We start from the raw sequence: 51,562 nt of genomic DNA on the forward strand, positions 1-51,562 counted from the left end.
AAAACCTATTGCTGATAGTTTTAATATTCCGTTTTATCATATTCCAGTAACTAAAGAGACCAAAGCGCAAGCGGAAGACCAACAATTAGAATTATGTAAAAAACATGGTATTAACTTTATTGTTCTAGCACGATACATGCAAATTGTATCTAGTAAAATTATAAGTCAATATCCAAACAAGGTGATTAATATACACCACTCTTTTCTACCGGCTTTTGTTGGTGCAAAACCATATCACTCCGCTTACAAACGTGGTGTAAAAATTATAGGTGCTACTAGTCATTATGTTACGGAAGCATTAGACGCTGGCCCGATTATTGAACAAGATGTTGCACGTGTGTCGCATACACATGCAATAGCCGATTTAATTGCAAAAGGACGTGATTTAGAAAAAATAGTTTTAGCCAATGCAATAAAACTTCATATTAAACGTAAAGTGATGGTTTTTAATAATAAGACTGTTATTTTCTCTTAATTTAGAATAATAGACACACACTTTTTAAGCTTGATTTTATTCTTTTTAAAAAGAAAACTAAAATAAAACGCAATTTTTGAATTAAAAACGCATCTTATTAATAGGTATATTTGTGCCTTAAATTATACAACATGAAAAAAATATTAGCCTTACTTATTGTTTTAAATTTTACTGCTTGCGCAGAATTACAGCAAGTTGTCAACCAATTACCTCAATCAGGAGGGATTAGCGATTTAGATATTGCTGGCGGACTACGAGAAGCTTTAGACTTAGGTATTGACAAACAGGTCTCTAAATTGACACAAACAGATGGTTTTTTTAAAAACGAATTAGTTAAAATTTTACTTCCAGAAGAATTACAAAAAGTAGACAAAGCACTACGTGACATTGGTTTAAGCAGTTTAGCTGACGAAGGTTTAAAAGTTTTAAACAGAGCAGCTGAAGATGCAGTTGGAGAAGCGACACCTATATTTATTAATGCAGTTAAAGACATTACTTTTACAGATGCTAAAAACATTTTATTAGGTAGTAACGATGCTGCAACGCAATACTTAACAAGTAAAACACAAACGGCTTTATATGATAAGTTTAATCCTGTAATTAAAGCCTCTTTTGATAAAGTTGGTGCTGATCAAATTTGGTCTAACTTAATAAATAAATATAATGCTATACCTTTTACTAGTAACGTTAATCCTGATTTAACAGATTATGTTACAGGTGAAGCTTTAAAAGGTGTTTACAAAATGATTGCTGTTGAAGAGCAAGATATTAGAACTAAAGTGGGATCTAGAACAACTGCTTTACTTCAAAAAGTATTTGCTTTACAAGATTAACCGTTTTGTTAAACTTAGAATAATACTAAGTTAACATATAAATAAAATATATACTAGATATTTGCTGTGTAAAAGCGTCGCACTCAGACTCCTTTTATTGAGTTAGTTTAGTTAGTTAATAGAGTCTATTTTTTGTGGTAAAGAATGGGCTCTTTTACTTTTTACGATTTTATTGTTAGTTTTTCTTTTTTTATTAAAAAAATAAAAGTAATTTAATTACCTGAAAAACAGCCTATAACAACTATGACTAGCCCCAATCTAATCAGACAAGAACAAAACAAACTAAACGAGCGCTATAAAGCATTAATCGAGCGCTCTTACAATTTGCGGCAAACAGATCACGAAGCAAGTGACGTTTCTGCCTATCAAGCGGTCAAGCTTTTAAACAAGATGAATAAACTAAATTATTTAGCTAGAGAAAGTCTAAAGGCCCTTTCTTAATTGCTTAAAGTAACTAAACGCTTGTACTAATCTTGATCCATACCACGAAAAATATTCTCCGTCAACCAAAATTGTTTTAGCATTTACAAATTCGGATTTATGTTTACTTTTAAATGGATAAGGCTCGCTGGAAAGTAACACCAGGTCCAAGCTATCTTTATCCTGAATCTTAGCAATATCCACTTGAGGATATCGCTTTTGATTAGCATAAATATTTTCTAATTTATTTAATTGAAGTAAGTGGTTGATAAATGTATTATTGGCTGCTACCATCCATGGATCTTTCCAAATAAAATAAGCGACTTTTAAAGTGGGTTTGTCATTTATGTACGCTTTAAAATCCATTAAGTTAGTTGTGATTTTAGCCTTAATACTTTCTGCTTTTGCATCAACATTAAATAGTTGTCCGTATTGCATTATAAGCTCTAAGCAATCTGTAATTGTAAAAATATCGGATACATGCACGGCACAGATGGCTTGGCAATCTTTTACAATAGCTTCTGTATTTTCTTCTTTGTTACACAAAATAATATCAGGCTTTAAAGCTTTAATCTTTTCTAGATTAATTTGCTTTGTGCCTCCTACAACCTGGTTTTCTCCTTTTAAATGTATTGGATGTATACAAAACTTAGTAAGACCAACAATAGTATCCTCTAAACCTAAATCGTACAATAATTCGGTTTGAGAAGGCACTAACGAGATGATACGTATTGGTGTGGTATCAAATGTTAGCACATTACCTATTTGATCTTTAATTTTCATTTAATTATTACTTTAACGGAATGTTGCTCCTCTAAATAATGCGATACTGAAATATGTTCAGCATGACGTAAAGTTCTTATTTTATCTATAAATTACAATAGTCTAAGTATTCTAATCCTCTATGATAATAATTAACTTACTTTAATAATAATAATAATAATAATGCGATACGGAAACAAGTTCAGCATGACGTAGCGAGACAGCATTTTTTTTACTGACATTAATAATGTGATGCTGAAATAAATTCAGCATGACAGAGCGTTCAATTATTTATTTATTATTTAAAACAACTTCCATTTGTTGTTGTAAGTCTTCTGCTTTAGCTGCTGCTGCTTGTGCAAAATCATCGTTGCTTGAAGCATAAATAATCCCTCTAGAAGAATTAATTAATAGTCCAACATTTTTGCTCATTCCATATTTACACACGTCTTGAAGATTTCCACCTTGAGCGCCCACACCTGGAACTAATAAAAAACTATTTGGAACTATTTTTCTGATCTCAGCAAAATACTCAGCTTTAGTTGCTCCAACAACGTACATTAAATTTTCAGAATTCTTCCAATTTTTAGATGTTTCTAAAACTTGTTTGTACAACTCTTTTCCTTCTACTTGCTTGGTCTGGAAATCAAAAGCACCTTGGTTAGATGTCAATGCTAGCATTATTGTATGCTTATCTTTAAAGGCTAAAAAAGGCTCAACCGAATCTTTTCCCATGTATGGCGCAACAGTAACACTATCAAATGCTAAGTCTTCAAAAAAGGCTTTTGCATACATTGTACTAGTATTACCAATATCACCACGTTTAGCATCTGCTATTGTAAAAATATCTGGATGGTTATCATTAAGATAGTTTATTGTTTTCTCTAATGCTTTCCATCCTTTTAAACCATATGCTTCGTAAAATGCGGTATTAGGTTTATAAGCCACACATAAATGATGCGTTGCATCAATTATTGCTTTATTAAATTCGAAAATAGGATCTTCGGTTTGTAATAAATGTTGTGGAATTTTATTTAAATCGACGTCTAGTCCGATACACAGAAAAGACTTCTTTTTAATAATTTGTTCTGTTAGTTGTTGTGTTGTCATGCTATAAAAAAAGCCTCAATGAAGAGGCTTGATATTAAATATGTTCGTCACTAGCTTTTAATTTCTCTGTATTATCAGCTAATTGTAATTCGTCAATAATTTTTTGGATATCTCCATTTACAATATTTTGCAAATCGTATAATGTCAATCCAATTCTGTGATCCGTAACACGACCTTGAGAATAGTTGTAAGTTCTAATTTTAGCACTTCTATCTCCAGAGGTTACCATAGTACCACGCAACGCTGCATCTTCTTCGTTTTTCTTAGCTAACTCCATGTCGTATAAACGCGAACGTAATACTTTAAAAGCTTTCTCTTTGTTTTTATGCTGCGATTTTTGATCTTGACATTGCGCTACTAATCCTGTTGGTATGTGCGTTAAACGTACTGCAGAATATGTTGTGTTTACAGATTGACCACCTGGTCCTGAAGAACAGAAAAAATCTACACGTACCTCTTTTGGGTTAATCTCTACATCAAATTCCTCTGCTTCTGGAAATACCATTACAGTGGCAGCACTTGTATGCACACGTCCTTGTGTTTCTGTCTGCGGTACACGTTGTACACGGTGTACACCTGCTTCAAACTTTAAAGTCCCATAGACATCATTTCCAGTAACTTCAAATTGGATTTCTTTAAAACCACCATTTGTCCCTTCACTATAATCTACCGTATCTACTTTCCATCCTCTAGCTTCACAGTATTTACTGTACATTCTAAATAAATCTCCAGCAAAAATACTTGCTTCATCCCCTCCTGCTCCTGCTCGTAATTCTACAACAGCATTCTTAGAATCCTCAGGATCTTTAGGTATTAGAAGCACGCGTATATCGTCTTCTAATTTAGGAATCTCCACTTTAGCTTCTTCATATTGCATTTTAGCCATTTCGACCATTTCGGCATCACTACCGTCTGCTATGATTTCTTCCGCTTCTTTTAAATTTTCAGTAAACTCAAGATAAACCTCGCGCTTATCCATTAAAAGTCGTAAATCTTTATATTCTTTATTTAGTGCAACGTAACGTTTTTGATCGGTGATAACATCAGGTTGGATTATTAAATCGCTAACCTCATCAAAACGTTGCTTTACTATTTGTAACTTCTCTAACATCTTCTTCTTAAAATTGTGAAACAAAAATACGATAATTTATGAATTTTCAATACTTTATAGTAGTTTGCTTACAATTAAAATATTAGCGCCTTTTTACCGTTAAAACTATATGTTAAATCAGCTTATTGCCATACTATACTATTACCGCACCTTTGCTATATGGTCTCTTATTATTAATATTTTACTTTTAATAACAGGCAGTTCCTACCTAATAGTTGCCCTTATAACTAAACTATTTTTAATAATTTTGCTATATTACATCGTTTCTCAAACGGATGCAAAACAAAAATTAGTTTTTTATAAAAACCTAGGCATCTCTGATTTAAAACTTTTTGGTTTTTTATATAGCATTGACGCTTTAGTTACTATTGCTTTTTTAAGTCTAATCCACCAATTTATATAGATACACTTTGATTTTTGAGATAGATAATGTAGAGCTTTACTTTAGTGAAAAACGCATATTAAATGGCATTTATCTAAAGGCTGAGACCGGTAAAACAACAAGTTTATTAGGCAGTAATGGTTCTGGAAAAAGTTGCGTATTAAGTATTGCTTTTGGTACGCTTATCGCGAAATACAGCCACATCCGACTGGACAGTAAACCTTTATTAAAACCACTATATCTTACCAAAGCTGCTGCTTATTTACCACAACGCAACTTTACACCAAATCAAGCTAAGGTCAATACCTTATTTACACTATTTAATGTTAGTTGGAGAAACTTTATTAAAGACTATCCTGAATTTAAAATCTACAAAAACAACACAATAAAGACCTTATCCGGTGGAGAAAGACGTGTGGTCGAAATATATTTAATACTAAAAAAGAAAGCTAAAATTATATTTTTAGATGAGCCCTTTAATGGTGTGGCTCCGTTATATATTGAAAAAATTAAGGCATTAATTATTGAAGAAAAAAAACACAAAGCAATTATACTAACAGACCACAGATACACCGAAGTTATTGAAATAGCAGACACAATATATTTAATAAAAAATGGATGCTCAAAATTAATTGAGACCCTTACAGAATTGGAAGATTACAAATACTTGTCTCAAGGTAGCTTGTAGTAACTAACTTTTAATCTGTTCTTGTTTATTAAAAAACACATAATAACCCAAGCACATAAACCCTAAAAAGTATAAGATTCTTTCTGTAAAGAAAAACAAATCCGCATCAAAAAAATTAGCAATAAACCCGTTTAAATCTGTAAAAACAAACAAAAAAGTAAAGCCCGTAAAATAAACTGCTTTCTTAGATTCGTTTAAAAAATAGTATTTAGCAGCCAAAGCACATGACAAAATACAAATCACCCAATACGCCTGTATTGATAAAATTTGAGTATAATCCAAAACATTAGTCGTCTCTGTAATAGCCTTGTAACCAATTAAAATATTAATTGCTATAACGACTACAAATAATAACGTAATAGCATTTCCTAATTTTTGAAATCTGAGCTTAGCAGAAAGCATAACACACAATATTAAAAAAGCCACCATCTTTATAACTGAATAAACCTCAATTACATACGGCTGTAAATAATACAAATCAAAACCATCCGCAATAACTAATAACGTTACAAATGGTAACAGCAAACGGTCTTTCACACCTAAAAACAGAAAGAATAATAGGTACAAAAAGCTAGATATTAGTCTAATAATCTGGCTATAAAAAAAATCCAAAAACACTATTGATGTTATATTAATTATAACAACAACAAGAGTGACTATGTTAAAAAAGGATTTAGATTTCAAATATTGCTTTTTATAAATATAACAATTAAAAATCTACTATCACACCAATTCCTAATAGTTGTTTCCATTGTAAAGCTGCTCCACGCTCCACAAACTCATCCTCCACATTTGTTTCTTCAATAATCTTAACATCATTATCGTATCTAATATGAGATCCTAAGGTTGCTTTTACAAAATCGTTAACCTTAAAATCAAACACAACTTCCCAGTCCACATCTATATTTCCAAAACTATTTAAATAATCGGTATATAAACTTACTCGGTTTTTTAGGTATACATTTTCTAATACTTCTGTTTCGTATGCATTAGTGAGCAGAATACCCATTTCCGTCCTCACATTTTCACCGTTTTTAATTTTATTACCCAACGTATCAAATACTGCTTTTTCGACACCAAACGCGCCAGAATCAGCTAGCTCTTGATCTAAAACAAAAGTAGCCTTAAACGTTAATGGGGACATGTAGAAGGATAATTTTTCGATATTCTTACCATATTCCACACCTCCTCCGATAAATAAATATCCCGGAGCCATAAAACTAGAAATAGAATTGTCTCTATTTGGGTAATTATACCCGTTAGTGTATTGTGTTTTAAAATTAAAACGCCCTGAATAATACCAATTAGTAATGGTGTCTTTTCTGTAACCAATGGTAGAAATTAACTCAAGCTCATCTTCAGTTTTACGCAACTTCTGACTTTCTTGCTTATTTACACCATAGCGTGTTCTAACCTCGTTAAACCATATTAGATTATTTTTTTTATAACGTAAACTAGATTTAATTGCTAATAATGCCGAAATTGAATTAGCGCCACCAGCATTCCAATTAACAAAAGTTACTTCGTTAATATCTACGCCAATCTTGTTTTTTTGTTTCCATTTAATGGTATCAACAACTTTTACTTCAGGTTCCGTTTGCGCGACCAAATTAGTAACGCAAAACATGAAGCACATTATAAAAATGTATCTCATATTTTTTAAAAATTAATTAGTAATTAATATTCAAACGTTCCGTAAGGACTTTCTATTGTTAGTTTTTTAGAATCTGAAGCCTCAACACGACCAACAACCTGTGCATTAACATTATAAGTTTTTGAAATTGCAATAATTTCTTCTGCTTTTTCTGGAGATACATAAATTTCCATTCTATGCCCACAATTAAACACTTGATACATCTCTTTCCAATCTGTTTTAGATTGTTCTTGTATTAGCTTAAATAATGGCGGTACAGCAAATAAATTATCCTTAACAATATGAAGGTTATCTATAAAATGTAAAATCTTAGTTTGTGCTCCTCCACTACAATGCACCATTCCGTGGATATCTTCACTTGTATATTTAGATAAAATATCTTTAATAATTGGCGCATACGTTCTTGTTGGAGACAATACTAATTGTCCAGCATCTAATGGAGAGTCTTCTACTTTATCTGTTAATTTTACTTTTCCAGAGTACACCAAATCTTCTGGTACAGCAGCGTCAAAACTTTCTGGATATTTTTTAGCTAAATAATTATCAAAAACATCATGTCTTGCAGAAGTCAATCCGTTACTTCCCATACCTCCGTTATAGCCTTTCTCGTAAGTTGCTTGGCCAAAACTTTCTAAACCAACAATTACATCTCCTGCTTTTATATTAGCATTGTCAATAACGTCGCTACGTTTTATTCTAGCCGTAACTGTAGAATCTACAATTATTGTTCTAACCAAGTCACCAACATCTGCTGTTTCTCCTCCAGTACTATGTATTGTTACTCCAAAACCTTTTAAGTCTTCAATCAACTCTTCTGTACCATTAATTATAGCCGATAATACTTCACCAGGAATTACACTTTTGTTACGTCCTATTGTTGAGGATAACATGATATTGTCGGTTGCTCCAACACATAACAAATCGTCAATATTCATTATTAAAGCATCTTGGGCAATACCTTTCCAAACAGACACATCACCGGTTTCTTTCCAATACATATACGCTAAAGACGATTTTGTCCCTGCGCCATCTGCATGCATAATCAAGCAATACTCCTGATCGTTAGTTAAATAATCTGGTACAATTTTGCAAAATGCTTTAGGAAACAAACCTTTGTCTATATTCTTAATCGCATTATGCACATCTTCTTTTGATGCAGATACACCTCTTTGACTGTAACGTTTTGAAATTTCTGAACTCATTGTGTTGTGTTAAGCAACAAAGATATTTATAAATAAAAAGCACACAAATATTTGTGTGCTTTTATAAGTAAATTTACAAACGGGTTATTAACTACTTCCAGTCAGGCATTTTTGCATTTTCTATTAATAGTGTAATCTCTGACAAGTTTGCCAAACTTAATTTAGTAACATTTTGCTGTGATACACCATCATTAGATGTATTTACGTAAATAACCTCTGCTTCATTAGGAGAAAACTTAGGGTCTAAATCATTAGTTCCTGCAGCTTTTGAAGTCGAAATATCCGTTGCTGTCATAGTACCAATGTTATAAATAAACATATGCGTATCTAACTGCCTGTATTCTGCGTTTTGATTACCAGAAATATCATAACTGTATAATAATTGAGAACCATCAAACGTATAATCTAAACCACCAGCTGCTCCAGCTACACCTTGCAACACATAATCAATAATAACTCCTGAATTATTGATTGTATAAATCTCTACATTGTACCCTACAGTATTATTTGTTTTTACAGCCATACGCTGCGTACTTTGGTTCCAATCTACTTCTGTAATAAAATTACCATTTAATGTCTGGTGTATTTGAGTAACGCCAGAACCGTTAGTATTAATTTTATATAATTTATCAAAACTTGCATAAGCAAATTTGGTATTACTGTTGGTCCATTCAAAATCCAACTCCTCTAGATTAAATCCATTTACAGGAATACTATTAGTTACCTGTGTTACATTAGCCCCATTTAGGTCCATTGTGTAAATATGAGTTTGTCCTCCGTTAGATCTTAAAAAGGCTAATTTGTCTACATTACTAGCTTTTCTTGGTCTCCAACTATTACTACTTGAAGATGTTAATTGATATTCATTACCGTCAGAATCTGCTGAAAAGATCACATTGTTTCCATTAATTTTTCTTGTAAAAAACAATCTATTATCCGGAAACTCTAATGTTTCAAAATTAAAAGTAGTGCTTATAACAACATCATTTATGTTGTCTGAAGCGGATACTTGCCAAAAGTATTTTGTACCATAGTCTAAGCCCGAAACTGTTAATGTCGTGTCTATGATATCCGTATACATTAATACGTCAGAATTCTGATCGTTTAAAATCTGAACTTCATATACTAAATCATCTTCTTCAGGATCAGAACCAGTCCAAACCAAATCTAAAGTTAAACTTTGACCAGTACTATTATTAGCAGGAGCGCTAAGTATAGGTGCATTTGGTGCATTATTGTTTGCTGTCTCTACATCTAATTCGAAAATAACATTTACGCTATTGTCCTCTGTAACAGTAGACGATTCAAATTTAGATAAATACCCGTCTTTTTGCGCCTCTATAGCATAGGTGCCAACAGTTACATTATTGATTACAAACTCACCAGAAGCATCAGTAAAAACAATACTTGTTCCTGGGTTTGTAGAAATCTTTGTGTTTTCTAATGGTATATTATCGCCTTTAGACACGACTTTACCAGTAATTGCTCCCGTACCACTAAGTGACACTTTATCTTCACTACAGCTAACCACAGCTATTAAAACTAAGATTAAACTTATATACTTTGAAATTATTTTCATCTGTTTCAATTATTTAAATGTTAAATTAAAATTTAACAGATTGTTTAATTATTTTTATTTTCCTGACGAGCTGCTTTTATTTTTTCTTGCATCTGTCTACGATTTGCTTTTTTTGTCGCTTTTAACTCAGCGCGTTCCAATCTTTTCTCCTCTTTACGTTGATTAAATTTGGTATTGGGTTTGGACAAGTAAAAATTGACACCAACTCCAAAACGATAAAACATATCGTCAACTTTTCCGGCAACAACACCGTCAACTTTATCTGAAAACACAAGATTATGCTCTCCATAAATATAGACTCCTAGATTATCTTTAACCAAATACTCTAACCCAAAACCGGCTTGCACTTTAGGATCTATAGCTTCGAAATAATTAGAAGCGTTAGTCCCTACTCCTGCAAATAAGTATGGTGTTAAGTTATCATATGGCAACACGCTATATTCTAAATTTAAATCAAAAGACATAAAACCTTCGTTTAAAACCTGTTTGTTTTCTAAATTAAATTTATTGTAGGTAAACCCCAAGTTTAAATAAGGGTTTAAAGTTTTTTTAAATCCAATTTTACTATTAAATTCTGGCTGAGGATCAGGTAAATCTCCATTTATTAACGTCCCTCCTAATGCTGCAGTAACCGCATAATTTCCGCGTCTTTCTGTTAGAAAACGCTCATACAGCTCCGTAGAAATTGCTTCATCCTTTTCTGCATCATAATCTGCAATTAATTTAGCTGTAGACTCCTCGCTTAATCGTGGTAGCCAAACCTCATCTTTTATACCTTCAATAATCAAAGCTTCTACTGCCTTTTCAATAGCTTCTTTCATTGCTAATTGAACTGGTTCATTTTTTGTAAACCCGATTTCTGTTTCAAGTAACCTTTGATACTTAACGTATTTAAATAAGTTAGCTGATACCGCTTGAGATAAAATAGTTTTTGAAATATAAACTGTTTTCAAAATTTTACCCGTAGATGTTGATACTGCTCTAAGGTAAACCGTTATTCTGTCTTGTCTGTATTGTGTAGAGCTTCCGATACCTAGATAACGCGCTCCTGCACCACCGGTTATGATATTAGTGTCATAAGATATAACACCACCTTCTAGTAAAACACCTGCATATAATAATGCTGGTAAAACGGGTTCGTTAGGATTTTTATTTTTTCTATACTCGTCTCTTGTAGATCTTATTATGTTTCTTTCGTTAAGTAGATTACCTAAGTTTTCTCTTTCAATAACAGTAAACCATTTAGAATCTTCCAATGCTTTAATCAACATAGTTGTACCTCCTTGAGATACTGCTGTACTAAACGTACTTCCATTTTCTACAGCTTTATATTGCCCTGTTTGATCTTTAAAATTATACACACCAGCAACTACTGGATTTTGAGGTAATGGAAAAGCTTCCAACTTACTAGTAACAGGACTTGTTTCCCCAATTCTGGCACGTTCCTGCTCATAAGGCTGATTAAAAAAGGCACCACAGCTAGTTAATAATAAAAAAAGTATGACTGCAAACGCAGGTCTATAATTTAACATAATGTATCGATAAGAATTAGTTAGGGACTATAATTTGTGTTTGCTCTCCTGTGTCTGTATCTAGGATATTGACCACTAATCCTTCGGCAGAATCATATATTTCTAAGGCTAAACTACCAAAGCTAAAATTACCTTCCTGCAACTCGTCTCCAAGTTGAGTTTGAAAGAGTGATCTTGATAATTGACTTAAGATTTGTCTGTTTAAATTTTCGGCGAAAGCCTCTAAAGAGCTTTCATCATCACCTTGATTAGCATCGGGATCTGTAAAAGAGTTTTGCGCGTTGGCAGAACTTAATAACCATTGGTAATTAAAAGTCTCGCCTCCAAATGCAGGATTAATTGGCTTATAAGATAATTGTTGTCCAACACAAAAATAACTTGTAAAAAATAACGATAGTATAAGTAGCTTTTTCATGATAAAAATAATTAATAGCGTTTAATTGTTTTTGATTCTTTTTCGAGTTTTTTGAAATGTTTATATACACTTATTATAGCGTAATCGTTCATTTGCTTTAAATACTCAGTACTTGGTCTTACAAAAAACGAAAAAATCTTATCATCACCAACTATAACCTCTATTTTCGTGTTTCGCCCTAAGGCTAAAATCTCTTTTATTGTAACCACTTTATTTCCGTTTATATTGTTTTGAGAGTACAAGGAATAAAACAGTTTATAAAAATCGCGTCCTGGTTTTGTTTTAGTATCTTCTACTACAATCCCATTTAACTCAAGGCCATCTTTTTTCTCAACACTAATGTCCTGAGATTTTTCTTGTTCTTGTTTTAATTTTTCTAAAAGCAGTTTCTTTTTTTGACTTTCGTCCTTAGAATCGTCATTAAAAACAATTCTATCTTGACCAATAATTTTATTATCTAAATCGTAAATTAAAAGTACTGCTATGGTTTTTAATTTATCATCTAAATTGAGTGTAATAGAAGATAAATCTACTTTTGTATTTGCTGACAAAATAAATCGCTCACTACTTTCTTCGACTATATTATTTACACTTTCTACTTTACTAAAAACAATAAATTTATAAATTAAACTTTTAGTTATTTCTGTTTTATTAAAGGCTGTACCCGAAATAACAGTAAAATCGTTTTGCTGATTAGTTTGTATTTTAGCTTCTACGTCATTGTTTATTAATTGTGCAGAAACTTTTATGGAAGTATCGTTAACTTTATTAGCGATATCTTTTTTGATGTCAAGACTATTTTGTCCATCATCATTTAATACAACCCTATCTTTACCTATAATGGTATTATTAGCGTCGTAAATTAAAAGTAGAATTATAAGCTTTGTGTTTTTATCAAAATTAATTGATGTAGTAGACAAATCTTTTTGCTGGTTGACGTCAATAACAAACTCACCGCTTTGCTGGTTTTTAGATTTGTTATTATTTTGATCTGTTTTAAAAACAGATAACTTATAACTTAAGCTTTTTTGACTTCCAGACTTATTTATTGCAACTCCCTTAATATTAAGGTAATTATCATCTTGATTGACATCAAGCTTTGCCTCCACTTCTGTATTGTACAATTGCGAATAACCTACTGCTGTAAAGAGAAAGACAATAAGACATGTTATTGTTTTTTTGCTAGTACATAAAAACATAACATTATTGTTGTTAAAAATTTCTAATAATTATAGATTGATCTTGTCCTTGCATGGATATTTTAATTTTTTCTGACAAAGAGTTTGATCCAAACATGGTTAAATTTTGATTATTACCGGTTTGATTTATTGTTGCATTTCTAACATCAGATTTAAAAGGACTGTAATCTAAAAAGGTATTATTATCTCCTTTTTGAATAACCGTTTCTGTTAGTTTTGTACTATTTAAATCCAAGACTGTAACATTTTGATTACCATTTTGTATAATACTAATATCACTTTCAAATGATTCTGTAATACTTACTAAATCATTATTATCACCTATTTGCGCAATAAAAACAGAATTTTCTGTAGACGCAAAACTAGTAGCCGTATCAGTTTGGTTTAATAAAAAATTTTCTTGGGAAGACTGTGTATCAAAACTAGAGATTGCATCAGTATTATCTGTTGCTTCAAAAGTTTGAGCTGTAATTACATTACTAGAAATTAATATAGAAACAGCTATTATAAATTTAAAGATAGTTTTCATAGTCTTATGTTTTTTTTAGATACAATCTACCTGTAAGGTATAAAATATATCTGTTATAAAAAGTATAAGAGCAAATTAATGCTCTTATACCTAATAATTATTTTAATAAAACAATTTATTTTATAAAAGCTTGTGCTTAGTTATTCTGTAAAACTGATGATGAATTACCGTTACCAATTTGGTTTACAGTACTAACATGCGTATTACCATTTTGATCCACAGTACTCGCGTTAAAATTACCATCTTGATTTACTGTACTTGTATGTCCTAAACCATCTTGATCAACTGTACTTAAATTAAACGTACCATCCTGTAATACTTGAGAGTTATTACCTGTACCGTTTTGAGTTACTGCTGAAGCATTTATCATACCCAATTGTAAAACACCAGAAACATTACTATCTCCTGTTTGAGTTGTACTAGAACCGTTACCTGTACCATCCTGAAGCACTGTACTATCGTTAGAATCTCCAAATTGAATAGTCGTTTGTGTATTTAAAGTTCCATTTTGCTCAACATCACTGTCATTTAAATCTCCTACCTGAACAACAAAAGAACCGTTATTGTTTCCTATTTGTGCTACGTAAGATTCGTTATCCATACCTAATTGCCCCGTTGTTGATCCATTTGCATCTCCAAACTGCGTAGTTTCAGCTATGTTACTATTACCATTTTGAACAGTTAACTGGTTGTTGTTATCTCCTAATTGATTAACAACACTTGTATTAGAATCACCATCTTGCTCTACAACAGAAGTATTAGTTAATCCTATTTGACCAACAAATGATTGATTTAAATTACCAGTTTGATCAACATCACTATTATTAGCTGTTCCATCTTGTCCAACAAAAGAATCATTATCATCTCCTAATTGATCAACTGTACTAACGTGATCATCTCCACCTGTAAAATACCCTTGTAATGTAACAGATGTATTATCGTTACCAGTTGTATTTACTGTACTTGAATTATTATTACCAACCTGTTCAGCAATTGCACTGTTACCATTTCCTGTTTGATATAAATAAGAAAAGTTACCATTACCTGTTTGATCCGTATCACTACCGTTATCGTTTCCAACTTGAGCAGTATACGATTGATTGAAGTCTCCTGTTTGATCAACATCAGAATCATTATCATTTCCTACATACCCTTGGTATGTTTGGTTAATATTACTGTTTCCAGAAGAAGTAACAGAACTTGTATTATCGTCTCCTAATTGGATTACATCATTAAAGTTAGCGTCACCTGCTTGATCAACATCACTTGTGTTTGCTCCTCCAATTTGACTAACACCTGATGCATTAGAATTACCTTGTTGATCTACTTCAGAAAAGTTACCGTTTCCTGTTTGATCAACATCAGAAACATTAAACGTCCCTTGTTGTGCAGTATCTGCAAAGTTAGAATCTCCTATAGAAAAAATAGTACTTGAATTGTCATTACCACCTTGATAAGTACGAGCCGTATTAGCATTACCTTGCTGATCTACTTCAGAGAAGTTATCATTTCCAAATTGATTCACTGAAGAATCATTATTAGTTCCTTGTTGTGCTGTATCAGCAAAATTACTATCTCCTGCAGAAAAAATAGTACTAATATTATCATCACCTCCTTGGTAAGTACGAGCGATATTAGCGTTTCCTTGGTGATCTACTTCAGAAAAGTTAGCATCTCCTAATTGATTAACATCAGAATCATTACCATCTCCTTGTTGTGCTGTATCAGCAAAGTTTGAATCACCGTCTTGGCTAATTGCACTAATGTTAGAATCTCCAACTTGACTTACTATAGCCTCATTGTCGTTACTTTCATTACCAGAAGTTGCACTTAATTGACTTACTGTAGAAGCGTTAAAATCTCCAAGTTGATTTACTCTAGCTTCGTTTCCGTTACCTACACGAGAAATTGCACCTGTACTGTTTACAAAACCTTGTCTTACAACTGAAGCATTTTGTCTTCCATCTTGATCAACATCTGCAGCGTTATCATCCCCTGCTTGATTAACTTGAGAACTGTTTAAACGTCCGATTGAATTTACGTCTGAAGCGTTATCGTCTCCATGTTGTACTACTGTAGATCTGTTAATAGTACCGTTTTGATTTACAATTGATCCGTTTGAATCTCCTAAAGATTCAACATCAGAGTCATTTGTCATTCCTGTTTGAGTAACAGCAGAAGTGTTTCCGTTTCCTGTTTGAGCAACATCACTGTTGTTTGATTGTGCAAACATCATAGTTCCACACATAAGCGCAGCTGCGCTGAAAAATAATTTTTTCATCTTGAATATATATTGATTAATAGCTCTGTAAAGATATAGAAATATTTGATTGGTAAATTTCGACAACCAAAAAAAACGAGGTTATTAACAATATATTCGTTAAGACTGTGTTTTTGCACGTTGAAATACAAATAAATAAAGTTTTTTCCTACTTTTTTTATTCGCAAAAAAAGGAGCTAAAACCCTAATACTATTGAATCTACGTAGAACTACGTAGACAAGAAACTCATCAAATAACCGAAAAAAAAAAAAAAAAAAAAAAAGGACTTAACAAAATGTCAAGCCCTTTTACCTATCAATACATAATTACTACTTAATTACTTTGTGTTACTGTTGAAGTGTTACCATTTCCAATCTGATCTACATCACTTACATGAGTATTACCTGTTTGTGTAACAATACTATTATTAGCATTACCATTTTGAAAAACATCACTAGTATGCGATAATCCAACTTGAGTTACATTACTAATATTACCCATTCCATTTTGTGCAACTGTTGATAAATGTAAATCTCCTGATTGCGCAACTGTACTTGTATTAGCATTTCCTGTTTGAGCAACAATTGACGTATTATCATTACCTGCTTGTGCTACAGAAGAACCATTAGAGTTCCCAATTTGATCTACATCAGACGAGTTATTATCTCCGTTTTGAGCTACCGAACTGTTATTCAAATTCCCTAATTGTTCCACATCAGAATCATTTAAATCTCCAACCTGAGCGACAAAAGACCCGTTATTATTACCTATTTGAGAGACGTAAGACTCATTATCACTTCCTGTTTGAATTTGAGAAGAACCATTTGCATTCCCTATTTGATCAGTAGTCGATAGATTAGAGTTTCCTGTTTGAAAAACAGCACTGCCGTTAAAGAAACCATCTTGATTAACATTAGAATCGTTCAAGTTACCATCTTGATCTACGTCAGAAGTGTTATTTCCACCATCTTGCGAAACATAAGATGTGTTATCGTCACCAATCTGATCTACATCACTGGTATTGTAGTCTCCAGGGTATCCTTGAAAAACGTCAGAGTCGTTATTGTCACCATCTTGAGTAACACTACTATCATTAAAATCTCCCCATTGATCTACATTAGAGTTGTTATTATCCCCATCTTGATCTACGACACTTGTGTTGTCATTACCAGCAAAACCTTGTAATACATCAGAAATATTATTATCTCCGTCTTGATTAACACTTGAGTCATTTCTATCTCCACCTTGATCAACTTCCGAAGTATTAGAATCTCCATCCTGCCAAACATAAGATACATTATCATCACCCACTTGGTCTACAGAACTAACGTGATTGTTTCCATTATACCCTTGAAAAACATCAGAGTCATTATTAACTCCATCTTGAGACACATCATTATCATTAAAGTCACCCCATTGGTCTACGTAAGAATCATTACTAGTTCCATCTTGATCAATTGAAGACGTGTTATCATCTCCATCTTGCCATACAAAAGAATCATTACTAGTACCATCTTGATCTACTGCACTTGTATTACGATTTCTTAAAGGTCCATACCCACTAGCTTGTCTTACCTCAGAAGCATTTAAAGTTCCATTTTGATCCACAGCAGAATCATTGTCGTCTCCAACTTGATCTACATCTGAATCATTTGTCAAACCTGATTGAGTAACTGCCGAAATGTTGTTGTTACCTTGAGATAATACTGAACTGTTGTTCGATTGTGCGAACATTACCGTCCCACACATTAGCGCTGCTGCGCTGAAAAATAATTTTTTCATGTTAAATATATTTTAGATTAATAGCATGATAAAATTAGTGAGTTTTATAACATCAAATTCAAATTAGCACTTAAAACTTTGAAAATCAAACACTTATTCGATGAAGCGAAGTTTATCAACGACGAAACGAAACTATTTGTAGGAAAATATATTCAATAATAAATATTTAATTCATTGATTTTCAGTATTTTAAATACGTAGTTCTACGTACAAAATTCAACAAAAAAGCTAAAAACAAAACTAAAGCGGTTAAACTAAAGTTTTATTCATTACTTGTAGAATAAAAAAAATCCACATTAATATGTGGATTTTTTTTACTGGTTATCAATCTTACTATTTAGTAAACAATAATTCTCTGTATTTTGTTAGAGGCCACAACTCGTCATCAACCAACAATTCCAATTTATCACAATTATACCTTATGGCATCAAATAAAGGTTTAACATTATTACAATATGCTAAAGCCTTTTTCTCTAAATTTTCATTTTTATTAGATTTCTTACGGACTTCTGTCATTTTAGTAACATTAGCATTAATAGATTCTATATGCCCTGATATCTGTTCAATTAAGTTTAACTGCTCTTTAGCAAACGTTTTAAACCCTTCACCATAAATAGATTTTAATCCCTTCACGTTTTTAATTAATACATTTTGATACCTCACAGCAGTAGGCACAATATGGTTACGTGCAATATCCCCTAAAACACGACTTTCAATTTGGATACGTAAAACATAGTCCTCCATTTCAATTTCATATCTAGCTTCGGACTCTACCTTATTCATAACACCTAGTCCTTCAAAAAGATCTAGCGTTTTTTTAGACACTTTTGCTTTTAAAGCAATTGGCGTGGTTTTATTATTACTTAACCCTCTTTTCTTAGCTTCTTTTTCCCAAGCTTCACCATAACCATTTCCTTCAAATAATATATTTTTGGACTTTTTAATATACTCTCTAAGAATATTAAAGATGGCGTCATCTTTTTTCATATCCTTTTTATCAATTAAAGCATCTACTTCTGACTTAAAATCTATCAATTGTTTTGCCACAATACTATTTAAAACAGTCATTGGGTTAGCACAATTAGCAGTTGAGCCTACTGCTCTAAACTCAAACTTATTTCCTGTAAAAGCAAAAGGAGAAGTCCTATTACGGTCTGTATTATCCAATAAAACGTCTGGTATCTTACCAACTACATTTAGCTTTAAATCTGTTTTTTCTTCAGGAGATAATTTACCATCAGTAACATTTTCTAATTCGTTTAAGGTCTTAGTTAGTTGCTCTCCAATAAATACCGAAATAATTGCTGGAGGCGCCTCATTTGCTCCTAAACGATGATCATTACTCGCAGATGCTATTGCAGCACGAAGCAATTCTTCGTTATCATTAACCGCCTTAATTGTATTAATAAAAAAGGTTAAAAACTGAAGATTACTCATTGGTGTTTTTCCTGGACCTAATAAATTAACACCAGTATCCGTGCTTAAACTCCAATTATTATGTTTTCCAGAACCATTGACTCCAGCAAAAGGTTTTTCGTGAAATAACACTTTAAAATTATGTCTGTCTGAAATCTTATCCATGACATCCATCAATAATGAATTATGATCAACCGCTAAATTAGCTTCGTCATAAATTGGAGCTAATTCAAACTGGTTTGGCGCTACCTCGTTATGCCTAGTTTTTACCGGTATACCCAATAGCATGCATTCGGTTTCTAAATCACGCATAAACGCCATCGCTCGATTTGGTATAGTTCCAAAATAGTGATCATCCAACTGCTGCCCTTTAGCCGGAGAATGTCCTAAAAGCGTGCGACCAGTCTGCACAATATCTGGTCTTGACATAGCTAAATCACGATCTATTAAAAAATACTCTTGCTCCCATCCTAAAGACGCATTTACTTTTCTAACGTTTTTATCAAAATACTTACACACCGCAACAGCTGCACTATCCACAGCTTGCAATGCTCTTAACAGCGGAGTTTTATAATCTAAAGCTTCTCCCGTGTAAGACACAAAAACAGTAGGAATACATAATGTTGTACCATAAATAAATGCCGGAGATGTTGGGTCCCAAGCCGTATAACCACGCGCCTCAAACGTATTTCTAATTCCCCCATTAGGGAAACTAGACGCATCAGGTTCTTGCTGTACTAATTGTCCGCCTCCAAATTTTTCTATGGCTAAACCTCCTCCAATAGTTTCAAAAAAAGCATCATGCTTTTCTGCAGTTGCACCTGTTAAAGGCTGGAACCAATGTGTATAATGCGTTGCTCCTTTAGAGATTGCCCATTCCTTCATTCCTGTAGAAATATGATCAGCAACTACTCTATCTATTTTTTTTCCTAATTGTATAGCATCTCTAACGCTTTCAAAAGCTTCTTTAGTCAAATATTGACGCATTGTCGACTCATTAAAAACATTACTTCCAAAAATTTCAGAACGACGTTGTTTTTCTTCAATAACAATCGGTTTACGCTTTAATGACTCTTTTATAGCATGAAATCTTAATGTTGACATATATACTTGTTTATTTAATTATTTTACGAAATTACAAAATTTACCACACTCAAAATATCATACCCTAAAAAAAACAGGGCTATTAACATCTTTTTAATAAATTTAAGATTTATACCCTTGTTTTTTAATGGGTAAATTCATTTTTATTTTATATTTGTCGTAACATATAACTAAAAAGTATTTTTACCATGACTAAATCTAAATTAGAATATATCTGGCTAGATGGGTATCACCCAACGCAAAACATGAGAAGTAAGACTAAAGTTGAAAACGATTTTAGCGGAAAATTAGAAGACTGCCCAGTATGGTCTTTTGATGGATCTTCTACAAAACAAGCTTCAGGTGGAGCATCTGACTGTTTATTAAAGCCAGTTGCAATTTATCCAGATCCTGCAAGAAGAAACGGTTTCTTAGTAATGACAGAAGTTTTAAATGCAGATGGTACACCACACGTATCAAATGGTAGAGCTACTATTGAAGATGAAGATAACGATTTCTGGTTTGGTTTTGAGCAAGAATATTTTATCATGGATACAAAAACACAAAAGCCTTTAGGATTCCCAATTGGCGGATATCCTGCACCACAAGGTATGTACTACTGCTCTGTTGGTGGATTACATACTCATGGTAGAAGTTTAGTAGAAGAGCATGCCGATTTATGTATCGATGCAGGTTTAAACTTTGAAGGAATTAACCAAGAGGTTGCTTCTGGACAATGGGAATACCAATTATTTGCTCAAGGTGCTAAAAAAGCAGGAGACGAAATTTGGGTATCAAGATACCTTTTAGATAGATTAACAGAACAATATGGTTACTATATAGAGTACCACCCAAAACCATTAGGTAAAGATATGGATTGGAACGGTTCTGGAATGCACGCTAACTTCTCTAACACTGTTTTAAGAACATGTGGTTCTCAAGAAACATACGAGAAAATTTGCGAAGCATTTAGACCAGTAGTAAAAGAACACATTGCGGTTTACGGAGAGTTTAACGACCAACGTCTAACTGGTGATCATGAAACAGCATCTATCCATGACTTTAGCTATGGTATTTCTGATAGAGGAGCATCAATACGTATTCCAATTATCACGGTAGAGAAAGGATGGAAAGGATGGTTAGAAGACCGTCGTCCAGCTTCAAACGGTGATCCATACAAAATAGCAGGTCGTATTATTAAGACAGTAAAATCTGCTAATATTAGCTAATAATAGCTATTGATTACATAGTTAAATCCAAAAAAATGCTTTCTATAAATTATAGAAAGCATTTTTTTATATCATAAAACCAACGGTCAACGTAATACTAATTGACATTTATAATGTGTTATTTTTAACCTCTAAATACAAGTAGAATAAAAATACCATATAGTAATACCAATCCAAAACCTTTAATCTTTCCTATTTCATGTCGTTTTGGTAATAATCCTAATATTAATACTAGAGATGCAAAAATCAGCATCCAGAAAATATCTCTAGACAAAATAAGTGGCTCTGTTACAGGTATTGTTTTAATCATAGATGTCAATCCTAAAACAGATCCAATATTAAAAATATTAGATCCAATTAAATTCCCTAAAGAAATCGCTTTTTCTTTTTTAGCAGCCGCTATAACAGACGCAGCTAATTCTGGTACACTAGTACCAATAGCAATCATAGTCACCCCAATAACAGCCTCACTAACACCTAAACTGGTTGCAATTTGCGTTGCTCCTTTTACTAACCACTCACTACCAAAGTATAATGCTGCTGCACCAATTAGCAACCAAATTCCGATTTTAAAATTAGAGACAACCGCTAAAGCATCATCTACCTCTTCTAAATCGTCAGTAGATTTCTGAGTTCTTATTAAGTATACTATAAATACAATTAAACCTAAAAACAAGATCAATCCTTCAAGTGCAACTAACTGGTTATCGTTCCATAAAAAGTAATATAACGCTATGGAAAACAACATCATAACCGGCCATGTTAACCTATAAAAAGATTTATCTATAGCAATAGCTCCAACAATAGCAGTAATCCCTAATACCAAGCCAATATTAGCAATATTAGACCCTACGACATTATTTATAGCAATTGCAGGCGACCCTTTTAAAGCCGCTTGTAAACTAACCAGTAATTCTGGTGCAGACGTTGCAAAAGACACAACCGTCATACCAATTACAATTTTAGAAATACTAAGTTTAAACGAAAGCGCTACAGACGATCGCACCAAAAACTCTCCTCCTACCACTAATAATACAAAACCTAAAATAAGATATGCTACACTCATAAAAAATATAATTTTTGCGAAGATACATTTTGAAATCTTAATTAAGAATTTGGATTTCTATTTTTTCGCTAAAGCGGAAAGTCTGTCGTTGAAAACTAAAAAAATAGTTAAAAAACTAGAGTTATAGTTGTATAACTATTTTTTTAGTTATGTTTGTTTTGTACAAAAATGATCCTCATGCAAAAACTAACAAATAAAGAAGAAGAAATTATGCACATCCTATGGAAGCTAGAACATGCTTTTGTAAAAGATGTCATGGCAGCCATCATAACAGACAAGCCACATTATAACACACTATCAACAATGATTAGAAATCTTGAAGAAAAAGGCTATGTTAGTTATGAAGCTTTTGGTAAAACACACCGCTACTTCCCTATCGTTGCCAAAGAGGACTATCGTAATAAGTTTATGAACACCGCTATAGACAACTACTTTAATAGCTCTTATAAAAATGTGGTTTCTTTTTTTGCTAAAGAAGAAAAAATAAGCGTTGACGAGCTAAAAGAGATTATTCGTTTAATAGAAAACCAAGACTAAACATGGACTACTTTTTAAAAGCTTCGGCAATTATCATACTATTTTACGCGTGCTACAAATTATTTTTACAACGCGATACCTTCTTTCAGGCCAACCGTTGGTTTCTGTTAATAGGATTATTTATTGCAATAGTATTACCACTTGTAATTATTCCTATTTATATAGAATACACTCCAAGACCTATACAATTTTTTGAAACCTCAGTAACCACGTTCCCAACACAACAAACAACCCAAGCTCCTCCATTTGATTATTGGCAGCTATTACCTTTTATATATTTAGCAGGCGTACTATTTGTAACAACAAAAGTGACACTTCAATTTATATCATTAAACAGGTTATTAAAAAATCAAAAGAAAACAAAAACTGAACAGTTTACATTTATTGAAACTGAAGCTAATATCGCACCTTTTTCCTTTTTTAATCGCATCGTATTTAACAGCAACCAGTTCACTAAAAACGAACTAGAACATATTATAACACACGAAAAAGTACACGCCAAGCAACTACACTCTATAGACATTTTATTAACCCAAATTGCAACCATCTTATTTTGGTTTAACCCGTGTATTTGGCTTTACAAAAAAGCGATGCAACAAAACCTTGAGTTTATTGCGGACCAAGTAGCTCAGAACACTATAGCATGCTCCAAAAGTTATCAAACCGTATTATTAAAAGCTAGTTTAACTACAAATCAATTGGCTGTTACCAATAATTTTTATCAATCATTAATCAAAAAACGAATCGTTATGTTACAAAAATCACAATCCAAAAAAAGCAATCAGCTTAAGTTTACAATTGTACTTCCTTTTTTAGCCTTGTTTTTAATGAGCTTTAATATAAAAGAAGTTTATATCGCTAAAGCGGAAACAAATAAAAGTACAATAGTTAAAACTGAAACGTTTACAATTACCTCAAAATCATCAGACAAAGAGATTGAAGCTATTAAAAACCGATTAGAGATACTTGCAGATGATTTAAAAATTAAATTCTCTGATATTAATAGAAATAGTGATGGAGAAATTATTAATCTATCTATTGAAACACAATCTAAAAATAAAAACAATTTCACAAAACACATCACCTACAATCACAAAGATAAAAGTCCAATTGGTAACCTTATTTTAAAAGTTAAAAATAATGAATTGCATTTTGGCTATGAAAAATTTGGAATGAACATGAAAGTAACTAAAGAAGGTACAACAACAGTATTGACAGAACAACTTTATTCAAAAAAAGAAACACAAAATGTAGGCACTGTACATCTGCAAAACACAGGAGACTCTGTTAATATCGTATTAGATAGTGACAATAATGAGGATAGTGATTTTTCATACAAAATAGAAACAGAAGCTATTGGTGATGATAAAAGCAAACTTATAATAACCGAAAATGGAAAGAAACCCTTGTACGTTATTGATGGTAAAATTGTAGAAGGAAATAACATTAATTATGACACAGAAAATATTGCATCAATAAACGTATTAAAAGGTAAATCTGCTGAAGAAACTTTTGGTGAACTAGGAAAAAATGGAGTTATCGTAATTACAAGTAAAAAACATTTTGAAAATGATAGTGAGAGCAAGACTTATAATTTTACACCAATTGTAGATAGCGTAAATCCTAAAAAAGCAATATTAAAATATCCAAATGAAGACAGTAACGCAAGTCAAACAAGTTACTCTAATAGCGTTTTTAACGACTCAACAATTATTATTATAGATGGAAAAAAGGTTGATAATGGCGAATTAAAAAAATTAAATCCTGACAACATTAAATCTATGACTGTTTTAAAGGATAAAACTGCTAAGCAAGTTTATGAAGTTTATAGCGCATACGATACAAAAAATGTAAATAGGATTATTGAAATAACAACAAAAGAAAAAAACACCTCAAAAGAAATAATAATAAAAAATAACGATTCTATTAAAAAAGATAGTCCTTGGAAAATTAGCAACATTGAAGTATCTGGAACTTTTTATACTGATGATGAAGACCACTTAAAAAATGGGAGCACTTTAAACATCTCTGAAAACACACCAGAAGTTGTTTTAAGCCAGCATAAAGCTTATTTACAAACTCAAGGTATAGAGTTAAAATACTTAACTATTAATCGCAATAACAAAGATAAAATCACAAAACTTAAATTATCTGTGGTAGACAAAAAAGGTAAAAAATCTAAATTCACTTATCAAGCAAACAAAGGAATTAGTCCTATAAAAATAAGTTTAGATGGAGTTGGAAATATTGATGTTACTTCGGAATAAATAAATCTTTAAGCTATAAAAAAAGACCTTCAATTGAAGGTCTTTTTTTTATTTTATAAACTATTACAATTAGTTGATTAGTATCTTTTTTATTAGACGTTCGCCTTCAGCTTCAATAGTAACTAAATACAAACCACTTGCTAGTTTCAAATCAACATAGCTATTATTACTAATAGTTTGTGATAAAACAGCTCTTCCTTCAGCAGAAAACACAGCAACCTCATAACTTGGCTTGTTACCCGAAATATATAATTTATCTAAAACTGGGTTAGGATACACTTTTATTGTTTCGGTTGTAAAACCAGCAACACTTAATGATTGATTCCAAATATTACCAATTTGGTCTCCCCAAATATATTCTACCAAATCGGGCTGATCAATAAAAGGATTTCTATTAATCTGCCATTCGTAAATCACATTATTTCTATTCATTTCAAAATCATCTGGGGGATCATTTCTATGCCAATCCAAAAGTGTTTGCAAATCTCCCATTTGCCCCGATGTTGTTGGATATCCGTTTTCTATACTTAACCCATTATATCTAATTTGCATATATAAAACACTTCTTGCAACATCCCCTTTAAAACTGCCTAATGTGCCCGAAGGTCCATTATATTGCCCGTAATGTTGATTACTTCTATTACTATTTTCTGGTCCATCTGCAGCACGCAATGCATGCGCATCACTATTACCGTGTCTTAAAGAGTCTGCTGTAGTTGCCCACCACACATCTTTACCATCTCCAACATCATCCAAGTCTATACTATTATATCCCGCCAATGACCTTGGAAAAGTGTGCTCTCTATTCCACTTACCAGTATTATCTGATGTGGTTTGAAAATCTAGTTTAGGCTTACCTTCTTCTTTATAGACCAACCACACTTGATTACTGTTTTCTGGATTTTGATCCGCTTCTTCTAATATAGTAATAACATCTCTGTAAGTTTGACCTCTTACTAATGCAGGATTAGCAACTATATCTTGTAAAGCTTGCTGTAAGTCTGCATCTGACAAACCATCTAAACTGTCATAATAACCAGAAGGTTGTGTACCCGAAACAATCCCAAATGTTGAATTTAAGGGCGTCCCAAAAGGTGCCACAACAAAATCGTTATCCACAACGCGAGTTGTTAAATTATTATTTAACGCAATAAATGTTGTTGGCAAATTAGTTACTACTAATTTTAAAACCTCATCCCCTTCGTCAAAAGCATCGTCAATTATTATGATTGTAGTTGTTACTGTATTTTGTCCTGCAGGTATCACTAAAGTAGTGCTTCCCGTAAAATCCGAAGTATTAAAACCATAATTATCTAAAGTAAAATCAATAGTTAGATCTGTTGTAACATTTTGCTCTGTAGTAAACGTGACATCAAATGCATCACCTTCGTTAAAAAAACCGGCAGTAATAGTTGTAAAAACACCATTTAAAACCACTCCACTTCCATCATTTAAAGCTCTTGGTGTTGGTGTAGTAGAAACATAAGTTATACTATTAGCGTTGGCTAAACCATCGTCAAAACGTTGGATTGAGTTAGTGTTATTACTAGACCCTTCGTTAATTTGCTCAGAAACACCTAATAATGCCATTAAGCCGGTATCATTAGCATCACTGGTATCATACACCAAAACATCTACTAAATTAGCCTGTGTTGCTAAAGTCCCTTCTAAAAAATCGGTATCATCGCCTAAATATAAAGCAACTGCATCCGCACCATTCTGAATTAAGTTAGTAGGAATAGTTACTTGTGGAAAAGGTGACACATTACTACTACCTATTAAAAGCAATCCATTTATATCTGTAGTGTAACCATCTAAATCTAAAGCGAAATAACTAGAATCGCCACCACTTGTAGAGCCATTAAAAAGCACTAAAACATAACCATCTAAAGCAAAGTTTGGAACACTTGATAATAATTCTATAAACTCATGGTTATCAATATTATTACCTTCAAAAGTAGTATCGCAATCCAGCTCATTAATTACAACCGTTTGAGAATACCCCAAAACTGAAAAAAGAAAAGAGACTAATAGAGTAATTTTTTTCATACTTATTTTTTTTGCGAAAATAGTATTTAAAACCAGGTAAGCTTTTCTTCTAGTATTAAATTAAAATTAACAAATTGCAAAAACAGCATATTATAACTAGAAAAAGTATCATAAATTAAACAAGTTAATAATTGTTACTCGTCTTTTTTATCCTTTTTCATAACAATAGTTCTATAAGGAAACGGAATCTCAATACCTTCTTGATCAAAACGCATTTTAATACTTTCTAAAACATCTATTTTAATCTGGAAACTGTCACTAAAATCTTTAGCCCAAGCCCAAGCACGTATGGTCACAGAAGAATCGTTAAGCTCCGTTAACGCTGTTTTTACCATTGGCTTACCATCTTGGATATCTATTTCTGTACGATTATCGTATATAAGCGGATGCTTTTCGCATTCTTCCCTCATTATTGTCTTGGCCAATGCAACATCACTGTCGTAAGAAATACCAATCTCTATTCTCTCGCAACATTTTAATTCACCTAAATCGTAGTTTATCAACTTCTCTTTATTCATGATAGCATTTGGGATGACAATCATTTTATTTTCAAAGTTTCTAATAACAGTGTGACGCAAAGTAATGTCCGTAACACGACCTACCATGGTATCTGTTACCTTAACGGTGTCTCCTATTTTAAAAGGTTTAAAAACTATTATAAAAATACCACCAATTAAATTAGACAATGCTTCTTGAGATGCAACACCAATAATAAGCGCCAATACACCAGCCCCACCTAAAGCGGTTTGTGCCACTCCTTTTAAAGATGGAAACGCTAATAAACACAAGATAAAACCAAATAAATAAATACCAACAATTACTACCGACCTTAAAAACTTGATACTAGTAGGGTCTTGATTACTTTCTATCTTTTTTTGGATATCTAATTTAAACCATAAATTAATGGTCGTCGCAACAATTACAGTTACAGCCAACACAAGCCCGACGTATAACACCGTTTTAAACTCATGAATCACAATACTTTTATCGTCATTCTCTACAAAAAGATAACTTAGAGCTATAATTCCTAAGATAATCCAAAGCGCATTTAATATTTTTTTAAGCAAGTTGGTCGATTTTGGTGCTTCTGTTGGAAACTTCCTTTTCTTTTCTTTTACAACCCACTTGTGTAGCATGTTAGTTAACACGCGTAATATTATAACAATAACTATTACAAAAATGCTGTAAATAAGATCTTGCTGATGTACTTTAAAAAAATCAATCATTGCTATTATTTATTAGTTTGTTACCTTTTTTAGTTGGTTTTTAAATTTTGATACACATTTACGTATCGTTTATGTTTAAATATACCCCCAAATTAACACCCCTAAATCTACTACAAAAATAGAACGCGCTATTATACTGCAAATTTACTACTAGTTTGGATGCTTAAAAATTACTTCTATTAAAGTTTTGTTATAAAAAAAAGTGAGCAGTAAAAAGAAAAATTTTAAAATCGAAAACAATAGAATTCAAATAATTCCACTAATCTTAAATCAAACAGCCCTACTCCAAAGTAAACTCTTAAAAAAACGCCCTACAATTATTATAAATCAAAACAATAAACACGATTTAGAGTTACACATTATAACTTTGATAAAGACATAAAAGTAAAAATCGAAACACATCACGTTTATTTACTTATATAAGTAAAGTCAAATGTATCAATATCCCTGTTTTTGCTTGGTAGATATTATTTAAAAAATATATCTTCAAAAAACAATCCTGAAAATGGATGTAATTACTAACCCTTTAAACTACAAAATTATGCTAACACTTGCCAAAATGATAATCGACATTTTAACATCGGTTATACTGTAAACCATAAAATGTAAAACTTAGTCTAGAATAAGTTTTACCATTTTATTTAAAACTCTAAATCATTAGGCAGATAGTCACTAAAGCTATAATTTTGAACCCTAATTAAAAGGGAATGAAAAAAACATTTTTTAAGTTTTTATCTAAAGTTAATAAACTTATACTACCAAGTTATACAAAGCAAAAACTGGATCTAAGCAAAGCCTCTAAATTACAGATGGCTATTTTTGGCTGGAAGGTATTTGTAACTAAAAACACATTAAATTAAAATTAATCGTCAAATAATTTTGATGTTAATATAAATAATTCATATATTTGCACCCACGAAAAAAAAAGGCCTCGTGGCGCAACTGAATAGCGCACTTGATTACGGCTCAAGAGGTTACTGGTTTGAATCCAGTCGAGGTCACTTAGTAAAACCAGCATATTTCAAAAATATTTGAAATTGCTGGTTTTTTTTTATCCTGTATTTTCCTAAAAAACACAATTAATTAATCATTAAAATAAGATTACTTGTATTTTTAGGGACGACAACTATTACTTAATGACACTAACAGATAAAAAATACCAAAGCATACACTTAATTGTATTGACTGTATTAGTTACACTACTGTGGAATACCCTATTGGTCTATCCTATTAAATTGTTTGTGGTAATGCTTCATGAAATGAGTCATGGATTAATGGCTATTGCTTTTGGCGGACAAATAATTGAAATACAAATTAGTCAACACATTGGAGGCTATTGCTTATACACGATCTCTCCTACTTTTTGGAGCGAATTCATGACCGGAAGTGCCGGTTACCTTGGCAGCTTATTCTGGGGCTCTCTAATACTAGTCTTAGCTGTCAAATCAGAACGGGACAAGTACATTACATTGCTTATCGGGATGATCTTAATAATACTTTCTTACTTTGTTTTACAATCTGGCGAGTTTTTTGGTACCGCTATGACCTTTGGACTTGGTCTTTTTATGCTAATTGCATTTAAATACTTTGGTACTTTTTTTCACGATTTATGGCTTAAATTTTTAGGAATAACCTCTTGTGCTTATGTTATCTTAGACATAAAAGGAGACTTAATAGACAATAGTAATATTGGGAGTGATGCTGACGCTATTGCTGCATTAACCGGTATACCAAGTGTGCTTGTTGGTGTAATATGGATGGTTACAGCCGTAATTACTATGTTTATGGTGCTGCGCTATGTATACCAAAAACAAAAAGCAGAAGCTAACGTACTGTAAAAAATACTTTAAAAAAGTTACTTCTTTATTTCTAATGCTTACTTTTAAGTAATAAATACTAGTATTATGAAAAAAAATATGGGAGCTTTAGATAAAAGCTTAAGAGTATTAGCAGCTATATTCATAGCCTTACTTTATTATCTAGATATACTTAGCGGAATGGTAGCCTATGTCTTAATGGCTGTAGCAATCGTGTTTTTAATAACAAGCTTTGTCAACTTTTGCCCACTGTATGCCATTCTAGGCGTAAATACTTGTAAAAGAAAATAACAAGCATAAAAAAAAGAGTCTTTATAATTAAAGACTCTTTTTTTTTAAATAATTTCTGCACTTAACCCTGCTTCTAGCAGCATTGTGCATCGTGGTTCCAACTCTTTATAAGCACCTGTTTTAACCGTGCATTGCCCTTTATAATGCACTAAAATAGTACATTGCTCTGCTTGCTCTGGTGTATGATCACAGGCATAAATTAAACTATCTATGACATGATCAAATGTATTTACATCATCGTTATAAACAACAATTTCATTGTTTGGCTTCTCTAAAGTATCGACCTCGTGTTGTTCTTGTATTTTCTCTTTTGTACTCATACGTACTTCTTTTTGGTATAAAAGTAAAAAATTATTAGACATAAAAAAAGGCTTCTGTTGCAACAGAAGCCTTTTTAATACGTATTTAACTAAATATTAATACATTATACGTAATGCATTAACATCATCAGTACCAAACTCTCCATCTTCACTTGTACTAAAACAAGCTAACATTACAGACGTCGCTGGATCATTTCCACCTAAATCAATTGCTCCGATAGATCCTGCACCTTCATTTTGGTTTTGACCACAACTAGCTCTGTTAAACCAATCTGTGTGTCTAAATCCAATAGAATGTCCAATTTCATGAGTAATAACATGCTCTACTACATTAGTATCATAACTATCTAAACCGTACAATTGTACAAATTTATTTGGGTTACCATTACTGGGAAAACCTGCCGATCCACCAGAACCAGACTCATTTGGGTTATGATACACTACCATGTCTTTAGATTGGTAGTTGGTTCCGAATGTTAATTGAAACGAAATTGAAACTCCGCTTAATGCATTATAATTATTAACAGCCCATTGTAAAGCTGTTCTCTCTTTTGAAGACAACGCATTGCTACCTCCTGTATAACCAATAATTGTAATGGTTTTACCTTGAGAAACTAGGTTGTTTGTACGATAGTTTCGATCTGTAGAAGCGTCGTCTTCAAGACTTAAGACTTCTTCTTCACTCATAAAAATATCACCTTCTACCTCAATCATTTCTTTTGTGGTACCGTCGGGTAATAAAAAATCGACTAGTTTGACATTATTAGTGTTGATTTGCGCATTGGCTAACTTTTCTAATACTTTTGCCGAAATTTCTTTTTTTGCTATTGCTTCTTCTTCAATAGAGGTTGTTTCTTCTTTTTGACAGGATTGTAATCCTAAAATAAAACACAGGCTGGCTAGAGCCATAAATTTAATTTTGTTCATTTTGGTTGAATTTTAAATTAATAAATGGTTTGCTTTACGTAAAATGTTTCACATGATCTTTAAACGTTAGTTTAAGGGTATTTTGCTATTAACCAAATGTGAGATAATTATCAAGTCAAAGGTAAATGATTAAAAAAGAAGAATGTTGCGGTTTTTACCACAAAAAATAGCGTTTTTACATTAAAAATGTTAAAACGCTATTTTATTAATAATGAAACTAGATTTTTAGCTCTGATTTATTGCTTTTCAAATTTAAGTGCAACCCAATTATTTCTTGTTAATGTATCTTTTAAAACAAGCTGGTTATCGTTACACTCCTTTTCTATCATTGGGATGTCTTCTTGGTAAAAACCACTTAAAAACAGGGTGCCTTTTGCATCAAGACATTTTGAATATGCTGCAATGTCGTTTAATAAGATGTTACGATTAATGTTTGCTATAATGGTATCGTACTTTTTATCTTTTAAAAGTGCTGCTTCCCCCTCATAAACAGAAATATGTTTACAATTGTTACGCTCCACGTTTTCTAAGCTATTTAAGTAGCACCAGTTATCAATATCTATAGCATCTAATGGTTTTGCACCTTTCATCTCTGCTAGTATCGCTAAAACAGCTGTACCGCATCCCATATCTAAAACGGACTTGCCTTCAAAATCGTTTTTAAGAATATGCTGGATCATCATGTGTGTGGTTTCATGATGCCCTGTTCCAAAACTCATTTTTGGTTCGATGATAATATCATATTCTGTATTAAACTTGTCATGGAATGGTGCACGTACAGCACACAGATCATCAACTACTATCGGGTTAAAGTTTTTCTCCCACTCTTCGTTCCAATTGGTTTGCTCAATTTCGTCAAAGGTATATGTGATTTCAAACTCGTCTGACTTTAATATTTGGATATCGTCCAAAATAGTATCGTAATACTCTTCTTTTTGGATGTATGCTGTAACTCCTTCTTCGGTCTCTACAAAGCTTTCAAATCCTGCGTAACCTAATTCTGCAATAAGAATTTCTGTTCCTGGTTGCATTGGTTGCACTTTAAAGTAATACCCTATGTAAATAATATTTGACATTTTAATTTGTACTGTATTTTGCAGATTAGCCTGCGTTAGCGGTTGTAGTGGCATCCTTTTTTTGCTGCCATATATGGCAAAAAAAGATATAACGGAAGACGCGACCCTTGTGGTAACGCCCAAATTATTTTGAATTTTGTATGTGTTTAAAAGGCGTTTACGATTGCGTAAAAATCTTCAGCTTTTAAGGCTGCTCCACCAATTAATCCACCATCTACGTCTGGTTTTGAAAAAATTTCTTTGGCATTTGCAGGTTTTACACTACCACCGTAAAGGATTGTCATGTCATCCGCCACTTGGTTGCCGTATTTGTCATTTAATGTTTTACGGATAAATTTGTGCATGTCTTGTGCTTGTTCTGGACTTGCTGTTTCGCCAGTTCCAATTGCCCATACAGGCTCATAAGCCAACACGATATTTTTGAATGCTGAAGCGTCTAAATGAAACAATGCGTTTTTGATTTGACTTTCTACTACTGCTTCATGATTTGCAGCTTTACGGTCTGCTAGTTCTTCTCCAAAACAGAAAATGACACGCAAATCTTTTGATAGGGCTTGATCTACTTTTTTAGCTAAAATAGCATCGTCTTCGTTAAAATACGCACGACGCTCTGAATGTCCTAGGATTACTGTTTTTATACCTACGCTTTTAAGCATATCTGCATTAACCTCTCCGGTATATGCACCGTTTTCTGCAAAGTGCATGTTTTGTGCAATAACCTCGATATCGTCTTCTCTAGTTGCTTCATAAGCATGCCATAAGTTAGTATATGTTGGCGCAATCATAACCTCTGCATTAGATGTTTTTGTTTGCTTTTTTAAATCTGAAATTAATGCTTCTGATTGTGGTAAATCATTATTCATTTTCCAGTTTCCGGCTACTATGTTTTTTCTCATGACGTTCTGTTTTATTCTAATTTAACTTTTGGATCTAACCAAGTGTATATTATATCTACAAAAATATTAATTATAATGAATAGTAAGGCGATAATTAACACAGAACCCATAATTACAGGTAAATCTAAGGTGTTAAGCGCATTTACAATTTCTTTTCCTAATCCGTTCCATCCAAAAATATACTCCACAAACACTGCGCCTGCTAGCATACTTGCAAACCACCCTGAGATTGCAGTGACTACTGGATTTAGTGCATTTTTAATGGCGTGCTTTTTTATAATCTGAAACTCTGATAAGCCTTTTGCTCTGGCTGTTCTGATATAATCTTGATTAAAGACTTCTAATAAGGAGTTACGCATTAATTGTATCACGACTGCTAATGGTCTAATCCCTAAAACAATTGCTGGCAGGATTAAATTTTTCCATTTAATGTGCATTTTTTCGCCAAAATCATCCAACTCGTAAAGGCTACCTGTCATTTCTAGATTGGTGTATTTATGTAATACAAAACCAAATAACCATGCAAATAATATGGCACTAAAAAAGGATGGTACGCTCATCCCTAAGGTACTTAATATTTGAATTATTTTATCTAAAAATGTGTCTTTTTTTAATGCTGAAATCACACCTAATATAACACCTAAAAAGATTGCGATTAGTATTGCCGAAACTGCTAACACAAACGTATTGGGTAAGGTCTCTGATAATACTTGGCTTACTTTTTTACCTTGTTTGGTAAAGGATTCCCGTAAGTACGGAAATTTTATAACTGTAGTTGTGTTACCTATTGCAAACAGTTGTGTTGCTGAATATTTATTTTGACTTAAATAGGTATAGTCGCCTTCTGTTTTAGAATGAAATGAGATTGGTGACAAATCGTTTAAATAATAAAAATACTGCGTCGACACCGGCTTATCAAAACCATACTTTTTTTTGATAATGGCTAATTGCTGGCTATCCTCGTTTTGACCCAACATCATTTGTGCAGGATCTCCTGGAAGCACACTAAATAATAGAAATATAACAGTTACCACACCAAATAATGTGAGTAATGCATACAGGGTTTTATTTAGTAAATAGGTTATCAGATTGTTTTATTTATTTTAGATACGTTGTTCTACTGCTTTACAAAATAATGTGCTTCTCGATACATTTTGCTCGTGCCTCACAAAACACTTGAAGTGACATTATTATTTTTTAAGCGTAATTTTAATCACACTCGTAATATTTTTTTGTGTGTCTATATTTAGTGAGTCCAATTGTGTTCTGTCTTTAAATACATCCATTCTCTCAATAGTTTCTGGATCCAAAGCCTCTGTCTCTGCTTTTGTTGCCAAAGCATCATCAATAAAATAAGCAGCAACCTCCTGAACTACTTTAGGAGCTGGACGATCAACTTTAGGCAATGCTAATTGGTCAATATCATTCCAATGTACTTTTTGGATAATGGTTCCTTTTTCTAATTTTAATAATCCTGGATTAGAGCGGATGATTGTTTTTAAAGCAGTCTCATCACAGAAATAGTAATCAAAATCCAATTTATAATCAGACTTAACTTGCGCTACTTTATCCTCTCCAGAGGCTGTTAAACCAATAACATCATAACCGTTAGCAATTGCCATATCCGATGCTATTTTTATAGCTTTTAAACCCTCTGTTTCTGATATTGCCAAATTATAATTAACAATTAGTAACACGTGCGGTCTTGTTAAAATATCTTGCGTAAAGTCCTCACCATCTTTTTCTATTGAAAAATCATGGATTGGTGGCTCATAACCTTCAGATATTGTTTTAGTAGTTACACCTACATATGTACCTGTAGATTCTGGATATGATCCGCTTGTCATGTATGCCTTTTCTGTACCGTTCTCATCAAATACCCAAGTGTATTCTATTACAGGTTGTGGTGCACCTTCTGGAACAATCATGTTATCTGTAATGTTATTTCCTATTTTAAAAGGTCTAAAGTCAATTGATGGTAAATGCATTAATACATGGTATGCAAATCCTAAACATGCTATAAAACTTAATAAAGACAGTATGGTTGTGGTTAACTTGCCAAAAAATGGTTTGACGTGTTTTATCCCGAAGAAAATAATTAGAATTAAAACTAACAGAAAAACGTCTTTACCAAAACTTTCCCATGGGTCCATCTTCATGGCATCACCAAAACATCCGCAGTCTTTTACTTTATCAAAATACGCTGAGTAAAAGGTTAAGAATGTAAAAAAGATAATCATTAATAATAAACTCCAAATCGTGAATTTAGGCTTGTATCCAATAATTAAAAATATACCTAAAAGCACTTCAAAAACAACTACTATTATTGAAATTCCTAAAGCATAAGGAATAAAAAATGGTAAATCTAAAACGGTTGGACCAAAATACTCCTCTAATTTAAAAGCAAATCCAATAGGATCATTAAGCTTTATAAATCCCGAAATAATAAAAAATACACCAACAAATATTCTTAAAAAACCGACTATGTATTTCATAACTTTAATTAAATATTAAATATCAAATTCCAACAACTAAATTCCAAAACACTCTGCTTAACAATTTCAACTTTCAAAAAAACAAATTCGTAATTATGTTAATTTATTAATTATTGCAGACAGTATTTTTCTAATTTCGTTTGCTTCTATTATTAATGTTTCTATTCTGTTTGACTCTCCTTTATTCAAATCTTTCAAAAGTTTTAGCCAATATTCACTTTCTTTAGCTTCTTTTCTTGAAATTTTAATTCTAAATATTAAATCTTTATTTCCTAATTTCTCATTTCCTTCAATATAATTAGCACCTACTGAGCCCGAAGACCTAACCAATTGTTTCCCATCTTCTATATTAGAAATTGTTCTATTTAAATCCTTAACCAAAAAACGACAATCCCTTGCAAACTCGTAAGTTCTATCTTCTAAATTAAAAGTTTTTGTAGTACGCAATCTATTTGGAATTTAGTTTTTGTTTTTTGGAATTTTAGTCATTAGTTAAATGTATCATGGCAAAAATGGCGTAATTAATCATGTCTTGATAATTAGCATCTATCCCTTCGCTTACAATTGTTTTTCCTGAATTGTCTTCAATTTGCTTAACACGTAATAATTTTTGTAAAATTAAATCCGTTAAACTACTTACACGCATATCTCTCCAAGCTTCTCCGTAATCATGGTTTTTGTCTTGCATTAACTGCTTTGTTGCTTTGACCTGTGCATCGTATAAAACCGTAGCTTCTTCTACTTCCAAATCCGGTTGCTCTACCACGCCTTTTTCTAACTGGATTAAAGCCATAATGCAATAGTTAATAATCCCGATAAATTCGCTTTGCTCGCCTTCGTCAACTTTACGCACATCATTTTGTTGCAGACCTCTAATACGTTGCGCCTTTATAAAAATCTGATCTGTTAAAGATGGTAAACGTAAAATGCGCCAAGCACTTCCGTAATCCGTCATTTTATTAATAAAAAGGTCGCGACAGGTTTTTATAACAGCATCGTATTGTTTTGAAGTATCTTGCATATTTGATAAACTCTAATTGAATTTTGCGTAAATTTCGCATAAAATTATTTAAACGTCAAGGTTTAGGGTTTAAAGTTTTACTAAGCTTATCCCAACACCATATATAAGTGTACAAATGACAATAAATTGTAAAGGCAAACTTATAGATTTAAGTGCTCCAAAAGTAATGGGTATTTTAAATGTTACACCCGATTCTTTTTTTGATGGCGGACGTTATAAAGACGAAACTTCTATTTTGAATCAAGTCAAAAACATGCTAGATCAAGGCGCTACTTTTATAGATATTGGGGCTTATAGTTCTAGACCAAATGCGCCGTTTGTGTCTGAAGACGAAGAATTGCAACGTATTTTACCAATAATTAAACTTCTAGTTAGTAATTTTCCTAGCATCAATATTTCAGTAGACACGTTTAGAAGTACTATTGCAAAAGCAACAGTTGAGGCTGGAGCTGCTTTGATTAACGATATTTCGGCAGGTCATTTAGATAACAACATGCTGCAAACCATCGCTGATTTACATGTCCCTTATATTATGATGCATATGCGAGGTACGCCTCAAACCATGCAAACAATGACGGTTTATGATAATTTAGTCAAAGACATAAACTTTTATTTTTCAGAGCGTATTGCAACAGCTCGTGCTTTAGGCATTATTGATTTAGTTTTAGATCCTGGTTTTGGTTTTGCTAAAACATTAGAACAGAATTTTGAACTACTAAATAATTTCGAACTTTTAAATATTACCGAATTACCATTACTAGCTGGTCTATCCAGAAAATCTATGATTTACAAAACGCTAGACACTACAGCAAATAACGCCTTAAATGGGACCACTGCTTTACACATGATTGCTTTGCAAAAAGGCGCTAAAATACTGCGCGTGCATGATGTTAAAGAAGCCCAAGAATGTATCACACTTTACAATCAATTACATGCTTAACAGATTATTATTTATCAGTATAGTGCTTTTATTTTTTTCCTGCGGAAATGAAAAAGCACTACAACTACCAGAAATACAAAATGCAGACATAACAGAAGTTTTAGACGTCTCGCCTGCCTATATTTTTTATGATGAAACCAAACAAGATAGTGTCGAGTTAAATCGAAAAAACTTAATTATATCTACAAACTGGTTAATTAATGTTGATAAACGTTTAACGCTAGAACAAGCCTTACCATCAATAATAAAACTACAAGAGAAAAAGCGTAATGCAACTATGCATAAAAATGAAAAAGCTAGAAATTATTATACTTGCAATGATACGAGCATTAAAAATTTAGGGTTTATTGATTTTACTGATGTTGCTTATTTTAGTAAAAAAGAAGAGAGTAAACGAACTAATGATACTTCCATGTACATTGAAATAAAAGTTCATTCTCAAGATTCAGTAAAAATTGATATTACTTCTTCTAAATTCTCAAATATAATTAAGTCAAGTTATGCAAAATTAATATTCGATCTAGAATCTATTTTAGCACCTCATGGCGAAAATTTCTTATCATTATCTTTCAAACATAATTTGATTTTTCAGGATTATATTGAATTTAAGTCAATTTTAAACAACCTCACTGATTATAACAAAACAAATCTTTCAATTTCAAACAACGAATTCATTTATTAACCCAATTATATTAAATTTACAAAAACACTTTTCCCTTGGAAATATTTAAAGACATTTTAAAATTCAGTTGGATAGACATGATCGACGTGGTGTTAGTAGCACTGCTACTCTATTACGTTTACAAGCTAGTCAAAGGTACTGTTGCCATTAATATCTTTATTGGTATTGTAGTTATCTATTTTATCTACCTTACGGTAGAAGCCTTAAAAATGGTCTTACTTACCAAAATTTTAGGTGGTTTTATTAGTGTTGGTTTTATTGCCTTAATTATTGTATTCCAACAAGAAGTCAGAAAGTTTTTATTGATGATTGGAAGCACCAATTTTGCCAGCAGGCGTAAGTTTTTAAGTCAGTTAAAATTTTTAAAGATAGAACAAGGGACATCCACAGATATAGATGCTATCATCTCTGCCTGCAATAAAATGAGTAGTACTAAAACAGGTGCTTTAATTGTTTTAGAACGCAATAATAATCTTGATTTTATTGCTAATACAGGTGACGAAATGAATATCAGAGTCACGCAACCTATTATTGAAAGTATCTTTTTTAAAAATAGCCCATTACATGATGGTGCCATTATAATACAAGATAATATTGTAAAAGCAACACGTGTTATTTTACCTGTAAATAACGAGAAAAACATTCCGCAACGTTTTGGTCTACGTCATCGTGCAGCAGTTGGTGTTACGGAGCGTACAGATGCTATTGCAATTGCTGTAAGTGAAGAAACAGGCCAAATTTCTTGTTTTAGAAATGGAGAATTCCTTCCGTTTGAAGACACTATTGAATTAGCAGAAATTTTGAAAAATGATTTAGAATAAGTCTTGTTTCTATTTCTTAAAAAGTCAAAACAACACACCTCTTATACATTTTACATTATTTGAAAGATTATAGCAATGGACATTAACTACAACCAAAAAGACAAAACAATTGACATTAAAGATGGATTAAAATCCCAGTATTTTATGATCAAAGCATTAATGATTCTAAACCTTATTAATGCCCTTCTTAATGTCTCTTATATTAGTGAAGACGGAATTGGTTTTATGCAAATCATTTGGCTAATATTAGGCATTGTATCAATAGTAGTCTTATATTTTTTCTTTTTCAAAAAATCAAGTCAAGAAAAAATTGAAATTAAAACAATAGAACGATTAACAGAAAAAACCGTTTTTGGTTCTAAACGAATGACTTTAAAATTAACAAATGGAAAAAGTCGTGATTTAGCATACCTAAAAACTTCTGAAGAAATTTCTAAAGTAAAAAAAATGCTTGCTAAAATAGGTGTTCCGGTTTAAGGCTAATTTAAATCTAAATTTCCTGATTTCATTCTTCAATAATAATCAAATATTAGTCATTAAAAATCAATAACCACTATATGCCTTAAGGGTAATTACATTTCTGCTTAAGCAGAAATTAAGCCACCTTCTCTGCTTGCAAGAACTGTACTTCGTATAAATTCTTATAATACCCATTTTCTTTTTTAAGCAACTCGTCATGTGTTCCTTGCTCCACAATTAAACCGGCATCCATAACAATTATATTATCTGCCTTCTGGATGGTTGCTAATCTATGAGCAATAACTATAGACGTACGTCCTTTTGTTATTTTCTCTGTTGCTGTTTGTATTAATTGCTCTGAATACGAATCCACAGAAGACGTGGCTTCATCTAACACCAAAATACTTGGATTGGTTACATACGCACGTAAAAAAGAAATTAATTGTCGTTGTCCTGAAGATAACATCACACCTCTTTCCTTAACGTTATAATGGTAACCGTTTGGCAAACTCATAATAAAATCGTGTATTCCAATATCTTTGGCTGCTTTTACAACATCTACTTCAGTAATACCTGGACTATTTAATGTTATATTATTTAAAATAGTATCTGCAAACAAAAACACATCCTGTAACACAACTGCTATTTGCTGTCTTAAAGAAACTAAAGTATAATCCTTAATATCTGTATTATCAACAGCTATAGTACCTGAATTAATTTCGTAAAAACGATTTAATAAATTAATAACTGTACTTTTTCCTGCTCCTGTAGCACCTACGATTGCAACCGTATCTCCAGCATTAACATTAAAACTAATGCCTTTTAAAACTTCTTCATCTTCAACATAACTAAAATGCACCTTATCAAAGTTGATAGCACCTTTAAAATTATCTGCTATTAAGTGTCCTGAATTATCAATATGAGAGGTCGTATCTAATATTTTAAAAACACGATTAGAAGCAATCATACCCATTTGAAGCGTATTAAACTTATCTGCTATTTGACGCAAAGGTCTAAACAACATCGGGATCATGGTAATAAACATAAACAAATCTCCAGGCGTAACATTACTGCCTTCAACTAATATATTTAAACCACCAAACCACACGACTAAACCTGTTGTTAACGATCCTAAAAATTCTGCAATCGGAAAAAATATCGAGTTGTACCAAACCGTTTTTAACCAGGCTTTTTTATGACGATTATTAATTTCTTTAAAGTTTTTATACTCGGTATCTTCCCTTGTAAAGAGTTGTAATATTTTCATACCCGTAACACGCTCTTGCACAAACGAGTTTAAGTTAGACACCTCATTACGCACATCTTCAAACGCACGTTTCATGTAACGTTGAAAAATTTTAGTTGCAAATAAAACAATAGGTAAAGTCACAAATACAATTAAACTTAACTGCCAATTGTAATATAACATAGCTCCAGAAATAACTACCATAACTAGTAAATCTCTGATAATTGTAAATAAGCCATCCCCAAAAACAGAAGCAATACGCTCCATATCTGTGACCGCTCTTGTAATTAAAACACCAACAGAAGAGTTGTTAAAATATTTCATTTTAAAACTAAGGATATGGTCAAATAATTTGACACGTATGTCTTTTACCATTTTTAATCCTAACCATGAAGAATAGAATATAAAAAACAACTGAAGTACAACTTGCGCCACCAATAAGACAATCATTAAAACAATTAGATAAACAAAACCATTGTAGTCTTTTTTAACCAAATGCTCATCAATAATTTCTCTAAGTAATACTGGCGTTGCAATACTTAAAGCGCCTAATATCAATACAGATAAAATCAATCCATAAAATACGGTTCTGTAAGGTTTTGTGTATTTAAACAAGCGTTTAAACAACTCTAAATCAAATATGTTTTCTTTTGTCTTAGTCATTTAGTTTTATTGTATCAGGGTAAGCGACTTCTGTTAAATATAATCCCTTTGCAGGAACAGAAAAACCAGCATTACATCTGTTTTTAGATTGTATAATAGTATGTAAATCTTCAACTTTAATCTTACCAACACCAATATTAATCAATGTACCAACTATAGCTCTTACCATGTTTCTTAAAAAGCGATCGGCTTTAATCGTAAACTGTAACTCGCCATCAATTAGTTTCCATTGGGCTGCCATAATATCACAATTGTACGTTTTGACATCCGTATGTGTTTTTGAAAAGCACTGAAAATCTTTGTAATCAAACAAAATTTTTGTCGCTTCATTCATTTTCTCAATATCCAAAGCATGCTTTAAAAAATAAGCTTGATCTACATTAAAAGGACTTTTTTGCAATGCTACACGATATAAATACGCTCTGCTTGTTGCATGAAAACGTGCATGTATATCTTCCTTGACTTTAAAAATAGATTGTATAGCAATATCCTCTGGTAAAAACGAGTTTAATTTATACTGCAATTTATCTGCATTAAAAACAACCGCTGTATCAAAATGCGCAAATAACTGTTTAGCATGTACACCCGCATCTGTACGTCCTGCACCCATCACAACAATGGTTTCTCCTAAAATAGTAGATAAAGCTTTTTCCAAAACCTCTTGTACAGATATAGCGTTTGGTTGTTTTTGCCAACCATGATAATTTGTTCCGTTATAAGATAATTCTATAAAATAGCGCAAGAAAGCTGTATTTTTACATATTAAAAAGCAAAGATAATATAAAGACAGAAGCTTAAAGTCCGAAGCCTTATTTTTTAAGAATAGTTTACATAAAATAAACAAAACAGGCAACAGTAATACTTAAACGCAGCGTCCTGAAAAAAACTCAGCATAAATGAAAAAAATATTATTACTATCCGATACTCACAGTCATATTGATGATGCGGTTTTAAACCATATCAAACAAGCAGACGAGGTTTGGCACGCTGGAGATATTGGAGATCTAAAAGTAACAGATGCTATTAAAGCCCTTAAACCTTTACGTGCCGTTTGGGGAAATATAGATAATGATAAAGCTAGAGCTGAATTTCCTGAAAACAATAGATTTACTATTGAAGGTGTTGATGTTTGGATTACACACATTGGTGGTTATCCAAATAGATATAATATTAGAATTAGAGAAGAAATAAAGGCAAACCCTCCAAAACTTTTTATCTGTGGACACTCACATATCCTAAAAGTTATGCCAGACAAAAAGCTAGGATTATTACACATGAATCCCGGCGCAATCGGCATACATGGGTTTCACAACGTGAGAACTATGTTACGCTTTACAATAGATAATGGAAAAATTGATAATCTAGAAGTTATAGAATACCCAAGAAAATAAAAGACTTAATAAAACTGCTATAAAACAAAAAAACCGAAGCTTTCGCTTCGGTTTTTTCTCGCACTAATACTACTAAGATGTTAGGTTTAACGTAATCGATCCACAGATTTGACAAGATCTTCATCCTTCTTAATGGCTCTGTTTGATAAAATCAAAAAGACGATAGAAATAACAGGAAGGAAGATCCCAACACCTTTCTCAGAAACATCACTTGCTTCTCCAGATGCGCTTAGGGTTCGGTACACGAAAAATCCTAGTAAAATTAAATTTAATATCTGATTTAGTCGTCCCAACATAAATTGAGACTTTCTATTTTTATAACTGAAAATTGAAATTAGTGCTAACACCGCAGATCCTAAAAACAAACCAAAAATAACTAGTTCATCTTTTGCAAAAACTACGACTTCATTAGTTGTTGTCCATAAATCAAAAGTGAAGATTAACCCACCAGAAACTACAGCAACAATTAATAAATAAACAGTTTGAATGCGTTGTAACATATAAAAATTTCAAAATATTGAAAAACAAAAATATAGTTTCTTTTCCTATAAAAGAAACATCTAGCACTAAAAATTAGCATAAATCACAAATCACAATCACAAACTTCTGTACATCAATTAAAAAGGAATAAACATAGACACATAAATAAAAAATTGAAATAAATGTTGTATAATTGCAGTAACGCAATGCAACACTCACACTAGCAGAACGTTAATTCTTCAGAAGTATATCTTATTTTCTTCAAGAAATAAACAATTCAAATTACATCAACACATAAGTTAATTCAACATCAATGTTTGAAATCTCACAATTAAAAGAAATGAAGCTTCCTGAATTGCAGGATATAGCTAAAAAACTGAGCGTATCAAAGTTTCGTTCATTAAAAAAATTAGACTTAGTATATCAAATACTTGATAAACAAGCAGCAGATCCAAAAGCTGTTTTAGAAGTAAAAAAAGAGGATACTCCTGTTAAAAAAGCGCCAGTAAAAAAGGCAGCTCCCGTAAAAGCAGAAACTACAGATAAGCCAACTGCTCCAAAGCCTAAAAGAGCGAGAGTTAGCAAGCCTATTCAAAAAGCAGCACCTACTACGCCACCGCAATTAGATTTAAAACCGGAAGCAGAAGCAGAAGTACTAGTTAAAAAAGAAGTGAGTGAAAAAGAGGTTAAAGCAAAAGCACCTGCTAAACCACAACCAAAAAAACCGGTTCACAATCATCAAAAAAATAAGCAGTCTAACGACAGTAAAGACGATAAGCAAAGCGACAACAAGCAGCCTAACCGTCCTAAACATGCTAACCAAAAAAATCAGAAAAATCAAAAAAACGGTAACCAGCATAACGGTAACAAAGACAACCGTAACCGTTACAGAGAACCAGATTTTGAATTTGACGCAATAATAGAAAGCGAAGGGGTCTTAGACATCATGCAAGATGGTTATGGTTTTTTACGTTCTTCAGATTATAACTACCTATCATCACCAGATGATATTTATGTATCGCAATCTCAAATCCGCTTATTTGGATTAAAAGTAGGAGATACAGTATTAGGTCAAGTAAGACCTCCAAAAGAAGGCGAAAAATATTTCCCGTTAATTAAAGTAAGCAAAATAAACGGTCAAAACCCAAATGTGGTTAGAGATCGTGTTGCTTTTGAGCATTTAACACCTTTGTTTCCACAAGAAAAATTCAATATTGCCGAAAAGCAAGCGACTATTTCTACAAGAATCATGGATTTGTTTGCACCAATAGGTAAAGGACAACGTGGTATGATTGTATCACAGCCAAAAACAGGTAAAACAATGCTTTTAAAGGATGTTGCCAATGCTATTGCAGCAAACCATCCTGAAGTATACCAAATGATATTACTAATTGACGAGCGTCCTGAAGAAGTAACAGACATGCAACGTAATGTTCGTGGAGAAGTTATTGCTTCTACTTTTGATAAAGAAGCGCATGAGCATGTAAAAATTGCTAACATCGTATTAGAAAAAGCAAAACGATTGGTAGAGTGTGGACACGATGTTGTAATCTTATTAGATTCAATAACACGTTTAGCCAGAGCATACAACTCCGTACAACCAGCATCAGGAAAAATACTTTCTGGAGGTGTAGATGCAAATGCATTACACAAACCAAAACGTTTCTTTGGAGCTGCACGTAATATAGAAAATGGAGGATCACTAACTATTATTGCAACAGCATTAACAGAAACAGGATCTAAAATGGACGAAGTTATCTTTGAAGAATTTAAAGGTACCGGTAACATGGAACTACAATTAGATCGTAAAATATCTAACCGTCGTATTTTCCCGGCAATTGATTTAACATCATCAAGCACACGTCGTGACGATATCTTATTAGACGCAACAACCATACAACGTATGTGGGTAATGCGCAAGTACCTTGCAGACATGAACCCTGTAGAAGCTATGGAATTTATAAACGACCGCTTTAAACAGACTAGAAACAACGAAGAGTTTTTAATCTCAATGAATGGTTAGACACTAAAACACATAAACTAAAAAAGCCTTAACAATTGTTAAGGCTTTTTTTATGCGCTAAAGCAAGCACGGAAGCTTACCAGTTCTATTTTATTTTAGGGCGTTACCTATATCCTGATTCAAGCACAGGCTAAAGGTCGCGTCATCCGTTACAAGTTTTGGCTCAAAGCACAAGCTCGCCAAAAGCTATCCACTACTACCGCTAACGCGATACCAAAGGACAATACACTTAATCTTAGTTAAGGACCTCCAAAATATAAGGCATAAAAAAAGTGCTCCATTAAATGAAGCACTTATAATTTTTTAGAAACTAAAAGCTAATTATAAAGCAGCTACATGCTTAGCTAAACTAGATTTTAAGTTAGAAGCTTTGTTAGTATGAATAACATTTTTCTTAGCTAATCTGTCTAACATAGACACTACAGAAGGAAATAAAGCTTCAGCTTCTTTCTTGTCTTCTAATTCACGTAACTTTTTAATAGCGTTACGTGTAGTCTTATGTTGGTACTTATTTAACAAACGCTTAGCTTCGTTACTTCTGATTCTTTTTAAAGTTGACTTGTGATTTGCCATTTTTGTTTCCTTATTTTTTTTTATAAAAATTGTAGCCCGTAGGGGAATCGAACCCCTCTTACATGGATGAAAACCATGCGTCCTAGCCGATAGACGAACGGGCCATTTGATTATTGAGAGCGCAAATATAAAACATATTTTTTAAACTTACAAACTCTTTCAAATAACTTAGCAACGTTTCCATTGCGGGTGCAAATATACAACTATATTTAAGTGTTGCAACAATTTTTACAAAAAAAATTAAAAAAAATTTAATATGCTTTTGCAAATAATACGCGACGTGCTGATTCTCTGCCAGTAAGCACACAAATTCCTTTTTCAATTTTTCCGTCTAAAGGAAGACATCTAATCGTTGCTTTGGTAATTTCTTTAATTTTATCTTCAGTTTCGGCAGTTCCATCCCAATGTGCAGAGATAAATCCACCCTTTTCTTCTAAAACTTTTTTAAATTCATCAAAAGTTTCTACTTCTGTGATGTGCGTATCTCTATAATCTAATGCTTTCTTATACAAAGTATCTTGTATTTCCGTCATTAAGCCTTCCACTCTATCCCTTAAAGTATCTAATGCAACAACCTCTTTAGTTAATGTATCACGTCTAGCAAGCTCCACAGTACCGTTTTCTAGATCTCTTGACCCTATCGCTATTCTTAATGGCACACCTTGCAGTTCATGCTGTGCAAACTTAGCGCCTGGTCTATACGTATCTCTATTATCAAACTTCACAGAAATATTTTTACTTCTTAACTCTGTCATTATACCATTAACCACTTCTGTAATAGCTTCCAATTGTTCGTCTGTCTTATATATAGGAACAATAACAACTTGGTTTGGTGCTAATTTTGGAGGTAATACTAATCCATGATCATCACTATGTGTCATAATTAGCGCACCCATTAACCTTGTAGATACTCCCCAAGATGTTGCCCATACATATTCTTGCTTTCCTTCTTTAGATGTAAACTTAACATCAAATGCTTTAGCAAAGTTTTGTCCTAAAAAGTGAGACGTTCCAGCCTGTAGTGCTTTTCCATCTTGCATTAAAGCTTCTATACAATACGTTTCATCAGCTCCAGCAAAACGTTCGCTTTCTGTTTTCAATCCTTGAATAACAGGAATAGCCATAAAGTCTTCTGTAAACGTCGCGTAAACGTTATTCATTAATTCTGCTTCAGCAATCGCTTCTTGTTTTGTTGTATGTGCCGTATGTCCTTCTTGCCATAAAAACTCTGCTGTACGTAAAAATAGACGTGTACGCATTTCCCAACGCACCACATTAGCCCATTGATTAATTAATAATGGTAAATCTCTATACGATTGTACCCAACCTTTAAAGGTGCTCCAAATAATAGCTTCACTAGTTGGTCTTACAACTAATTCTTCTTCAAGCTTAGCATTAGGATCAACTCTAAGTTTTCCTGGTTTATCTGGATCGTTCTCAAGTCTGTAATGCGTAACTACTGCGCACTCCTTTGCGAAGCCTTCAGCATTCTTTTCTTCAGCTTCAAACAGACTTTTAGGGACAAATAATGGAAAATAAGCGTTTTGATGTCCAGTTTCTTTAAACTTTTTATCTAATTCTGCTTGCATCTTCTCCCATATTGCATAGCCGTAAGGTTTTATAACCATACAGCCTCTTACTGCCGAATTTTCAGCTAAATCAGCCTCTACAACCAATTCGTTATACCATTTGGAATAATTTTCAGCTCTACTTGTTAGTTTTTTACTCATATACAGTATTTTGGCACAAAAATTGTGATTATGTTAAATAATAAAATAGTTCAGCAAAACTAACTATTTTTGTAATGTTCAACAATTAAAAACAACACGTTATGAAATTAATTAACTACTTATCTAACAAAATACCCGCTTTCACGGTTCTTTTAGCTGTTTTAGCTTTAAGTTCATGCGGATCTTACCAATATGTTGGACAAACAAGTGATGGCATCTACGGGACTACTACCGAAAATGTAGAACAAGAAACTGTTGCACTACCAGCAGAAAACAATAATGACTACTACACTAACTACTTTAAAGAAAAAGCGTTAGACGCCGAAGTGTACAGCCAAAATAATGATGATGTATTTACGGATATTGACTCTTACCAAGGATCTTATGATGAGTCTTTAGAGGAAAACAATCAAAATGCAGGTTGGGGAGCAACTAATGAGGTTGTTGTTATCAATGTGTATGACAATGGTTTTAACAACAACTTTGGTTGGGGTTACAATAACTGGGGTTATAACAATTGGGGTTATAACAACTGGGGTTACAATAACTGGGGTTGGAATAGACCTTGGGGATATAATAACTGGGGTTGGAATGCAGGATTTGGTTACGGATACGGTTGGAATAACTGGGGATGGAATAACGGATTTAACAACCCATATTGGGGGCACCCTTTTTACGGTAATGGGTACGGGTACGGATATGCTTACAACAATGGATACCATAGAAGAGGTATTTCTTACAACTCAGGAAGACGTGGTAACTACTCAAGCAGAAATGGTTTATCAAATACAAGAATAAACTCAAGAAGCACAACAACAAGATCAAGGTCAACTACTAGAACAAGATCTAACACAACAACTAGACCAAGAACAAGTACTACAACTAGACCTAGAACTAGCACAACTACTAGACCAAGAACTAGTACTAGACCAAGAAGTAATAGCACAACACCAAGAACTAACAACTCTACTCCTAGAACTAATAATTCTACACCTAGAACGTCAACTCCGTCAAGAAGCTCTACTAGAAGTAGCTCTTCTTCAAGAAGTAGTTCTTCATCTAGTGGAAGTTCAAGAAGAGGAAGAGGTTAAAATTGAAAAGGAAAAAAATTTAAAAAAAATCTATGAAAAAAGTAATCATATTAATAATGGGTGTCTTATCCATATCAATAAGTCAGGCCCAAAATATTAATGACGCCTTAAGATACTCTACTGGTGAAATTTCAGGAACAGCTCGTTTTCAAAGTATGAGTGGTGCTTTTGGAGCATTAGGAGGAGATTTAAGTGCTATTAGTATTAACCCTGCAGGATCTGCTGTTTTTACAAGTAGCTATGCTTCGTTCTCTTTAGGTGTTGATAATAAAGATACTGATACTAATTATTTTAATGGAAGAGGAAATGCTTCAAACTCCGATTTTAACTTAAATCAAGGTGGTGGTGTTTTTATATTTGAAAACAAAAAAACAGACTCTCCTTGGAAAAAATTTTCTTTAGCTATAGAGTATGACATTACTAAAAATTACGACAACGACTGGAAAGCTAACGGAACAGGAAACACCAGTATTGGTGAATACTTTCTTGCAAACGCACAAGGTTTGCGATTTGACGAGATATCAGCATTTCCAGGAGAAACAACCTCTCAAGCTTATTCAGAAATAGGTAGCGCGTATGGTTACACTAACCAACAAGCTTTTTTAGGGTACGACTCTTATATTTTAGAGCCTGCCAACACCAATGATGATAATACTTTATATAGCAGTAATATTGCAGGAAACTCTTTTCAGCAAGACTATAATTACATCGCGACTGGATATAATGGAAAAATAAGCTTTAACATTGGAACACAATATGGAGAAAACACATATTTCGGATTAAATCTTAATTCTCATTTTTTAAACTATGAGCGTTTTACTAGTTTTTATGAAACTAATAATGATGCAGCATCTGTTGTTAAAGAAGTGTTATTTGAAAATACCTTAGCCACAAATGGATCTGGATTTTCCTTTCAGTTAGGAGGAATCTTTAAATTAACTAACGAGCTAAGAGCAGGAATAACTTATGAGTCTCCAACATGGATGAGTCTTGAAGATGAAACAACACAATATGTTGAAACATTTGTTTCTGACGAAAATCTAGGTGATTTTTATCAAGTTGTAGACCCAAATATTTTAAATATTTTTGAAAGCTATAGAATACAAACACCTAGTAAAATAACAGGTAGTTTAGCATATGTTTTTGGTACACAAGGTTTAATTAGTGTAGATTATTCAAGACGTGATTACAGTAAAACAAAATTTAAACCAACATCAGACCCCGCTTTTAGCGCAGAAAACGCTTTAATGGCAAATGTGTTAACTGCTGCTTCAACTTACAAGATTGGTGCGGAATATAAAGTAAAACAATTAAGTTTTAGAGGTGGCTACAGAATAGAAGAAAGCCCATATGCTGATGATACTATAATAGGAGACCTTACAGGTTACTCATTAGGATTAGGGTACAACTTTGGTAATACTAACCTAGACTTAGCTTACACGAGCTCTAAACAAGACAGAAGCGAACAGTTTTATAATGTTGGTTTAACCAACCCTGTTGCCTTAGATACTAAAAACTCAAATATTACTTTAACCTTAGGGTTTAAACTATAAGTCATATTTAATTTATATAAATTAAAAACCTGAACGAATGTTCAGGTTTTTTTTTGCCTAATGCCTAATGCCTAATACCTAATGCCTAATGCCTAATGCCTAATGCCTAATGCCTAATGCCTAATGCCTAATGCCTAATGCCTAATGCCTAATTTAAAATAATAGTAAGTACAAAATAGATTTACTAAAAATTTAAATAAAACTAATCTATTACCAACCAAGATATATTCTAACCCTATAAAACTAAACAAGACACCACC

48 protein-coding genes and 2 tRNA genes (1 of these 50 cut by a window edge) are annotated in these 51,562 nt (G+C 32.5%); 19 read left to right on the forward strand and 31 right to left on the reverse strand.

Annotated features, from left to right (window positions below; all coding sequences use genetic code 11):
* From purU to CXF54_RS08915, 3 genes are all read left to right on the forward strand, one after another.
* Positions 1-475 carry the 3' portion of a formyltetrahydrofolate deformylase gene (purU, locus tag CXF54_RS08905; RefSeq protein ID WP_101203274.1) on the forward strand. Its footprint begins 380 nt before the window's first position, so only the last 475 of its 855 coding nucleotides appear in the window; its start codon lies off the left edge, out of view; it ends in the stop codon at positions 473-475.
* Between the two features lie 131 nt (positions 476-606).
* Positions 607-1,308 (forward strand): DUF4197 domain-containing protein, encoded by a 702-nt coding sequence (locus tag CXF54_RS08910; protein WP_090840017.1) that lies wholly within the window; start codon positions 607-609, stop codon positions 1,306-1,308.
* A 243-nt stretch (positions 1,309-1,551) separates the two neighbouring features.
* Entirely contained in the window at positions 1,552-1,749 is a 198-nt protein-coding gene (locus CXF54_RS08915) for a Lacal_2735 family protein (RefSeq protein ID WP_090840019.1), read from the forward strand.
* Here CXF54_RS08915 and CXF54_RS08920 read toward each other — a convergent pair.
* From CXF54_RS08920 to prfA, 3 genes are all read right to left on the reverse strand, one after another.
* Complete coding sequence (locus CXF54_RS08920) at positions 1,732-2,511, reverse strand: ABC transporter substrate-binding protein (protein WP_101203275.1); 780 nt, start codon at positions 2,509-2,511, stop codon at positions 1,732-1,734. The two genes, CXF54_RS08915 and CXF54_RS08920, sit on opposite strands and share 18 nt — an antisense overlap.
* A 270-nt stretch (positions 2,512-2,781) precedes the next feature.
* Positions 2,782-3,600, reverse strand: a complete 819-nt coding sequence (gene pyrF / locus CXF54_RS08925; protein ID WP_090840023.1) for an orotidine-5'-phosphate decarboxylase — start codon at positions 3,598-3,600, stop codon at positions 2,782-2,784.
* Between the two features lie 34 nt (positions 3,601-3,634).
* A complete protein-coding gene (prfA, locus tag CXF54_RS08930) occupies positions 3,635-4,711 on the reverse strand; it encodes a peptide chain release factor 1 (RefSeq protein WP_101203276.1) in 1,077 nt (358 codons plus the stop codon).
* A gap of 410 nt (positions 4,712-5,121) precedes the next feature.
* Here prfA and CXF54_RS08940 point away from each other — a divergent pair, with 410 nt between their 5' ends.
* Entirely contained in the window at positions 5,122-5,781 is a 660-nt protein-coding gene (locus CXF54_RS08940) for an ABC transporter ATP-binding protein (protein ID WP_101203278.1), read from the forward strand.
* Positions 5,782-5,784: 3 nt separating this feature from the next.
* Here the strand turns inward: CXF54_RS08940 and CXF54_RS08945 are convergent, their stop codons facing one another.
* From CXF54_RS08945 to CXF54_RS08995, 11 genes are all read right to left on the reverse strand, one after another.
* Positions 5,785-6,348, reverse strand: a complete 564-nt coding sequence (locus CXF54_RS08945; RefSeq protein WP_157823422.1) for a hypothetical protein — start codon at positions 6,346-6,348, stop codon at positions 5,785-5,787.
* Positions 6,349-6,490: 142 nt separating this feature from the next.
* Positions 6,491-7,435: a DUF3078 domain-containing protein gene (locus CXF54_RS08950; RefSeq protein WP_101203280.1), complete on the reverse strand. Its 945-nt coding sequence runs from the start codon at positions 7,433-7,435 to the stop codon at positions 6,491-6,493.
* 23 nt (positions 7,436-7,458) lie between these two features.
* Positions 7,459-8,637 carry an AIR synthase related protein gene (locus CXF54_RS08955; protein ID WP_101203281.1) on the reverse strand — a complete coding sequence of 393 codons (1,179 nt, stop codon included), beginning with the start codon at positions 8,635-8,637 and terminating at the stop codon, positions 7,459-7,461.
* Between the two features lie 91 nt (positions 8,638-8,728).
* A complete protein-coding gene (locus CXF54_RS08960; RefSeq protein WP_101203282.1) occupies positions 8,729-10,216 on the reverse strand; it encodes a carboxypeptidase-like regulatory domain-containing protein in 1,488 nt (495 codons plus the stop codon).
* 44 nt (positions 10,217-10,260) lie between these two features.
* Positions 10,261-11,748 carry a CsgG/HfaB family protein gene (locus CXF54_RS08965; RefSeq protein ID WP_090840039.1) on the reverse strand — a complete coding sequence of 496 codons (1,488 nt, stop codon included), beginning with the start codon at positions 11,746-11,748 and terminating at the stop codon, positions 10,261-10,263.
* Between the two features lie 16 nt (positions 11,749-11,764).
* Entirely contained in the window at positions 11,765-12,163 is a 399-nt protein-coding gene (locus CXF54_RS08970) for a curli production assembly/transport component CsgF (RefSeq protein ID WP_090840041.1), read from the reverse strand.
* 11 nt (positions 12,164-12,174) lie between these two features.
* Positions 12,175-13,362, reverse strand: a complete 1,188-nt coding sequence (locus CXF54_RS08975; protein ID WP_101203283.1) for a CsgE family curli-type amyloid fiber assembly protein — start codon at positions 13,360-13,362, stop codon at positions 12,175-12,177.
* A gap of 13 nt (positions 13,363-13,375) precedes the next feature.
* Entirely contained in the window at positions 13,376-13,891 is a 516-nt protein-coding gene (locus CXF54_RS08980) for a hypothetical protein (RefSeq protein WP_101203284.1), read from the reverse strand.
* A 136-nt stretch (positions 13,892-14,027) separates the two neighbouring features.
* Positions 14,028-16,172 (reverse strand): beta strand repeat-containing protein, encoded by a 2,145-nt coding sequence (locus tag CXF54_RS08985; protein ID WP_101203285.1) that lies wholly within the window; start codon positions 16,170-16,172, stop codon positions 14,028-14,030.
* Between the two features lie 313 nt (positions 16,173-16,485).
* On the reverse strand, positions 16,486-17,934 hold the full coding sequence (locus tag CXF54_RS08990) for a hypothetical protein (protein WP_101203286.1): 1,449 nt from the start codon (positions 17,932-17,934) through the stop codon (positions 16,486-16,488).
* 333 nt (positions 17,935-18,267) lie between these two features.
* Entirely contained in the window at positions 18,268-20,454 is a 2,187-nt protein-coding gene (locus CXF54_RS08995; protein ID WP_101203287.1) for a glutamine synthetase III, read from the reverse strand.
* A gap of 188 nt (positions 20,455-20,642) precedes the next feature.
* Here CXF54_RS08995 and CXF54_RS09000 point away from each other — a divergent pair, with 188 nt between their 5' ends.
* Positions 20,643-21,662 carry a glutamine synthetase beta-grasp domain-containing protein gene (locus CXF54_RS09000; protein WP_101203288.1) on the forward strand — a complete coding sequence of 340 codons (1,020 nt, stop codon included), beginning with the start codon at positions 20,643-20,645 and terminating at the stop codon, positions 21,660-21,662.
* Positions 21,663-21,786: 124 nt separating this feature from the next.
* Here CXF54_RS09000 and CXF54_RS09005 read toward each other — a convergent pair whose 3' ends face one another.
* Positions 21,787-22,728 carry a calcium/sodium antiporter gene (locus CXF54_RS09005; RefSeq protein ID WP_090840057.1) on the reverse strand — a complete coding sequence of 314 codons (942 nt, stop codon included), beginning with the start codon at positions 22,726-22,728 and terminating at the stop codon, positions 21,787-21,789.
* A 177-nt stretch (positions 22,729-22,905) separates the two neighbouring features.
* Here CXF54_RS09005 and CXF54_RS09010 point away from each other — a divergent pair, with 177 nt between their 5' ends.
* A complete protein-coding gene (locus CXF54_RS09010) occupies positions 22,906-23,265 on the forward strand; it encodes a BlaI/MecI/CopY family transcriptional regulator (protein ID WP_101203289.1) in 360 nt (119 codons plus the stop codon).
* Between the two features lie 2 nt (positions 23,266-23,267).
* Positions 23,268-25,532, forward strand: a complete 2,265-nt coding sequence (locus CXF54_RS09015; protein WP_101203290.1) for a M56 family metallopeptidase — start codon at positions 23,268-23,270, stop codon at positions 25,530-25,532.
* A 69-nt stretch (positions 25,533-25,601) separates the two neighbouring features.
* On the opposite strand, the gene CXF54_RS09020 is transcribed toward CXF54_RS09015, so the two are convergent.
* A complete protein-coding gene (locus tag CXF54_RS09020; RefSeq protein ID WP_101203291.1) occupies positions 25,602-27,581 on the reverse strand; it encodes an endonuclease in 1,980 nt (659 codons plus the stop codon).
* 134 nt (positions 27,582-27,715) lie between these two features.
* Positions 27,716-28,807, reverse strand: coding sequence for a mechanosensitive ion channel family protein (locus CXF54_RS09025; RefSeq protein WP_101203292.1), 1,092 nt, complete (start codon positions 28,805-28,807; stop codon positions 27,716-27,718).
* Between the two features lie 707 nt (positions 28,808-29,514).
* Between CXF54_RS09025 and CXF54_RS09030 the strand changes: the two genes are divergently transcribed.
* From CXF54_RS09030 to CXF54_RS09045, 4 genes are all read left to right on the forward strand, one after another.
* Positions 29,515-29,667 carry an SsrA-binding protein gene (locus CXF54_RS09030; RefSeq protein ID WP_090840067.1) on the forward strand — a complete coding sequence of 51 codons (153 nt, stop codon included), beginning with the start codon at positions 29,515-29,517 and terminating at the stop codon, positions 29,665-29,667.
* Positions 29,668-29,734: 67 nt separating this feature from the next.
* A tRNA-Arg gene (locus CXF54_RS09035) sits at positions 29,735-29,808 on the forward strand.
* Positions 29,809-29,943: 135 nt separating this feature from the next.
* Positions 29,944-30,645 (forward strand): M50 family metallopeptidase, encoded by a 702-nt coding sequence (locus CXF54_RS09040; protein WP_101203293.1) that lies wholly within the window; start codon positions 29,944-29,946, stop codon positions 30,643-30,645.
* Between the two features lie 66 nt (positions 30,646-30,711).
* A complete protein-coding gene (locus tag CXF54_RS09045) occupies positions 30,712-30,915 on the forward strand; it encodes a DUF2892 domain-containing protein (protein ID WP_090840071.1) in 204 nt (67 codons plus the stop codon).
* A 44-nt stretch (positions 30,916-30,959) separates the two neighbouring features.
* On the opposite strand, the gene CXF54_RS09050 is transcribed toward CXF54_RS09045, so the two are convergent.
* The 8 genes from CXF54_RS09050 to CXF54_RS09085 all read right to left on the reverse strand — a co-directional run bounded on the left by CXF54_RS09050 (position 30,960) and on the right by CXF54_RS09085 (position 37,650).
* A complete protein-coding gene (locus CXF54_RS09050; protein WP_090840133.1) occupies positions 30,960-31,235 on the reverse strand; it encodes an ATP-dependent Clp protease adaptor ClpS in 276 nt (91 codons plus the stop codon).
* A 96-nt stretch (positions 31,236-31,331) separates the two neighbouring features.
* Complete coding sequence (locus CXF54_RS09055) at positions 31,332-32,162, reverse strand: M57 family metalloprotease (protein WP_090840073.1); 831 nt, start codon at positions 32,160-32,162, stop codon at positions 31,332-31,334.
* A gap of 236 nt (positions 32,163-32,398) precedes the next feature.
* Positions 32,399-33,238, reverse strand: a complete 840-nt coding sequence (gene prmA, locus CXF54_RS09060) for a 50S ribosomal protein L11 methyltransferase (protein WP_101203314.1) — start codon at positions 33,236-33,238, stop codon at positions 32,399-32,401.
* A gap of 146 nt (positions 33,239-33,384) precedes the next feature.
* Positions 33,385-34,134, reverse strand: coding sequence for a triose-phosphate isomerase (gene tpiA / locus CXF54_RS09065; RefSeq protein ID WP_101203294.1), 750 nt, complete (start codon positions 34,132-34,134; stop codon positions 33,385-33,387).
* A gap of 11 nt (positions 34,135-34,145) precedes the next feature.
* Positions 34,146-35,222, reverse strand: a complete 1,077-nt coding sequence (locus CXF54_RS09070; RefSeq protein WP_101203295.1) for an ABC transporter permease — start codon at positions 35,220-35,222, stop codon at positions 34,146-34,148.
* A 102-nt stretch (positions 35,223-35,324) separates the two neighbouring features.
* Positions 35,325-36,629 carry a BT_3928 family protein gene (locus CXF54_RS09075; RefSeq protein ID WP_101203296.1) on the reverse strand — a complete coding sequence of 435 codons (1,305 nt, stop codon included), beginning with the start codon at positions 36,627-36,629 and terminating at the stop codon, positions 35,325-35,327.
* A 93-nt stretch (positions 36,630-36,722) separates the two neighbouring features.
* Positions 36,723-37,076, reverse strand: coding sequence for a four helix bundle protein (locus tag CXF54_RS09080; protein ID WP_090840083.1), 354 nt, complete (start codon positions 37,074-37,076; stop codon positions 36,723-36,725).
* A gap of 34 nt (positions 37,077-37,110) precedes the next feature.
* Positions 37,111-37,650 (reverse strand): DUF1599 domain-containing protein, encoded by a 540-nt coding sequence (locus CXF54_RS09085; RefSeq protein ID WP_090840084.1) that lies wholly within the window; start codon positions 37,648-37,650, stop codon positions 37,111-37,113.
* Between the two features lie 115 nt (positions 37,651-37,765).
* Here CXF54_RS09085 and folP point away from each other — a divergent pair, with 115 nt between their 5' ends.
* The 4 genes from folP (at position 37,766) to CXF54_RS09105 (ending at position 40,570) form a co-directional block, all read left to right on the forward strand.
* Positions 37,766-38,590, forward strand: coding sequence for a dihydropteroate synthase (folP, locus tag CXF54_RS09090; RefSeq protein WP_101203297.1), 825 nt, complete (start codon positions 37,766-37,768; stop codon positions 38,588-38,590).
* Positions 38,583-39,272, forward strand: a complete 690-nt coding sequence (locus tag CXF54_RS09095) for a hypothetical protein (protein WP_101203298.1) — start codon at positions 38,583-38,585, stop codon at positions 39,270-39,272. Before folP ends, CXF54_RS09095 begins: the two co-directional genes overlap by 8 nt.
* Before the next feature lie 35 nt (positions 39,273-39,307).
* Positions 39,308-40,093 carry a diadenylate cyclase CdaA gene (gene cdaA, locus CXF54_RS09100; protein ID WP_232782599.1) on the forward strand — a complete coding sequence of 262 codons (786 nt, stop codon included), beginning with the start codon at positions 39,308-39,310 and terminating at the stop codon, positions 40,091-40,093.
* A gap of 75 nt (positions 40,094-40,168) precedes the next feature.
* Positions 40,169-40,570: a hypothetical protein gene (locus CXF54_RS09105; RefSeq protein WP_101203299.1), complete on the forward strand. Its 402-nt coding sequence runs from the start codon at positions 40,169-40,171 to the stop codon at positions 40,568-40,570.
* Between the two features lie 118 nt (positions 40,571-40,688).
* Here CXF54_RS09105 and CXF54_RS09110 read toward each other — a convergent pair whose 3' ends face one another.
* Together CXF54_RS09110 and truA are read right to left on the reverse strand one after the other, a co-directional pair.
* Positions 40,689-42,461: an ABC transporter ATP-binding protein gene (locus tag CXF54_RS09110; RefSeq protein ID WP_101203300.1), complete on the reverse strand. Its 1,773-nt coding sequence runs from the start codon at positions 42,459-42,461 to the stop codon at positions 40,689-40,691.
* On the reverse strand, positions 42,454-43,203 hold the full coding sequence (gene truA, locus CXF54_RS09115; protein WP_101203301.1) for a tRNA pseudouridine(38-40) synthase TruA: 750 nt from the start codon (positions 43,201-43,203) through the stop codon (positions 42,454-42,456). Before truA ends, CXF54_RS09110 begins: the two co-directional genes overlap by 8 nt.
* Positions 43,204-43,357: 154 nt before the next feature.
* On the opposite strand from truA, the gene CXF54_RS09120 reads away from it, so the two are divergent.
* The gene (locus CXF54_RS09120) at positions 43,358-43,852 is read left to right on the forward strand and encodes a metallophosphoesterase family protein (RefSeq protein ID WP_101203302.1); all 495 of its coding nucleotides are present in this window, start codon (positions 43,358-43,360) and stop codon (positions 43,850-43,852) included.
* Between the two features lie 86 nt (positions 43,853-43,938).
* Here CXF54_RS09120 and CXF54_RS09125 read toward each other — a convergent pair whose 3' ends face one another.
* On the reverse strand, positions 43,939-44,352 hold the full coding sequence (locus tag CXF54_RS09125) for a DUF4293 domain-containing protein (protein WP_090840099.1): 414 nt from the start codon (positions 44,350-44,352) through the stop codon (positions 43,939-43,941).
* A 293-nt stretch (positions 44,353-44,645) separates the two neighbouring features.
* On the opposite strand from CXF54_RS09125, the gene rho reads away from it, so the two are divergent.
* Positions 44,646-46,355 (forward strand): transcription termination factor Rho, encoded by a 1,710-nt coding sequence (gene rho / locus CXF54_RS09130; RefSeq protein ID WP_090840101.1) that lies wholly within the window; start codon positions 44,646-44,648, stop codon positions 46,353-46,355.
* Positions 46,356-46,676: 321 nt separating this feature from the next.
* Here the strand turns inward: rho and rpsT are convergent, their stop codons facing one another.
* From rpsT to proS, 3 genes are all read right to left on the reverse strand, one after another.
* Positions 46,677-46,928 (reverse strand): 30S ribosomal protein S20, encoded by a 252-nt coding sequence (gene rpsT / locus CXF54_RS09135; protein ID WP_028282655.1) that lies wholly within the window; start codon positions 46,926-46,928, stop codon positions 46,677-46,679.
* Between the two features lie 32 nt (positions 46,929-46,960).
* Positions 46,961-47,032, reverse strand: a tRNA-Glu gene (locus CXF54_RS09140).
* A gap of 147 nt (positions 47,033-47,179) precedes the next feature.
* A complete protein-coding gene (gene proS / locus CXF54_RS09145) occupies positions 47,180-48,658 on the reverse strand; it encodes a proline--tRNA ligase (RefSeq protein ID WP_101203303.1) in 1,479 nt (492 codons plus the stop codon).
* A 101-nt stretch (positions 48,659-48,759) separates the two neighbouring features.
* Here proS and CXF54_RS09150 point away from each other — a divergent pair, with 101 nt between their 5' ends.
* Together CXF54_RS09150 and CXF54_RS09155 are read left to right on the forward strand one after the other, a co-directional pair.
* On the forward strand, positions 48,760-49,749 hold the full coding sequence (locus CXF54_RS09150; protein ID WP_101203304.1) for a hypothetical protein: 990 nt from the start codon (positions 48,760-48,762) through the stop codon (positions 49,747-49,749).
* A 32-nt stretch (positions 49,750-49,781) separates the two neighbouring features.
* Positions 49,782-51,302 carry an OmpP1/FadL family transporter gene (locus CXF54_RS09155; protein ID WP_101203305.1) on the forward strand — a complete coding sequence of 507 codons (1,521 nt, stop codon included), beginning with the start codon at positions 49,782-49,784 and terminating at the stop codon, positions 51,300-51,302.
* Positions 51,303-51,562: the final 260 nt, after the last annotated feature.

Source organism: Olleya sp. 1-3 (assembly GCF_002836085.1).
GTDB lineage: Bacteria > Bacteroidota > Bacteroidia > Flavobacteriales > Flavobacteriaceae > Olleya > Olleya namhaensis.

Coding starts and splice junctions, on each gene's coding strand:
- CXF54_RS08910 (WP_090840017.1), top strand. CDS start 607: ATGAAAAAAATATTAGCCTTACTTATTGTTTTAAATTTTACTGCTTGC.
- CXF54_RS08915 (WP_090840019.1), top strand. CDS start 1,552: ATGACTAGCCCCAATCTAATCAGACAAGAACAAAACAAACTAAACGAG.
- CXF54_RS08920 (WP_101203275.1), bottom strand. CDS start 2,511: ATGAAAATTAAAGATCAAATAGGTAATGTGCTAACATTTGATACCACA.
- pyrF (WP_090840023.1), bottom strand. CDS start 3,600: ATGACAACACAACAACTAACAGAACAAATTATTAAAAAGAAGTCTTTT.
- prfA (WP_101203276.1), bottom strand. CDS start 4,711: ATGTTAGAGAAGTTACAAATAGTAAAGCAACGTTTTGATGAGGTTAGC.
- CXF54_RS08950 (WP_101203280.1), bottom strand. CDS start 7,435: ATGAGATACATTTTTATAATGTGCTTCATGTTTTGCGTTACTAATTTG.
- CXF54_RS08955 (WP_101203281.1), bottom strand. CDS start 8,637: ATGAGTTCAGAAATTTCAAAACGTTACAGTCAAAGAGGTGTATCTGCA.
- CXF54_RS08960 (WP_101203282.1), bottom strand. CDS start 10,216: ATGAAAATAATTTCAAAGTATATAAGTTTAATCTTAGTTTTAATAGCT.
- CXF54_RS08965 (WP_090840039.1), bottom strand. CDS start 11,748: ATGTTAAATTATAGACCTGCGTTTGCAGTCATACTTTTTTTATTATTA.
- CXF54_RS08970 (WP_090840041.1), bottom strand. CDS start 12,163: ATGAAAAAGCTACTTATACTATCGTTATTTTTTACAAGTTATTTTTGT.
- CXF54_RS08975 (WP_101203283.1), bottom strand. CDS start 13,362: ATGTTTTTATGTACTAGCAAAAAAACAATAACATGTCTTATTGTCTTT.
- CXF54_RS08980 (WP_101203284.1), bottom strand. CDS start 13,891: ATGAAAACTATCTTTAAATTTATAATAGCTGTTTCTATATTAATTTCT.
- CXF54_RS08985 (WP_101203285.1), bottom strand. CDS start 16,172: ATGAAAAAATTATTTTTCAGCGCAGCTGCGCTTATGTGTGGAACTATG.
- CXF54_RS08990 (WP_101203286.1), bottom strand. CDS start 17,934: ATGAAAAAATTATTTTTCAGCGCAGCAGCGCTAATGTGTGGGACGGTA.
- CXF54_RS08995 (WP_101203287.1), bottom strand. CDS start 20,454: ATGTCAACATTAAGATTTCATGCTATAAAAGAGTCATTAAAGCGTAAA.
- CXF54_RS09000 (WP_101203288.1), top strand. CDS start 20,643: ATGACTAAATCTAAATTAGAATATATCTGGCTAGATGGGTATCACCCA.
- CXF54_RS09005 (WP_090840057.1), bottom strand. CDS start 22,728: ATGAGTGTAGCATATCTTATTTTAGGTTTTGTATTATTAGTGGTAGGA.
- CXF54_RS09010 (WP_101203289.1), top strand. CDS start 22,906: ATGCAAAAACTAACAAATAAAGAAGAAGAAATTATGCACATCCTATGG.
- CXF54_RS09015 (WP_101203290.1), top strand. CDS start 23,268: ATGGACTACTTTTTAAAAGCTTCGGCAATTATCATACTATTTTACGCG.
- CXF54_RS09020 (WP_101203291.1), bottom strand. CDS start 27,581: ATGAAAAAAATTACTCTATTAGTCTCTTTTCTTTTTTCAGTTTTGGGG.
- CXF54_RS09025 (WP_101203292.1), bottom strand. CDS start 28,807: ATGATTGATTTTTTTAAAGTACATCAGCAAGATCTTATTTACAGCATT.
- CXF54_RS09030 (WP_090840067.1), top strand. CDS start 29,515: ATGAAAAAAACATTTTTTAAGTTTTTATCTAAAGTTAATAAACTTATA.
- CXF54_RS09040 (WP_101203293.1), top strand. CDS start 29,944: ATGACACTAACAGATAAAAAATACCAAAGCATACACTTAATTGTATTG.
- CXF54_RS09045 (WP_090840071.1), top strand. CDS start 30,712: ATGAAAAAAAATATGGGAGCTTTAGATAAAAGCTTAAGAGTATTAGCA.
- CXF54_RS09050 (WP_090840133.1), bottom strand. CDS start 31,235: ATGAGTACAAAAGAGAAAATACAAGAACAACACGAGGTCGATACTTTA.
- CXF54_RS09055 (WP_090840073.1), bottom strand. CDS start 32,162: ATGAACAAAATTAAATTTATGGCTCTAGCCAGCCTGTGTTTTATTTTA.
- prmA (WP_101203314.1), bottom strand. CDS start 33,238: ATGTCAAATATTATTTACATAGGGTATTACTTTAAAGTGCAACCAATG.
- tpiA (WP_101203294.1), bottom strand. CDS start 34,134: ATGAGAAAAAACATAGTAGCCGGAAACTGGAAAATGAATAATGATTTA.
- CXF54_RS09075 (WP_101203296.1), bottom strand. CDS start 36,629: ATGAAATACATAGTCGGTTTTTTAAGAATATTTGTTGGTGTATTTTTT.
- CXF54_RS09085 (WP_090840084.1), bottom strand. CDS start 37,650: ATGCAAGATACTTCAAAACAATACGATGCTGTTATAAAAACCTGTCGC.
- folP (WP_101203297.1), top strand. CDS start 37,766: ATGACAATAAATTGTAAAGGCAAACTTATAGATTTAAGTGCTCCAAAA.
- CXF54_RS09095 (WP_101203298.1), top strand. CDS start 38,583: ATGCTTAACAGATTATTATTTATCAGTATAGTGCTTTTATTTTTTTCC.
- CXF54_RS09105 (WP_101203299.1), top strand. CDS start 40,169: ATGGACATTAACTACAACCAAAAAGACAAAACAATTGACATTAAAGAT.
- CXF54_RS09110 (WP_101203300.1), bottom strand. CDS start 42,461: ATGACTAAGACAAAAGAAAACATATTTGATTTAGAGTTGTTTAAACGC.
- CXF54_RS09120 (WP_101203302.1), top strand. CDS start 43,358: ATGAAAAAAATATTATTACTATCCGATACTCACAGTCATATTGATGAT.
- CXF54_RS09125 (WP_090840099.1), bottom strand. CDS start 44,352: ATGTTACAACGCATTCAAACTGTTTATTTATTAATTGTTGCTGTAGTT.
- rho (WP_090840101.1), top strand. CDS start 44,646: ATGTTTGAAATCTCACAATTAAAAGAAATGAAGCTTCCTGAATTGCAG.
- rpsT (WP_028282655.1), bottom strand. CDS start 46,928: ATGGCAAATCACAAGTCAACTTTAAAAAGAATCAGAAGTAACGAAGCT.
- proS (WP_101203303.1), bottom strand. CDS start 48,658: ATGAGTAAAAAACTAACAAGTAGAGCTGAAAATTATTCCAAATGGTAT.
- CXF54_RS09150 (WP_101203304.1), top strand. CDS start 48,760: ATGAAATTAATTAACTACTTATCTAACAAAATACCCGCTTTCACGGTT.
- CXF54_RS09155 (WP_101203305.1), top strand. CDS start 49,782: ATGAAAAAAGTAATCATATTAATAATGGGTGTCTTATCCATATCAATA.